Origin of the sequence: Brevibacillus gelatini, from assembly GCF_050920745.1 — a bacterium.
GTDB lineage: Bacteria > Bacillota > Bacilli > Brevibacillales > Brevibacillaceae > Brevibacillus > Brevibacillus gelatini.
Genome location: NZ_CP154342.1, coordinates 3,449,074 through 3,506,744, shown reverse-complemented (window position 1 = coordinate 3,506,744; position 57,671 = coordinate 3,449,074). Strand labels below are relative to the sequence as shown.

Annotated in this window: 43 protein-coding genes and 1 pseudogene (2 of these 44 only partly in view); 41 read left to right on the top strand and 3 right to left on the bottom strand. The window is 54.4% G+C overall.

Features of this window, described 5'->3' with window-relative positions; all coding sequences use genetic code 11:
• The 13 genes from AAFJ72_RS16850 to AAFJ72_RS16790 all read left to right on the top strand — a co-directional run.
• On the top strand, positions 1 to 1,322 hold the 3' portion of the coding sequence (locus AAFJ72_RS16850; protein ID WP_432774860.1) for an NEW3 domain-containing protein. Its footprint begins 1,210 nt before the window's first position; the window shows 1,322 of its 2,532 coding nt (coding positions 1,211-2,532); the start codon falls outside the window, past its left edge; it ends in the stop codon at positions 1,320 to 1,322.
• A gap of 199 nt (positions 1,323 to 1,521) precedes the next feature.
• Positions 1,522 to 3,030, top strand: a complete 1,509-nt coding sequence (argH, locus tag AAFJ72_RS16845; protein WP_432774858.1) for an argininosuccinate lyase — start codon at positions 1,522 to 1,524, stop codon at positions 3,028 to 3,030.
• Positions 3,030 to 4,040 (top strand): N-acetylglucosamine kinase, encoded by a 1,011-nt coding sequence (locus tag AAFJ72_RS16840; protein WP_432774857.1) that lies wholly within the window; start codon positions 3,030 to 3,032, stop codon positions 4,038 to 4,040. The genes argH and AAFJ72_RS16840 overlap by 1 nt, the downstream gene beginning before the upstream one ends.
• Positions 4,041 to 4,050: 10 nt before the next feature.
• Positions 4,051 to 4,788, top strand: a complete 738-nt coding sequence (locus tag AAFJ72_RS16835; RefSeq protein WP_432774856.1) for a PIG-L deacetylase family protein — start codon at positions 4,051 to 4,053, stop codon at positions 4,786 to 4,788.
• Between the two features lie 116 nt (positions 4,789 to 4,904).
• Complete coding sequence (locus AAFJ72_RS16830; protein WP_432774854.1) at positions 4,905 to 5,159, top strand: hypothetical protein; 255 nt, start codon at positions 4,905 to 4,907, stop codon at positions 5,157 to 5,159.
• A gap of 163 nt (positions 5,160 to 5,322) precedes the next feature.
• Complete coding sequence (locus tag AAFJ72_RS16825) at positions 5,323 to 5,931, top strand: PH domain-containing protein (protein ID WP_432774853.1); 609 nt, start codon at positions 5,323 to 5,325, stop codon at positions 5,929 to 5,931.
• A gap of 196 nt (positions 5,932 to 6,127) precedes the next feature.
• The gene (locus AAFJ72_RS16820) at positions 6,128 to 6,451 is read left to right on the top strand and encodes an antibiotic biosynthesis monooxygenase family protein (RefSeq protein WP_122906622.1); all 324 of its coding nucleotides are present in this window, start codon (positions 6,128 to 6,130) and stop codon (positions 6,449 to 6,451) included.
• Positions 6,452 to 6,615: 164 nt separating this feature from the next.
• Complete coding sequence (locus AAFJ72_RS16815; RefSeq protein ID WP_432774851.1) at positions 6,616 to 7,644, top strand: FecCD family ABC transporter permease; 1,029 nt, start codon at positions 6,616 to 6,618, stop codon at positions 7,642 to 7,644.
• Positions 7,645 to 7,646: 2 nt separating this feature from the next.
• A complete protein-coding gene (locus AAFJ72_RS16810) occupies positions 7,647 to 8,678 on the top strand; it encodes a FecCD family ABC transporter permease (RefSeq protein ID WP_432774850.1) in 1,032 nt (343 codons plus the stop codon).
• 340 nt (positions 8,679 to 9,018) lie between these two features.
• Positions 9,019 to 10,059, top strand: a complete 1,041-nt coding sequence (locus tag AAFJ72_RS16805; protein WP_432774848.1) for an NUDIX domain-containing protein — start codon at positions 9,019 to 9,021, stop codon at positions 10,057 to 10,059.
• A gap of 32 nt (positions 10,060 to 10,091) precedes the next feature.
• On the top strand, positions 10,092 to 11,162 hold the full coding sequence (locus AAFJ72_RS16800) for an NAD(P)H-dependent flavin oxidoreductase (protein ID WP_432774846.1): 1,071 nt from the start codon (positions 10,092 to 10,094) through the stop codon (positions 11,160 to 11,162).
• A gap of 46 nt (positions 11,163 to 11,208) precedes the next feature.
• A complete protein-coding gene (nagA, locus tag AAFJ72_RS16795) occupies positions 11,209 to 12,390 on the top strand; it encodes an N-acetylglucosamine-6-phosphate deacetylase (RefSeq protein ID WP_432774845.1) in 1,182 nt (393 codons plus the stop codon).
• Between the two features lie 225 nt (positions 12,391 to 12,615).
• Positions 12,616 to 13,539 (top strand): serine/threonine protein kinase, encoded by a 924-nt coding sequence (locus tag AAFJ72_RS16790; RefSeq protein WP_432774844.1) that lies wholly within the window; start codon positions 12,616 to 12,618, stop codon positions 13,537 to 13,539.
• Positions 13,540 to 13,549: 10 nt separating this feature from the next.
• Here the strand turns inward: AAFJ72_RS16790 and AAFJ72_RS16785 are convergent, their stop codons facing one another.
• Complete coding sequence (locus AAFJ72_RS16785) at positions 13,550 to 15,547, bottom strand: VWA domain-containing protein (RefSeq protein ID WP_432774842.1); 1,998 nt, start codon at positions 15,545 to 15,547, stop codon at positions 13,550 to 13,552.
• A 308-nt stretch (positions 15,548 to 15,855) separates the two neighbouring features.
• On the opposite strand from AAFJ72_RS16785, the gene AAFJ72_RS16780 reads away from it, so the two are divergent.
• From AAFJ72_RS16780 to AAFJ72_RS16690, 19 genes are all read left to right on the top strand, one after another.
• Positions 15,856 to 16,101: a hypothetical protein gene (locus tag AAFJ72_RS16780; RefSeq protein WP_432774840.1), complete on the top strand. Its 246-nt coding sequence runs from the start codon at positions 15,856 to 15,858 to the stop codon at positions 16,099 to 16,101.
• A 72-nt stretch (positions 16,102 to 16,173) separates the two neighbouring features.
• Positions 16,174 to 18,342 (top strand): transcriptional regulator, encoded by a 2,169-nt coding sequence (locus tag AAFJ72_RS16775; RefSeq protein WP_432774839.1) that lies wholly within the window; start codon positions 16,174 to 16,176, stop codon positions 18,340 to 18,342.
• 147 nt (positions 18,343 to 18,489) lie between these two features.
• A complete protein-coding gene (locus AAFJ72_RS16770; protein ID WP_432774838.1) occupies positions 18,490 to 18,915 on the top strand; it encodes a membrane-associated protease 1 in 426 nt (141 codons plus the stop codon).
• Between the two features lie 85 nt (positions 18,916 to 19,000).
• The gene (locus AAFJ72_RS16765) at positions 19,001 to 19,465 is read left to right on the top strand and encodes a DnaJ domain-containing protein (protein WP_122906633.1); all 465 of its coding nucleotides are present in this window, start codon (positions 19,001 to 19,003) and stop codon (positions 19,463 to 19,465) included.
• A 223-nt stretch (positions 19,466 to 19,688) separates the two neighbouring features.
• A complete protein-coding gene (locus tag AAFJ72_RS16760) occupies positions 19,689 to 20,246 on the top strand; it encodes an FHA domain-containing protein (RefSeq protein WP_432774837.1) in 558 nt (185 codons plus the stop codon).
• 40 nt (positions 20,247 to 20,286) lie between these two features.
• Entirely contained in the window at positions 20,287 to 20,817 is a 531-nt protein-coding gene (locus AAFJ72_RS16755; RefSeq protein WP_122906635.1) for an FHA domain-containing protein, read from the top strand.
• Between the two features lie 5 nt (positions 20,818 to 20,822).
• Positions 20,823 to 21,662, top strand: a complete 840-nt coding sequence (locus tag AAFJ72_RS16750; protein WP_432774836.1) for a PP2C family protein-serine/threonine phosphatase — start codon at positions 20,823 to 20,825, stop codon at positions 21,660 to 21,662.
• 52 nt (positions 21,663 to 21,714) lie between these two features.
• Positions 21,715 to 23,715: a serine/threonine protein phosphatase gene (locus tag AAFJ72_RS16745; RefSeq protein WP_432774835.1), complete on the top strand. Its 2,001-nt coding sequence runs from the start codon at positions 21,715 to 21,717 to the stop codon at positions 23,713 to 23,715.
• A complete protein-coding gene (locus tag AAFJ72_RS16740) occupies positions 23,715 to 24,992 on the top strand; it encodes a normocyte-binding protein (protein ID WP_432777210.1) in 1,278 nt (425 codons plus the stop codon). The genes AAFJ72_RS16745 and AAFJ72_RS16740 overlap by 1 nt, the downstream gene beginning before the upstream one ends.
• Positions 24,983 to 25,678 carry an iron-dependent peroxidase gene (locus tag AAFJ72_RS16735; protein ID WP_432774833.1) on the top strand — a complete coding sequence of 232 codons (696 nt, stop codon included), beginning with the start codon at positions 24,983 to 24,985 and terminating at the stop codon, positions 25,676 to 25,678. Before AAFJ72_RS16740 ends, AAFJ72_RS16735 begins: the two co-directional genes overlap by 10 nt.
• A gap of 54 nt (positions 25,679 to 25,732) precedes the next feature.
• Positions 25,733 to 28,387, top strand: a complete 2,655-nt coding sequence (locus AAFJ72_RS16730) for a molecular chaperone (protein WP_432774832.1) — start codon at positions 25,733 to 25,735, stop codon at positions 28,385 to 28,387.
• A gap of 38 nt (positions 28,388 to 28,425) precedes the next feature.
• Complete coding sequence (locus tag AAFJ72_RS16725) at positions 28,426 to 29,202, top strand: DNA and RNA helicase (protein ID WP_432774831.1); 777 nt, start codon at positions 28,426 to 28,428, stop codon at positions 29,200 to 29,202.
• Positions 29,203 to 29,248: 46 nt separating this feature from the next.
• Complete coding sequence (locus tag AAFJ72_RS16720) at positions 29,249 to 30,724, top strand: contractile injection system protein, VgrG/Pvc8 family (protein WP_432774829.1); 1,476 nt, start codon at positions 29,249 to 29,251, stop codon at positions 30,722 to 30,724.
• A gap of 15 nt (positions 30,725 to 30,739) precedes the next feature.
• Positions 30,740 to 31,840 carry a pentapeptide repeat-containing protein gene (locus AAFJ72_RS16715; protein ID WP_432774828.1) on the top strand — a complete coding sequence of 367 codons (1,101 nt, stop codon included), beginning with the start codon at positions 30,740 to 30,742 and terminating at the stop codon, positions 31,838 to 31,840.
• A 14-nt stretch (positions 31,841 to 31,854) separates the two neighbouring features.
• Complete coding sequence (locus AAFJ72_RS16710; RefSeq protein ID WP_432774827.1) at positions 31,855 to 32,370, top strand: imm11 family protein; 516 nt, start codon at positions 31,855 to 31,857, stop codon at positions 32,368 to 32,370.
• Positions 32,367 to 32,999 (top strand): hypothetical protein, encoded by a 633-nt coding sequence (locus tag AAFJ72_RS16705; RefSeq protein WP_432774825.1) that lies wholly within the window; start codon positions 32,367 to 32,369, stop codon positions 32,997 to 32,999. Before AAFJ72_RS16710 ends, AAFJ72_RS16705 begins: the two co-directional genes overlap by 4 nt.
• 80 nt (positions 33,000 to 33,079) lie before the next feature.
• Positions 33,080 to 33,406, top strand: coding sequence for a DUF4280 domain-containing protein (locus tag AAFJ72_RS16700; RefSeq protein ID WP_432774824.1), 327 nt, complete (start codon positions 33,080 to 33,082; stop codon positions 33,404 to 33,406).
• Between the two features lie 37 nt (positions 33,407 to 33,443).
• Positions 33,444 to 36,542, top strand: a complete 3,099-nt coding sequence (locus tag AAFJ72_RS16695) for a late control protein (protein ID WP_432774822.1) — start codon at positions 33,444 to 33,446, stop codon at positions 36,540 to 36,542.
• 17 nt (positions 36,543 to 36,559) lie between these two features.
• Positions 36,560 to 37,048, top strand: coding sequence for a hypothetical protein (locus AAFJ72_RS16690; protein ID WP_432774820.1), 489 nt, complete (start codon positions 36,560 to 36,562; stop codon positions 37,046 to 37,048).
• 105 nt (positions 37,049 to 37,153) lie between these two features.
• Here the strand turns inward: AAFJ72_RS16690 and AAFJ72_RS16685 are convergent.
• Positions 37,154 to 38,274, bottom strand: a protein-coding gene (locus tag AAFJ72_RS16685) for an IS3 family transposase (protein ID WP_432774819.1) whose coding sequence is annotated in 2 segments (ribosomal slippage) — positions 37,154 to 38,025 and positions 38,025 to 38,274 — 1,122 coding nt in all. Because the reading frame shifts where the segments join, the coding sequence is not laid out codon by codon here.
• 172 nt (positions 38,275 to 38,446) lie between these two features.
• Here AAFJ72_RS16685 and AAFJ72_RS16680 point away from each other — a divergent pair.
• Positions 38,447 to 38,914, top strand: a complete 468-nt coding sequence (locus tag AAFJ72_RS16680; RefSeq protein ID WP_432774818.1) for a DUF6985 domain-containing protein — start codon at positions 38,447 to 38,449, stop codon at positions 38,912 to 38,914.
• Positions 38,915 to 39,080: 166 nt separating this feature from the next.
• On the opposite strand, the gene AAFJ72_RS16675 is transcribed toward AAFJ72_RS16680, so the two are convergent.
• Positions 39,081 to 39,683, bottom strand: coding sequence for an MptD family putative ECF transporter S component (locus AAFJ72_RS16675; RefSeq protein WP_432774816.1), 603 nt, complete (start codon positions 39,681 to 39,683; stop codon positions 39,081 to 39,083).
• Between the two features lie 578 nt (positions 39,684 to 40,261).
• On the opposite strand from AAFJ72_RS16675, the gene AAFJ72_RS16670 reads away from it, so the two are divergent.
• The 8 genes and pseudogenes from AAFJ72_RS16670 to AAFJ72_RS16635 form a co-directional block, all read left to right on the top strand.
• Entirely contained in the window at positions 40,262 to 41,044 is a 783-nt protein-coding gene (locus AAFJ72_RS16670) for a thioesterase II family protein (RefSeq protein WP_246005880.1), read from the top strand.
• On the top strand, positions 41,025 to 41,219 hold the full coding sequence (locus tag AAFJ72_RS16665) for a hypothetical protein (protein ID WP_122906821.1): 195 nt from the start codon (positions 41,025 to 41,027) through the stop codon (positions 41,217 to 41,219). The genes AAFJ72_RS16670 and AAFJ72_RS16665 overlap by 20 nt, the downstream gene beginning before the upstream one ends.
• A 57-nt stretch (positions 41,220 to 41,276) precedes the next feature.
• Positions 41,277 to 41,435 (top strand): annotated as a pseudogene (locus AAFJ72_RS16660) (4'-phosphopantetheinyl transferase family protein); the annotation flags it as partial.
• Positions 41,436 to 41,738: 303 nt separating this feature from the next.
• Positions 41,739 to 44,729 carry a salicylate synthase gene (locus AAFJ72_RS16655; protein WP_432774814.1) on the top strand — a complete coding sequence of 997 codons (2,991 nt, stop codon included), beginning with the start codon at positions 41,739 to 41,741 and terminating at the stop codon, positions 44,727 to 44,729.
• Positions 44,730 to 44,759: 30 nt separating this feature from the next.
• Entirely contained in the window at positions 44,760 to 53,879 is a 9,120-nt protein-coding gene (locus AAFJ72_RS16650; RefSeq protein ID WP_432774813.1) for an amino acid adenylation domain-containing protein, read from the top strand.
• A gap of 155 nt (positions 53,880 to 54,034) precedes the next feature.
• Positions 54,035 to 55,165, top strand: a complete 1,131-nt coding sequence (locus tag AAFJ72_RS16645; RefSeq protein ID WP_122906817.1) for a saccharopine dehydrogenase family protein — start codon at positions 54,035 to 54,037, stop codon at positions 55,163 to 55,165.
• A complete protein-coding gene (locus tag AAFJ72_RS16640; RefSeq protein WP_432774812.1) occupies positions 55,162 to 57,498 on the top strand; it encodes a Gfo/Idh/MocA family oxidoreductase in 2,337 nt (778 codons plus the stop codon). Before AAFJ72_RS16645 ends, AAFJ72_RS16640 begins: the two co-directional genes overlap by 4 nt.
• Before the next feature lie 12 nt (positions 57,499 to 57,510).
• Positions 57,511 to 57,671, top strand: the 5' end (the start) of a protein-coding gene (locus AAFJ72_RS16635; RefSeq protein WP_432774811.1) for an amino acid adenylation domain-containing protein. It continues 5,359 nt past the right edge of the window; 161 of the gene's 5,520 nt are visible here — the first part of the coding sequence; its start codon is at positions 57,511 to 57,513; the stop codon falls past the right edge of the window.

Below are 57,671 nucleotides of genomic sequence, written 5' to 3'. Positions count from 1 at the left end.
GCCAAACGACAAAAGTCACCGTGAGCGCGTACAACGGCGGCCAGGCCAAGGTGAACAACGTGAAGCTGACGCTGAACGTACCGAAAGGCTGGCAGGCGCGGGCGCTTTCCACCACCAGCTTCCCGTCGCTCGGCTACAACCAGACAGTGAAAACAACCTATGAAGTGACAGTCCCTGCCCATGCGGAGTTGTTCCAGCCATACGCAGCTCCGGCGATTACGGCAGGTGTCAGCTACAGCTTTGCAGGCTCGACAGCAACCAGCCATGTCCTGCCAGCAGACGCGGTTGCGGTGCTCCCGGCATTCGCCATGACGCTCGATCCGAACGCAACCGTGCTGAACACGCTGCAGCCGCAAGAGCCGATTCCGGTGAAAGTGACAGTGAAAAACTACAAGCCAGGTCCGGCACAGACGAGCATTTCTCTGGAAGTGCCGGAAGGCTGGCATGTGGAGCCAAAAGTGGCACCGCTCCGCTTTGACACCAAAGGAGAAACGAAGTCGGCAGCCTTTACGGTCAAGGCACCCGCTTCCGTCAAGCCGGCTGCCTACACGATTACGGCTGTGGCCGCAGGCGGAGGAAAAGAAAGCCGTCACGGGGCGCAAGTCATCCGTTACCCGCACATTGGCACTACGTATTTCGTACAGCCAGCAACCCTCACCGTTCAGGCGTTTGACCTTAAGGTTCCAACGGGACTCAAGGTCGGATATGTTTCCAGCGGCTTTGACAACATCGACCAGTATTTGGCACAGGTGGGCGTCGATGTGACGAACCTGACAGCCAAAGACATCGAATCCGGTGATCTCGACCAGTACGACACGATAGTGCTGGGCATTCGCGCTTACGGCTTCCGGCCAGAGCTGATTTCGAGCAACACCCGTTTGCTGAAATACGTGGAAAACGGCGGCAACCTCGTCGTGCAATACCACAAGCCGGAAGATAAATGGAAGCCGGAGCTGGCGCCGTATCCAATCAAGATCGGCACGCCGCTGATCGAGTGGCGCGTCACGGACGAGAACTCGAAGGTGACGATGCTTGCACCGGACCACGCCATATTCAACACGCCGAATAAAATAACCGCAGAGGACTGGAACAACTGGATTCAGGACCGCTCGGCCTACAATCCGTCCGAGTGGGGCAAGGAATACACCGAGCTGATTGCCAATGGCGATCCGGGGGAAAAAGAGTTTACAGGCACATTCCTCACTGCCAAATACGGCAAAGGAACGTACACGTACAGCTCGCTGGTCTGGTACCGCGAAATTCCGGCGCTTGTGCCTGGGGCGATCCGCATGTTCGTCAATATGGTCAGTCTGCAACAGTAGCAAAAGCGGCACTTCGCTTTGTCAAAGATGGTGTTTTGCCGGGGAAGAGGGAGACGATCGGGGACGGTCTTCTCCCCGCCCCAAAAAGACAAATGGGCTCCGCCGAGGATGAAAGGCACACGAAATCAAGAGAGGTGCACGAAGCCGTCGCAGAAAAGGGAGTAGCTGAACAATCGGCGGGGAAGGAGAGGCGAGAAAGATGGATTACAGAGAGCGCATCTTTTTGCAGGAGGGGACCAGTTTCCCCGGGAAGACATACGCAGAGGCGGTGTTGGAGCCGGCATTCAACGAAGCCAAGCACCACCTGTTGCAGCCGATGATGGCGATTAACAAGGCGCACCTGATAATGCTGCGCGAGACGGAACTGCTTACGGAAGCCGAGGCTCGGCAGATCGCCCGCGCACTCTGCGGGATCGACCTGGAAGAGTTGCGTCGCTCGGCCTACACCGGGCAGTTTGAAGATTTGTTCTTTCAGGTAGAGAGCCGCCTCTCGGAGCTGGCCCCTGATGTGGCTGGCAACCTGCACCTGGCCCGCAGCCGCAATGACATGGGGATCACAATCTACCGCATGGTGCTGCGCGAAAAATTGCTGGTGACGATCGCATCTGCCCTCTATCTGAAAGAGCATTTGCTCCTCTTTGCGCACGAACACGCCGAGACGGTCATGATCGGCTATACGCATACCCAGCAGGCACAGCCAACGACCATGGCGCATTACATCATGGCGGCGGCAGACCTTCTCGGCCGTGACATCAAGCGGCTGATCCAGGCGTACCAGACTGTCAACCGTTCCCCGATGGGGGCAGCAGCCCTGACGACCTCCGGCTTTGCCATCAGCCGCGAGCGGATGCGCGAATTGCTCGGCTTTGACGAACTGGTGGAAAATTCGTATGACGCCGTCTGCGGTGCGGACTACTTGGGCGAGGTGGCGACGGCGGTGCAACTGGCTGCGATCAACCTGGGGCGCACCGTGCAGGACATGCTGCTTTGGTGCACGCAGGAGTTTCATGCGCTAAAAGTCGCCAGTCCCTACGTGCAGATCAGCTCGATCATGCCGCAAAAACGCAATCCGGTTTCCTTTGAACATATCCGCTCGCTGCTGTCCACCAGCGCCGGAAACGCCATGACGGTGCTGACGATGATGCACAACACCCCATTTGGCGACATCGTCGACACCGAAGACGACATGCAGCCGTATGCCTGGAAAAGCATGGCCGTGCTGGAGCAGATGTACCGCCTGATGGCCTGCGTCGTCGGGACGATGGAAGTCAACAAGGATGTGTTGCTGGAGCGGGCCAAAGCCAGCTTCGCAACCGTGACGGAGCTTGCGGATACGCTGGTGCGTACAGATCGCCTCTCGTTTCGCAAGGCGCACCACATCGTGAGCCGCGTGGTCAGGGAAGCGGCCAGCGCCAGCCTTTTGGCCAACCAGATCAGCCTTGAGCTGGTCAACCGTGCGGCGGTGGACGTGATTGGCCGAGAGCTGTCGATTACGGCAGAGGAACTGCGACTGGCGCTCGATCCGGTGCATTTCGTCATGATCCGCAAGCTGCCGGGCGGACCGAATCCGGAGGAAATCAAGCGGCAAATCGCAGAGCGCAGAGCTGTGCTCCAGCAGGAAAACGCATGGCTTGCAGCGAAAAAACAAGCCTGCACAGATGCAATGAACAGGCTTGACCAGATGATAGCCGAATGGAGTGTGGAGTAATGGCAGTGGTGCGAATACCTCTTCTGGCTGTGGACGGAGGGGGCACCAAATGCTTGGCGGTGCTCGTGAACCGAGCGGCAAGAGAAGTCGGCCAGGGACGTTCCGGCTCTTGCAATTACCAGGGGATCGGAGAAAAAGCCGCTGCTCGCGAGCTGGCCGCAGCGATTCGCCAGGCGATGGAGGACGCGACCGCGCGCGGCACCTTGTCCCCGTTTGTCACCGGACAGGGCGCAGGCGAGCTGGAATGGGAAGTGGACTGCGCCGTTTTCGGGATCGCGGGCCTGGACACGGAGCATGATCGGCAGGTAATCTCGCAAATGGTGCGGAAAGTGCTCGATCAACTCGGCATTCGGGTCCACCATCTGATCGTGGAAAACGACGGGTTTGCCGCCTTGCTCGGCGCAACGGGCGGCAAGCCGGGCATTCTCGTCATCGCCGGGACAGGTTCCATCGCCTTTGGCGTCAACGAGGCCCAAGAAACGGCGCGTGCTGGTGGCTGGGGGCATCGGGTTGGCGACGAGGGAAGCGGCTACTGGATCGGCAAGCAGGCGATCATGGCTGTGCTGCGGGCAGCAGACGGCCGCGGCGAGCCGACGCTGTTGAAGGAGATGCTGCTGACGCACCTGGGGCTTGCACGCGTCGACCAGCTGTTCAATTGGACGTATGGTGAGCACTACGCGGTTGAAAAGGTAGCCGAGCTGTCTCCTTTGGTCAGCCAGGCGGCGCTCGCGAAAGATCAGGTGGCGGCGCACATTTTGCAGGCGGCGGGAGAAGAGTTGTTTGCTGCCGTTCGCGCTGTCATGGATGCCTTGGGCATGCAAGCGAAGCCGTTTCAGCTGATTATGCAGGGCGGGGTTTTGCAAAACGATGAGCGCGTCCGCAAAATCGTCGCGGAGCACGTCCAGCGCTACGCTGCCCAGGTCGTCATCGAAAATGCGCAAAACGACCCGATCTACGGAGTCATAGCAAAAGGATTGGCGTATTTGGAGCGTCAATCCGGCAGCAAGTGAGGTGCGTACAATGAAAAAAGTGATGGTCGTTTTTCCCCACCCGGATGACGAATCATTCGCCTGCGGGGGAACACTTGCCAAATGCAAGGCAACAGGCCGGGAGACGTGCCTGTTGTGCATCACCTCCGGCTGCAAGGGGCGCTCGGGACCGTTTGCGATTGAATGCAGGGAAAAGCTGGCCCGTCACCGCGAGCAGGAACTGGCAAAGGCGGCGGAAGTGCTCGGCATCAAGCGTCTTGATTTGCTCCGCTATCCAGACGGTTCCCTGCAGCAGGTCGATCTGCACGAGCTGGTTGCCAAAATACGCGACGTGATCGTGGAGTGGAAGCCAAATGTCGTCATCACGTTTCCGCCGGATGGTGTGACAGGCCACCCCGATCATATTGTCACTTGCAAAGCGACGACGCTGGCTGTAGAGCAAGCAGAGAAGCAGCTTGCTCTGCAGGAATATCCGGATTTGTACTACGTTTCCATTCCGCATTATTACGACCATTGTCCGGATCGCGGCCCCGAGCCTGCTGTTCCCATCACGGGCAAAGTAGACATCACCGACTACCGGACGCAAAAAGGCGAAGCGCTGCGCGCCCACCAAAGCCAGGTGTATTCCGTCAACCGCGCCTATCCGGGTGTCATCGACGGAGATTTTTCGGTGATCGGCTGCTACGAGTATTACACACTCGTCCGTTCGGCGGGCAGACAGGTCGAGCCAGTCCAGGAGACGAACGGCATTCCGGTGATTGAGCTGTAGGAAAGCAAAAAGACTGAACCATGCGCGCCTGCCTGGGCCAGTCTTTTTGCTTGGATTGACGATGGCTGCCCAATCTTTTATTCGGAGACGAAAAAGGCGAAAAAGGAGCCGAAGCCATGAATTTTTTTCTCACGCTCTTTTCCAAATACAAATGCCTGGTCTATACGGCGTTTGGCCACGAGCAATATTTGCAAGTCGTGCACAGGCTGTCTGCCCACGGCGTGCCGTTTCGGACCCGTTCGCACTTGTATGCGAACCGATTTTTGAGCGACAGTGCGGGCATGTTCCCCCGCGAGGATCGGACCCAGTACGATATTTACGTCAAAAAGGAAGACGAAGCCAGGGCTTATCAGGCAATCCACAAAACCTGACGTGCCGCCCATCATTTCCGGGGCAATTCGTTTTTGCGCTCTATACGAATCGGCGATCCATTCTATATAATGAATGGGATTATGTGAAAACGGCAGAAAATGGAGAAATTTCGCTCTGTCTGAACCGTACATTGAAGGGGACAACCATAAGGGAGGTTTTGCGATGTTTGGAAAACTCGCAGCAGATGCGCTCGGCTTGAGCAATGTAGGGATCGTGGTAAAGCCCGCCGATTACGACAAGGTCGATGCAGACGACTATGTCATGCATGAAGACAACGAAAAAATCTACTTTCTGATAAAATCGAAATCCGATGAATACTGCTTCACCAACCTCGCGCTGATTCATCTGGACGGAACGAGCGCGACCAGCAAAAAGCGCGTGCTGCGCCGTTTTTCTTACGATAAGCACAAAATCTCCAACGTCGCCTTGGAGACGGCTGGAACGATCGACCTCGATGTGGAAATCAAATTTACCATCGGCGAGCAGTATTACTCCATCGACGTGAACAAAAAACATCTGGAAGAACTGAAAGACCTGTACAAAGCGTTGCTGAAAATCGCCTCGATCACGCACGAAAACGAAATCGCGCTCCAACACGCGCGGGAAAGCCTGACGGTGGCGCAAAGCGTACTCGGCAGAGGCCAGCAGGCAGACGCAGCCGCCCAGTTCAAGTCGATCAACCAGTACGCATTCGACTGGCTCATGGACGCCAGGGAAAAGTATGTCGTCAAAGACTTCGGCAAAGTATTTGAAAAATATATTTACAACTAGCACCACGCAACTTTTCCGCTCGAAAAGCAAAGAAAGCCACGATCTGAAACAAATGGTCATGGCTTTCTTTTTTGGGATGTGGATCAGTCGCCCCGTCTTTTGCTACGCATAGACGCAACGCGGCTGGCTTTTTCCGCACGACTCGCAATGGTATAGTAGACTTGGAGCATACAAAAAAAGAAGCGGGGGAGCGCTCATGAGTTTGTTTGCACAGACGCCAAAGCCGCCGTACTACGCGGTCATTTTTTCCTCCCAGCGGACAGAGGGCGATCAGGGCTATGGCGAAATGGCACAGCGGATGGTGGAGCTGGCTGCCGGGCAGCCCGGTTTTTTGGGGGCAGAAAGCGCGCGGGATGCATCCGGCTTCGGCATCACCGTTTCGTACTGGTCGTCGCTGGAAGCGATCCGCGACTGGAAGGAGCATGAGGAGCATCGCGTGGCACAGGAAAAAGGCAGGCAGATGTGGTACGGTCACTACATTACCCGCATCTGCAAGGTAGAGCGCGACTACACGCTGTAGGAGCCAATGAAAAAGAGCAGGCCCCGTTCATCGCTGAACCGCACCGCAGATGAACGGGGCCTGCATGCTTGCTTGGCAAATCCCGTTTAGCCCCGTATAATATGCATTGAAAATCATTCTCATGGTTCAGTTCATGTACATAAGAAATGGAGAAGGGGGCTAGCATGGGGCAACAATCGAAAGCAGAACAGTTTCGTTCTCGTCCGTGGGCAGCAACGCTGATCCTGACGGGCGGGGTCTTTGCATTGATATTCGGCATGTTTCTGTCTGTTTCATTCGGGGCAGCAGACATCGCGTTTTCTGTCGTTTGGGATGCCATTTTTCATTTTAATCCAGATATTACCCAGCATCAGATTATTCAGGAGATACGTCTTCCCCGCTTGCTGGGGGGCGCGATGGTCGGAGCCAGCTTCGCTGTTGCAGGCGCGATTATGCAAGGGATGACGCGCAATCCGCTCGCAGACTCCGGCTTGCTTGGACTGAATGCCGGAGCGGGCTTCGCGATTGCGCTTTGCTTTGCGTTTTTACCGGGATTGCCGTTCATGTACCTGATTTTGTACGGCTTTTTGGGCGCTGGTCTTGGGGCAGGATTGGTTTACGGAATCGGCTCGATGGCCAAAGGAGGACTGACCCCTGTGCGGCTCGTGCTTGCCGGGGCAGCGCTCAGCGCACTTTTGTCCGCCCTCAGTGAAGGGATTGCGCTCTACTTCAAAATCGGTCAAGACCTCGCTTTCTGGTACGCAGGCGGGGTAGCCGGAACGAAATGGTTCCAGTTGAAAGTGATGTTCCCCTGGATTGCGGCGGCCATCCTGGGGGCGATTGTGATGGCGCGTTCGATCACGATGCTCAGTCTCGGCGAGGAAGTCGCCAAAGGGCTGGGGCAGCGAACTGCCCTCGTCAAGCTGGCGGCTACCGTCATCGTCTTGATTTTGGCAGGCTCGGCTGTTGCGGTTGTCGGCGCGGTTGGCTTTGTCGGCCTGATTGTTCCGCACCTGACCCGCTACCTCGTCGGGGTCGACTATCGCTGGATTATTCCATGCTCGGCCGTGTTGGGCAGCTTGCTTGTCGTTTTTGCCGACCTGGCCGCGAGAATGGTGAATCCGCCGTATGAAACACCGCTGGGAGCCCTGATTGCGCTGATTGGCGTTCCGTTCTTCCTTTACCTCGCGCGGAAAGAAAGAAGGGAGATGTAAACATGCAACCAGCTATGGCTCATTTTGCTGCCCGCAAGCGCAAGAGAGGCATTCTCGTCATGACGATTTTGTCCGTGCTGATCCTGATCGCCTTTATCATCAGCATGAATACGGGATACATCCGTCTGTCACCGCTGGAACTGCTCAAAACCTTGTTCGGGGCAGGGACAGAGAAGCAAAACCTGATTTTGTTTGATTTCCGCTTGCCGCGCATCGTGATCTCGATTTTGATCGGCGCAGGTCTCGCAGTTTCCGGCTGTATTATTCAAGGGATTACCCGCAACGCGCTCGCGGACCCGGGGATTTTGGGAATCAACGCCGGAGCGGGCTTGATGGTGATGCTGTTCATTTCCTTCTATCCGTCGCTGGCTGACGCGCCTGTATTTTTGCTGCCGGTATTGGCTTTGGTCGGGGCGAGCCTGACGGCGGCCCTGATTTTCGTTCTTTCCTATCAACGACACAAAGGCTTGTTGCCGATTCGCATCTTGCTGACCGGGATTGCGGTCGCTGCGGGAATGAGCGCGGCGATGATCGTGCTGACGCTCAAGCTGAGCCCGGACAAATACCAGGTCGTCGCGACATGGCTTGCCGGAAGCATCTGGGGAACCAACTGGAAGTTTGTGTTGTCGCTTTTGCCGTGGATCGTCGTCCTCCTGCCTTTTGTCTTTTACAAGGCGCGCGTGATGAACGTCCTCCATCTGGGAGAGGAACTGTCGATCGGGCTTGGCGCTCCGGTGGCGAGAGAGCAGCTCAAGCTGTTAGCTGCATCGGTCGGACTCGCCGCATCGTGCGTGGCGGTAAGCGGCGGGATTGGCTTCGTCGGTCTGATTGGCCCGCATCTCGCCCGCAGGCTGGTCGGGCCGAAGCACGAGACGCTGCTGCCTGCCTCGGCGTTGACAGGCGCACTTCTGGTCATCGTCGCCGACACGCTCGGGCGCTGGATGTTGCAGCCGTCCGAGATTCCGACAGGCATTGTGGTCGCTGTCATCGGGGCACCGTACTTCTTGTACCTGCTTGCCCGTTCGAGGGCGTAGAAAAAAGCGGGAGCCTGGACAGCGCAATGGTGCAGACCTGGGTGCGGCAGCTTCGCCCCCAGCGCGAGAACAAGTGAAAACCGATCAGGCTGGAAAAGTGGCGAGCGTATCTTTCGAACCAATGGATTTGGAAGGTACGCTCGCTTTTTTGTTGGGCGACTGATCGGCTCCCCTTGGAGGAAAAAGCGCTCCGGCCTGTTGCGCTGGAGAGTTCCCTGCAAAAGAATGCACTTGTCTTTCCTTTCGCGGTCGGTAATGCGGAAATTTGGTTGTATAATGGGGGTAGCAGAAAAGGTTTTTAGACAATCGTTTTGGGACGGGACAGGAAGGAGTGGCGAGCGTGATTGACCGACTGGACCATCTGGTGTTGACTGTCCGTGATCTGGAGGCAACCTGCCAGTTTTACGAGCGTGTGCTGGGCATGCAGGTCGTGACGTTTGACCATGGCAGGAGAGCCTTGCACTTTGGGCAGCAAAAAATCAATCTTCATCTGGCTGGGCACGAGTTTGAGCCGAAAGCGCGGCACCCGCAGCCAGGCTCTGCCGACTTGTGCCTGATTGCAGCAGTGCCGCTGGAACAGGTCATGGAAAAATTGACCGCGTGCGGCGTGGCAATCGAGGTGGGGCCGGTATACCGGACTGGAGCTGCGGGACCGATCCGTTCTGTCTACGTGCGCGATCCAGATCATAACCTCATTGAAGTGGCGGAGTATGTACAAGCTGCCGAGCCGTTGGCAAAGGAAGCGGCCGTAACGGAAATTTCCCGCGTGCTGCAGCAGCGCCCGCCAGGAATTATGGGCGCGCAGCAAGTGGGGGAGTTTGGCATTTTGCTCCCGTTGGTGAAAATGGACGACGGCAAGCTTGGCGTGTTGTTTGAAAAGCGGGCCAGCACCATGCGCAGGCAGGCCAACGAAATTTGTTTTCCCGGCGGACGGGCGGAGGAAAGCGATGAGTCAAAATGGGCGACGGCGCGCCGGGAGACGAGCGAGGAGCTGGGGGTGCCGCCCGAAAACATTCATTTCGTCGGAGAGCTGGACTGGCTGACCGGGCCGGGACGTGCCGTCATTTATCCGTTTGTGGGCTTCGTGGAGGGAATCACTGACATGAAGCCGAATCCCGACGAGGTCGGCGAGGTGTTCGTCATCTCGCTTGAGCGGCTCGCTGCGGCAAAACCTTCCACCTATACGTCTTCCCTTGTCACCGAGCCGGAGGAGGACTTTCCTTACCACTTGATCCCCGGCGGCAAACGGTATCCGTGGCGCACAGGCAAGGTTGAGCATCTGTTTTACGAGCTGGACGGACGAGTCATCTGGGGGTTGACCGCGCGTGTGCTGGCGCATTTTCTCGAACGGCTTTCAGATGAGGACTGGTCTTGCAAGTAAAGAAAGCAACAGACAGAGGGAGTGGATGAAGCATGTGGAAACGAAATCCGGTTACGTCACGTCTGCGCATCCAATGGCCGATTATTCAGGCGCCGATGGCGGGTGGAGCCACTACTCCGGCGCTGGTTGCAGCCGTATCGGAAGCCGGGGGACTGGGCACGCTGGGAGCGGGCTACATGAGTCCAGAGCAAATTCGTGAAGCGATCCACGAGATTCGGGAACGGACGGACAAGCCTTTTGGCGTCAATCTGTTCATCCCGGAAGCATTCGACGAAAAGCAGCCGATCGCTGCCAATGTGGCTGCGGCGCTAAATGAGGTGCGCCGCGAGCTGGACATCCCGGAAAATCCGCCGATAGCAAGCTTTGCCGAGTCTTTTGCCGAGCAGCTGGCCGTCGTACTGGAAGAAGCGCCTGCGGTGTTCAGCTTTACGTTTGGCCTGCTCGATCCGCACTCGCTCCAGGCGCTGAAGCAAAAAGGCGTGACGGTCATCGGGACGGCGACGACTGTGCGCGAGGCGGTCGCTCTCGAAGCTTGCGGAGTGGACATGATTGTGGCCCAGGGCAGTGAAGCGGGCGGGCATCGCGGGTCGTTTTTGCCGGACGCCCCCAGCAATCTGATCGGGACGATGGCGCTGGTGCCGCAGATCGTGGATCGGGTGAGCATTCCCGTCATTGCCGCAGGCGGAATCATGGATGGCCGAGGCATCGCCGCCGCTTTCGCATTGGGAGCGCAGGCTGCACAGCTGGGAACGGCGTTTTTGACCTGTGCGGAAAGCGGGGCGCACCCTTTGCACAAGCAAGCCATTCGGGAGACGAGCGACGAGAACATCGTGTTGACGCGTGCCTTTTCCGGAAAATGGGCCAGAGGCATCCAGAACGCTTTCATGCAAAAAATGGCGGCACTGGAGCACGAGCTGCCGACCTATCCGGTGCAAAACGCGCTGACCAAAGACATTCGCGCTGCTTCCGGCAAAAAGCAGCAAAGCGCGTACATGTCGATGTGGGCCGGGCAGGCTGCACCGCTTGGAAGAGAGCTGGGAGCGGGCGAGCTTGTCTTGCAACTGGTGGAGGAAGCACAGCGGGTATGCCGCAGCCTGGTGTAGGCCAGTCTTTTGACAGATTATGGCAGGTTCATGACGGAGGAAAAACATGAAACAGGAGTACGCACTCAAAGGGAAAATCATCGCCAACAGGCAAGTCATCGAAGACGGGCTTGTCGTCGTGGCGGATGGAACCATTGTGTATGCCGGAGAAGCGGCGGGCTACGCCAAGCCGTGGCCGGCAACGGTGGTGTCAGCAGGGACAGGCTGGATTTGCCCCGGCTTTGTGGATATGCACATGCACGGCATTGACGGACACGATACGATGGACGGCACGCCTGAATCTTTGCAGGCGATTTCCACGGCGCTTGCGCGGTACGGTGTGACCTCGTTTTTGGCGACGACGATGACAGCGCCTTACGAGGAACTGGAGCCAGTGCTCAAAAACATTGCACAGGCGAGTAGGCAGGGGCTTCCCGGAGCACAGATCATCGGCATTCATCTGGAAGGGCCGTGGATCAATCCGCGCTACAAAGGGGCGCAAAAGGAAGAAAACATCGCCCTGCCCAAGCTGGAAGCGGTGCAGCGGCTGTACGGACTGTCCCAAGGACTGATGAAGGTCGTCACCATCGCGCCGGAGCAGCCGGAGGCGCTCGCAGCGATTGCCTGGCTGAAAGACCAGGGCGTGATCGTCTCGGCCGGACATACCGGAGCGACGTTTGCCCAGGCGGCAGAAGCGGTCGATGCTGGCGTGCGTCATTTTACCCACTGCTTTAACGCCATGACCGGACTGCATCACCGGGAGCCGGGCGTCGTCGGGGCCGCGATGTATCATGAGCAGCTGAGTACGGAGCTGATTGCAGACGGCATTCACGTGCATCCGGCAGTGATGCGCATTTTGTACCGGGTGAAAACGGCTGAGCGGCTCGCGCTGGTCAGCGACTCCATGCGTGCCGCAGCATTGGGAGAAGGCACCTACGATCTCGGCGGGCAGGAGGTGCGCGTCCGCGAAAATCAGGCCAAGCTGGCCGACGGAACCCTTGCCGGAAGCATCCTGACGTTGAACTGGGCCGTGGGGAACATGGTGACGCTAAGCGCTGTGCCATTGCCAGAAGCAGTAGAGATGGCCTCCCACACACCTGCCTCGATTCTCGGCTATGGCGAGCGAAAAGGACGTCTTGCGGCTGGCTACGATGCGGACATTACGGTGCTGGACGAAAATTTTGAGGTGATGCTGACGTTCGTTTCCGGGAAGAACGTATACGCCCGCCCTGACGAAGCGAAGGCGTGATGAGTGAGTGAAGAGAAAAAGCAGCCTGGGTCGTGCGGGCTGCTTTTTTGATTGGCCGAGCGTCTGTGGCTTCATTCGCTGCAAGATGCGACTCGTGACGCATCCCTGCTGTCCGAAGCGCGCTCCAGGCGAGGCGAATCCCCACATATTGCCATCTTGCCCGCGAATTTGGTATCGTTGCTGAAGAGTGAAAAAGAGGCCAGGGGGGAGTGGACACAAAGGCTGATGGATAAAGAAAGATGCCTGAAAAAAGGCACGATTTTGCAGGGTGTCTACCGGATCAAAAAAGCGATTGCGACGAGCGAGCTGTCCAACGTGTACGTCGTCTACCAGATGCGGGCGAAAAAGACGCGGATTCTCAAGGAATTTTTTCCGCGCTCACTGGCGATGCGCGACCTGGATCATCGCAGTGTCATCTGCCGCACGCCGTCGGCAAAAGGCAGGTTTGCCACGCTTTTGGAGAGCTTTTGGCAGGAAGCGACGATTTTGCAGGAGCTTCATCATGAGCATATCGCTTCCTATGTCGACCATTTTGCCGAAAATGGGACAGCCTATCTGGTCATCGAGCTATGCAAGGGCAAGACGCTCGATCAATACATGCAAAAGCAGCAAGAGCTGGAAGTCGGGAGCTTTTTGCGCACGATTGTGCTTCCGCTGATCTCCGGCCTGGACTACCTGCACAAGCAGGGAATCATCCACCGCGATATTAAGCCGCAAAACATCATCGTCACGGACGAAGGAAAACCGATGCTGATCGACTTCGGTTCGGCAGTTCGCATTGACGCGCACGAGCCACGGCAGATCGTGACGACGGAAGGGTACTCTCCGCTCGAATTTTATTCCGGCAAGTCCCGGCAAGGCGTCTTTTCGGACGTGTACAGCCTGTCGGCCACGCTTTATTTCTGCCTGACAGGACAGCGGCCTGCTGATGTGGCTGCGCGGGTGATCGAGGATCGGCTGCCTTCTGTTCGCGAGCTGAATGCCGCTGTGCCGCGGCTTTTGTCGAATGTCATCTCCTGGGGGATGGCCGTCGAGGCGAAAAAAAGATGCCCCTCACTGCGGGTGCTGGAAGCAGCCGTCCGTGCGGAGCATCTGTTGCAAAAGGGCAAGCTGCGTTTGCCGCTACCCTTTCTTGCGGGGAAAAACTGATATTTTTCGTTTACGCGGATTCCCAGCTCCCAGCCTGTCCGGAGCTGGGTTTCATTTCTTTAAAGCGAAGTTCAATCTCGGTCACGCGGTCCTCAAACGTCACGTATATTTTGTCGTTGTAGTGGAGCACCACTTTTTGATGGCGCGGCAAAATGTCCTTGCCTTTTTGCAGAGTACACTGGCTGTGGTTCGTCATGATGAGCGTCTGATTTTTCCCTGGCTGGAAGTAAATTTTTTGCGATTCCGGCAAATGCTCATTGACGTCCAGACTCGTGAACAGCTCGTGCAGCGTGATCCGCTGTTTTTGGCCAAACGCGGCGAGCGGCCAAAACTTCACGGGAATGTCGTTGCCGCTTGCGGTGTTCAGAAAATACCCTTCCAGTCGTCCGACAAAATGCGGTTTAGGACGCGTGAACCAGTAAACGCCAGCACCGATTGCCGCCAGTGCGAGTACGATCAGTCCAATCGTGATGTAGCGATCCCAGACGGAATGCACGGTGATGACAAGCGAGCCTGTTACGCTTGCCCCCTCGGGATCGGTGGCTGTGATCGTGATTTCGGAAGTCCCGCTTTTTTTCGGCGACAGCTTCAAGCCACCGCCTTGGATGCTCGCTTCAAATGTGTCGGCAGAAGCGCCAGAAACGAGGGCAAACGTCAGCTTGTCCTGGTTGGCATCGGTAAAATAGGCGGACAAGTCAATCGTCTGCTCGCCGTCTTCCTTTTCCACGGTCAGCTCGTTGTTTGTCACGGCGACTGGCGCCAGGTTGGCAATATCAAACGTCTGGACTGCGGTCTCCCGGTAAAAATCCGGACCGCTCATGAAAACTTTCCACTGGTACTTGCCTGAATGCGGGAAGACATAGTCGCCGACAAAGCTGTTGTCCACCTTTTTTAGCGGAACGGTCATTGTTTCGTTTCCGGCGAGATCTGTTACGATCAGCTCTGCCTGCATCGCCGAGTAAACATCGGCATCTGCCAGCCGCTGATTGTTCTCAAGCTGGGTCAGATAGGTCGTGAACGTCGTCGGATTTCCTTTGGTCACAGACTCAGGCGCAACCTGGACATCCGCTTTCAGGCTGTAGTTGCCAAGCAAATTGACCTTCACCAGATCCCCTGGACGCCCTCTGAATTTGACCAGGTAGCTGCCTTTTTTCGGCTGCTCGATTTTCATCAGCGAATATTTCTTCGATTTGATAAAGTGCACGTTTTTCGATTGATAGTACACCTGCGATTCCAGAAGCGGGTAGTTGGACAAAAGCACGATGTTTGCTTCCTGCATGCTGGAGTTCGGAATGTTGACCGTGACCTCCTGCAAGCTGCCGGTAGCGGTCATGGCCGCTACGGACACGAGCTGCGACTGGATGTGCTTGGCAAAAATCTGATTGAAAATCTCCGGCAAATCATCCGTGCTTTGGGTGACGAAGGAGGTTCCCCCCGTTGTCTCCGCAATTTTTTTCAATTGCTCCTTCTGTACCGAGCCGTCGCTGTTCAGCCCGATGGTGTAGATCGGATAGCCCGCAGCCTTCGCTTTGGCGATGACGGATTCCACATCCTTGTTGGACGCCGCCACGCTTCGCCCGTTCGCATTTTGCCGCAAATCCGTCCCCCCGTCCGAGAGCAGGATCAGAAACGGCTTTCGAGACGAATCCTTCGCACGGGCGATCATTTCTTCCCCTTTTCGCAAACCAAGCCCCAAATCGGAATACCCCGAGTAACGCAATCCCTGAATCTTGCTTTTCAACAGTTCGCGCTCTCTGCTCTCCGCCATGCTGGTGAGCGGCTGTGTCTGCACGATGCGGTCACTGTAGGCAACGAAGCCGATTCGCGTCCGGGAAGCCTCGCTCATGTCGATAAACATGCTGATGACCTCGGCGGCTGTTTTTCCCGGGTCTGTCTGGTTCATCGAATTGCTCGTGTCGATGACAAAGACCGCGTCGATGCCCGTCTCACCGGTTCCGGTTGCCGAGACGGGAACAGGCGAGAGAAAGAGGAGGAGAGGAATCAGCATGGCCCATATCCCCAGCCTGAAAAACTTTCGGAGAGGTGTGGTGTGTGTCATTTGTTTGTACATGTTTTCACCCTTCTTGTTCAAAAGTTCACAAAATGTCCATATTTAGCTGAAACAGGACCATTTTCCTATAAATGCTAGTTTGCCTAAAGTGTGAGAATTGTTTTGCCGAGATATATATAGCACAACCATATCCATTTTTGTAAAAAGCAAGGATAAGTTTGTCTCTCCTTGTCGATCATTCGGAGCGGATCTGTACCAATCGTTGTACGGCTCGGCTTCGCGACGTAGGGACAAAGTAAGGCGCGGTGCTGATTTTATCGGGAAAAGCAGGTATGAAGGCTCTCTGGAACCAGCATAAAGCGACCAACCAGAAAAAGGAATACAAGTGGGATAAAATGGGTCTAAATACTGGGAATGGTCTTTTTCCAAATAGGAAAAATGTCGTAATGGGCGATAGATTGACAAAATATGGCGAGCGAGTTTATTTTAGAGGCAAGATTTTTGGTTTTATTGGAATTTATGTCATGAAGTGTAATTTGGTTGGCAAGTAGCACTCATACACTAGAAGAGGCTAGAAGACCTTGGGACCAAGCATTTACGTCAGACAGAAGGAAGGGGCACTTATGGACATTATTAACCAGACCAACAGAACCATGTTGTTCGAAGAGATCAACCCGGAAAAGCTCGATCTGATTACGATCGTGGGTGACGTCAAAGGCATCGACAGCCTGAGCGACGACAAGATCAAGGAGATCAACGAGCATTTGCTGGTGAGAAGCTTCGACGAGTTTTTGGACAAGTTTTCGCCTACGGTCTACTCGTTCTACAACGCCGTCAACCAAAAGGTAGTGTACACCTTGAAAAAGCCGGACGGCATTGCGGATGACGCGATCTCCGAAATCAAGATCGACCAGAACAACGACTTTCTGAAAATGCTGTTCACGCTGATCGATACGAAGCGTAGCCAGGGAATTACGAACGTCGACTTCAAATTCGAGAATCTCCTCGACATGATTTCTCCGAAAAAAGTGATGGACGACATTCGCCAGGTGCGCAAGGAGATTCACTACCTGTACAACCAATACGAAAAGCTGGACGACGGCGATCCGAAAAAACTGGATCTCGGCGACAAGCTGAACATCTTGTTCGAGGATGCCAGCAAAAACTACAACAACGTCATGGCAATGCTTCCGCTCGCCATTGAAGATATTAAAACCCGCCTGCTGCTCGGCGGCGCGCAGGAAGAGAACCAGTCCGAAGCGATTCAGATCGGGATGCTGACGATTGGGGAAAACGGTGAACTGAAAATCATCGAAGCGCCGAAGAGCGACAGCCGCGAGCTGATGGTGATCGACGAAAATAACGGAAGCGGCCTGATGGGAGTGTTCGAGGAGGATTACGAGTCCATTACGGAAACGCCATCCTCCTATGTAAAAGACCTCGTGGTGCGCACCTTCTGCCCGCTGCCATCCGTTCAAAACGAGATCGACATCGAGACAGAAGTGCAAAACTACAACACGTACCTGGAGTTCTACAAGAACGCGAAGGACGACTTCGTGAAAACAGTGAAGCCGCTGGTCGAGAAGATTCTCGGCGTGAAAATGTTCTTCGATCAGTACGTGACCAAGAACAAAGGCATGCAGCCATCGCTGCTCATCACCAACAACAAGCTGGACATGCTGGTGAAAAGCAGCAACATCCCGCGCCTGGAAACGTACCTGAACACCGTCAACTCGAAAAACGACTTCACCGATACAATCTGGTTCGGAATCGTGCCGTCAATCGACATGGATGCCGGAGCGAAAGCCAAGGTGACGCGCGAGCGCTTCCGCGGCAACGAAAAGCTCGTCAAGCAGGACGGCAACACGATGGAGTCGCTGACGATGCTTTTGCAGGTGGTCAAAGACTTCAAGGTGCAGATTTTCTTCAGCTTCAGCACAGGCGAAGAAACGACCTTCAACAGCATGGCGACCGCCGGCATCGACAAGTACATGGACAAGTGCAGTGTTCTGACCCGCAAAGAGTTCAGCGAGTTTGCGATTCCGTGCATTCCGAACTTTACGATTATTCCAAAGGACAAGTCCGGAGTGGTCATCGACAGCCGGATGCTGCAAACCGAAGACGGCGTGAAGCTGTCGCAGGAAAAAGAAGACATCCTGAAGCTGTGGATCGAGGGCGTGTACGTCGGGGCCAGCTACGTCGCTGCCGGAATCGTGGCTGCGTATCAGTGTCCTGAATATTTGCGCGAGACATTCAAAGTGGCGAGCCGCGAATATCCGGGCGTGCGCTTTGACATCGAAGCAGGCGAAAACGGTCTGCGCGCCATCACGACAATGGCCAAGGAAATTTCCGGCTTTACCAACAACATCAAGGATTCGATCAACCGCAAAAACTTCGGGTTTGTCTTTTCTTCGGAAAACGCGCAAATCCAGGGCAAAGACATCAAGCGAATCACGGTGTACAAGGCGCGTAGCATGGCGATGTCCGAGGACGGCTTCGATCCGATCTACAAAACGCTGGTCAGCACCTACATCGAGCGGATTCTCCGCTTCCAGACCGGCGATTTCAAGCACGACAACATCGTCAAGTTTTTCAGCAACAACCCGAGCAGCCAAAAGAGCAAATGGCTCAGCACGCGCGGCTTTGTCAACTCCATCATTCAGGATGGCGACGACATGAGCTACATCATCGACGACAAGAGCAACCTGTGCCATATCGACCTGATCTTCAACGGAAACGTGAAGAATCTGGAGGTTACGATCACCAAAGGCACAACGCCTGTCAAAGCGTAGGCTTTCGGGATCGCTTTTATGAAATTTTTCCGCACACTACTCAGGTGTTTAGAGGTGTGCTTCCCCAAGAAGCGCACCCTTGCACATAAATCTCGAAGCCCATTTGGCCTATCGAGAGCACATATATTTACCAAGGAGGTATTTTTCATGGGTTTTCGACTCAAAGTAGAAGGTTCTGAAACGATCGAGCTGGGGATGGACAACATCACAACTGTCACATACGACACCGATACTCCGGATGATTCCAACGCTCGTTCCACTGACGTAGGAGCAACGCTGCGTGTGACAGGCAAAATCATCACCGCCACAGACGGCGACAGCGCTGACGATACCATGAAGCTGGCACTGTGGTCGCTCGTTCCAGCTGAAAAAGCTGACTGCTACCGCAAAGTAACGCTGGAAGTAATCGCTGCCGATCAAGTGATCCGCAAAATCTACTTCCCGAACGCTTTCGTCGTGGACTACACCGAGCGCTTCGGCGATACAGAAGGGGTAGGAACCTTCACCCTGTTCATCAAGCAAAAGAAAGACAAGACCGAGTTCGCCAAAATCGAAGGCGGCTACTCTGTCTAGTTTTGTCCCCAAACATCAGCCGTACCTTGAAAGCCGTGTTCAAGGTACGGTTTTCCCAAAATAAAGCCAGACAAGAGGTGCGAGGATGAAAAATTATTACGAAATTTTGGGGGTTGCGAAAACAGCCTCTCTGAACGACATCAAGAAAGCGTACCGACAGCTGGCGAAAAAGCACCATCCCGATGTCAACGCGGGAAGCAAGGAATCCGAACAGCTTTTCAAGGACATTACCGAAGCGTATCAGATACTGCAAGACGAGGCGTCACGGAAAGCCTACGACGAACGCTACGAAGCCTATGTGCAAGGCAAGGGCCAAGCCCGTCCAAAAAGCGGCGCCGGCAAGGCTGGTGCCAACACGCAGACGCGAACAGCCCGTGAGCGGGCGAATCCGGGCATGAACATGGAAAATCTGGAAAGTACGTTCGAACGATTTTTTGGTTTTAACCCCAAGACGGGGGAAGTCAATAAAAAAGCCATGAATGGCGGCAAAAAAAATCCGTTGGATACGACGGATCTCTTTGAGCAGTTTTTCCGCATGAAGAAAAAATGAGATGCTTTCACACAGAGTCGAACAAAAACAGGCGGCATACCGAAAAGGAAAAAATCGGGCGATCATCCTGACGGCACAAGAAGAAACGAGGCCGTGACAGATCGGATGGCAGCTCCTTGATGGACATAGAAGCAGCAACCAGCTCCTTTCTTTGGATGGATGTCAGCAAAAAACCATTCTCCCAAAGCTTGGGGCACTTTTTGCGTAAAGGGGGGTATTGGATATGGCAAAAAACGGAAAGTCCTACCAAAAATCATTCAGAGTGAAGCTGATCGAGCTGTTGATTGCATGTTTGTCGATAGGTGCACTTATCTATGTTTTTGGCTATACCGACAGCAACGCTCTGAAGATTTTTACCGGAATCGCCTTTGGTCTTTTCCTGTTCGGCGTTTTCATTGTCAAGGTCGGAGCGCCGGACGAGACGGAGGAGAAAAAGGACACAGGCATTACCAAGCTCGTGTTGCTGGATGAGGACGGCGAGAGTGTGAAGGAGTGGTTTATCCAGGGCGCGACTTCGCTGTTGATCGGCAAAAGCACGAGCCAGAACGAAGTGGACATCGACCTGTCGGACGCGGAGTACGCCGCTCTCATCAGCAAGCAGCATGCGGTGCTCAACTACGCGTCGGGAAACTGGTTTATCGAGGACATTCACTCCCGCAACGGAACCGGAATCAAGCAGGCGAACAGCCGCGACAAAAACAGGCTGGAAATCGAGCAGCCTTACAAGGTGAAAGCGGGCGACATCATTTACATAGCAAATACACGCTTGCTGCTGAAGTAGAGCGAGTAGCTGGAGAGAGTAGAAACGGGGGACGATCATAATGAGTTTGACAAGATGCGCGAATGGACACATGTTTAGCAGCAGAAAACACGGCAACACATGCCCCTATTGCAGCCTGGTGGTGGAACCGGCGGCAAAGTCTGAGGGCAGGCAAGCCCGGGGCGTCGAGGAAGACGACAAGACGATGCCTTATTTGGGCGACACGGAAGAGATCGAGCCTGTCACGGGATGGCTGGTTTGTATCGAGGGCCCGCAGCAAGGCCAGGATTACCGCATCATGGCGGAAAAAAACTTCATCGGCCGCGCCGAGGATATGCACATCCGCATCATCGGAGACAACAAAATCTCACGCCGAAACCATGCCGTCATCGTCTACGATCCGAAAAAACGCAATTTTTACCTGCTTCCCGGCGACGCATCGGGTTTGGCCTATCACAACAACGAGGCAGTCTACACGCCTGTCGAGCTGACCGCCTATGACGTCATTCAGCTCGGCAACAGCAAGTTTATTTTCATCCCGCTGTGCGGTGTCCACTTCGAATGGGACGACGCAGGCAAAGACAAGGAATGATGAGCATGTTTCTACAGGAGGTCATTCCTTATTTCGTTGTGGTTGCCGTGATCGTCGCCATTATTTTGTTGTTTCGACTCCGCGCTGCCATCATCCGGCAGGAAAAGAATCCGGTCATGCAAATCGGCAATGGGCAGACCATCGGCAGAAGAGAAGAGCAGGACGACTATTTTGCCACGGCGACGACTTCGCACGGAACGATTGCCGTACTCGCAGACGGGATCAGCGGACTTGCCAACGGCAGACTGGCTTCGACGCTTGCGGTCAACACGTTCATCCGCGAGTTTTCCAAGCTCGATCATCCGCGCCACCTCTCGCTTTACTTTTCCAGGGCGGCCTCGCTTGCGAACGCGGAAATTTTGCAGGCGCTAAAAGGAAGCCGGGGCGGAACCACGCTGGTTGCCGCTGTCATTCACGATGGCATGCTGCACTGGGGAGCGGTCGGCGACAGCATTTTGACGGTTTTTCGCAGGGGTGAATTCATCCCGATCAACCAGAAAGACATCTATGAATCGGTCTTGGAGGAGCGCTTCCTCGCCGGAGAGATCAGCAAGGACGAGGCGATCAGCCATCCGAAGAAAAAGCAGCTGATTAATTACCTTGGCTACGAAGGCTTTCAAAACATCGAGATTGCCCGCGAGCCGTTCCCGCTGGAGAAGGGAGACAAGGTGCTTTTGCTCAGCGATGGCGTCTACGATACGTTGACAGAGTTAGAGCTGGAGAGAATCCTGTTCCAGAAAATCTCCGCTAACGATGCTGCCGAGCAAATCATCGAGGCGGTGGAGAGCAAGCAAAAAGCCAACCAGGACAACGCGACGGTTGTCATCCTGGAAAAAGGCTGGTAAAGGCAAAAAGGCGATCGGCATCCGGACGACAAGGAGGAGCGGGTAGTTAAGGATGAGAAGGGACAACAGTGATTTTGTAACCGGATTTTTGTCCGAATCAGGCACGCATGTGCGCAACAAGGATTACTTTGCCTATACCGAGCTGGACGATATTGCCTGCTGGGTAATCGCCCGCGGCCTGGACAACGATCAGGAGGTGGAGAGCGCCGAGCTGGCAGCGAAAGCCGTGCTGGGACACTTTATGCAAAAGCCGTCGCTTTCCCGTTATCGCATCAGCCGCTATTTGCGCGAGGCGCATCGCGTGCTGAAGGAGGAAAGCTATCGGGTGCGGCTGAAGGCCAGCCTGACGCTGATCGTCACCGACTATGCCCGCGTGGTTTACGGCGTGGCGGGCAATACGCGGCTGTACTTGTTTCGCAACGGACGGCTGCATCTGCGCAGCAAGGACCAGAGTTTGTCCCAGCAGATGGCAGATCGGGAGGAAATCGCGGAGGACGTGCTCGATCATCACGAGGAACGCCACAATCTGTTGAGCTATTTGGGCACGCCGGGCGAGTTTCGACCGTACATATCGAAAAAGCTGCCGCTCTACGACGGCGATGTCCTCCTGCTGACGACCCCCGGCTTGTGGGAGAGAGTCGATTCGGCCGAGATGCAGGATGCGCTGGAAGAGGCAAAAGATCCCACGGCGCTGCTCGATACGCTGGAGGACGTGCTACTTGGCAAGCAGCAGCGGGTGGTGAACAACTATACCGCCGCTGCCATTTTTGCAAACAAAATATTCAAAATCGACCCGCAGAAAAAATGGCGCATCATCAAGCGAGTGGCGCTCATCGTCCTGCTGCTCGCCTTGACTGGCGGCGGCGCACTTTTGTTCAAGATGAAGGAGGCCGAGAGAATCGCGGAAGCGGCGACAGGCATGTTCGAGCATGAACAGAACGGGGATGCGTATATCGAAGAAAGCGACTACCCCAAGGCGCTGAAAGAGTACAGCGAAGCGAGAAACATGGCGAACATCGTCAAGGACAAGGTGCACGCGGCGCTCTTGAACAAAAAGCAGCGCATTACCCAGCTCATCGTCGACGGAGATACGGCGATGAAGGACGAGCAGTATACAAAGGCGCTGGAAAAGTACGACAAGGCGCTGAAGGAAATGAAGGGCCGCGATGATTTCAACGAGCCGGAGATCGCAGCTAAAAAGGAAAAGGTAGAGTCGTACCTGCTCGTCCTGCAATGGAAAAAGGAAGGCGACATGCTGCTTGAGGCACAGGATTACGAGGGTGCGGAGGCGTTTTACCAAAAAGCGAGAAAGCTGGCACTGGAATCGGGCTTTCTCACAGGAGAAAAAGAGATTCGGGCCAAGCTCGATGAGGTCGGGTCCAAAAAGACGGGCATTACCAAGGAGCAAAAAATGCTTTCCGCCGACAAGCTGGAGAAAAAAGGCGACGACAGCTATGCTGCGGGTGACTTTGCCGGTGCAATCGAATCGTTCACGATGGCACAGGAGATCTATCAGGAAATCGGCGTGTTGGAAAAGGTACTGGCGATGGAGCGCAAGGTGACGAAAGCAGAGGAAAAACTGAACCCGCCTGCCGCAGCAGCACCAGCCGCCGCACCGCCAGTGGGCCAGACTGTTCCGCAGGCTGTCCAGCCACAAGCGGCCAACCCGGTAAATGCCACGAGTCCAGCTCCGGCAGCGCCCCCGGCTTCTGCTGCTCCGACATCCGGAACGAATGCAGGGAATGGAGCCAACCCGGCTTCAGCAGTGCCCCAGGCCCCTGTTGCTCCGACATCCGCGCCAAATTCGGGGGCTGGAGCCAGCTCAACTCCAGCAGCGAATCCGGCTCCTGTTGTGTTGCCGCCAACGGGCAATCAAGGAAATGGTAGTGCCAGCTCTGTTTCGTCACCTACGGCTCCTGCCGCCGAGTCCCCCTTGACTAATAAGGGGAAAGCCACCAATCCGGCTCCCTCCGCCCAGCCGGACGGGACCGGGAGCAAGCCAGCTGAACCAACAGCCAATCCGGCGCAAAAGGAGGCTGTCACCACCCCATGATGAAAGAAATCGTACTCGACCGTTTGAACAAAATGGAGGACCTGGAACAGCGCAGGATATTAAAGCAGATGATGAACAGCGTCTTTTTGCACCTCGTGGAATATCAGGAGGAAATGCAAAAAAAGCTGGAGCAGCGCGTCTTTTCCGAATTCGAGGACAAGGAAGACAAGCTCGATATATACGTAACGCTCTGCCATCGCGACGATTTCGATCCCATCCACGACTTTTTGTACCCGATGATTCCCGGCGACGAACAAAGAAAGCTGTGTGATCGCAAGGCTTTGCATGAACAGCTCACCCGTCAGGAACAGGCGGTGCTCATGACCATATTTATGGAGTGCGGCTACAGCCGGATTCAAGAGCTGATAAACAGCAACCGCACATTCAAGGGCCGATTGACGACGACAGAAAAGTCATACCCGGTTGAGGTGCGTTTGCAGCAAAACACGCTGTACATCGACGAGCTGGAAAAGCTGTACAACATGTTCTTGAAAAACGGCATGCCGTGGAAAACCGTGAATCATCCGTATGCGAACAAGTTCTTCGATGTCGTCCTCGTCTCCTGCGAGGGGGAGTTGGGCGAAGACGAGGAGATCGCGGAGGTGACGGTGCACCTGGAAGAATGGGAGCCGTACAAAAAGCTGGATGTCATCCCGCTCTGGAACATCGAGCGGCTGGCCTTGAAAAACATCGGCTTTCCCGTGCCAGCAATCGACCGGGTGAACTTCGAGCATGTGTTGTCGCTGCGCAAGACAGGAAGCCAGCACGGCTATCTCGTAGACGGGGATGAAGCGCTGATCCGCTATATCAAGCGCTCGGCAGAAGAACTGACCATTGTCTCCCCCCAGGAAAAATCGGGCATCTGGAACGTCTGCAAAATCACCCAGCCTGTCGCGACCCCGACATCGCGTCTGCAATACGCGCTGGTGTCCAACCGTCGCAAAAGCAGCTTCGTGGGCAGCTTCGCCCGCAAGCAAGGAATGCCGGTGCGGGCCAAAGGCGAGATCATCCGCATCGTCCATTCCTTTGAAGCGGCGGAGCAACTGGAGCTTGTGCACGTAGAGATTCGCGAAAAAGGCGGGCGCACTTCCGCTACGTACGAAATGAACCCGTTCATCAGCGACAATGTCCGCGTGGAGCACGACAAAAAAATCATGCAGCTCGGCTTTCGCCGACGCGGGGCAGACAGCTTTATTTTGGAAGACATGATGAGCTTTCTCGTCTCCGAGATTCAGATGTACTTCCCGGAATACAAGTGCGAAGGAGAATGGGCGTGAACTACATCTGGGATCTGGTCATCAAGGCCAGGCGAGCCGGAATTGCCAAAGAAGAGCTGAAGTTCAAAGCCGCAAAGGTATACTCGCCGTACATGGAGCTGAGTCTGGAGGCAATCAACGCGAAAACGGTGGACAAGACGGTAGAGGTAAACCCGTTCTACCGTTTTGAGGACATTTTCCGCGAGCTGTTTGACGTCAACTACACGGGCGAGTCCGAACTGCGTCAGGTCTTGTTTGACATCGTGACACACCTGTTGGCCGAGATCGACCTGACACAAGGGATGAACAAGCGAGAATACTACATTCGCTTTGTTTTGCGCGATCTGGAGGCGGGACTGTTCGGCAGTCAGGCAGCGGAAAACATCCGGCTGTTCACCCGTGACGAACAGGAGATTATTGCCGGAAATCTGCTGCGGCTTTATGAGACAGGAGAAGCGGTTTACCTGCTCCGCGATACGATGCGAAAAATTTTTCCTCACTCTACCATCTACGCCAACTGCGAGGAAAAAGACGAGCTGCTGATCTACGTCGGACAGACGGAGACAGACGCAGCACGCGCCAGGCTGGCGCTGATTCTGGATATTTTTCTGCCTGTCCGCTTCCAGACGGAAATATATTGGCGAAACCACTTCGGCATCCTCGATGTCGAGGAAACGATGCAGATCGAAAGTATCGCCCTGTACTAACAGACCGCATGAAAGTTTGAGAGAAAGCCGTGTGAGTGTGGGAGGATCGGAGTCATGAGAAAATTATCGTACAAGCTTCATCTCCAAAAAGGCAACATCAACGTCCAGCAGAGCGAAACGACCTATACGCGGGATGAGCTGATGGAGATGACGACCTTTCAGTTGCGCAACATTTGCCACAAGGAAAAGCTGGTTGGCTCGGTGGTAAACAATCTCGACCGGGAAGGACTGCTGCAAACGATCCTGCGATTCCGCGGCGCCGAAGAAAGCATGTTTATCGAGTCGGATGTGGAGGGCGGCTTTGAGCGGATCGAAGCGGCTTTGCATACGTACTTGAACACGCCGCTGCCTGGGGCGGACTCCATCAAAATTCCGGCCAAGATGACGTTGTATGTCGGGCTGGCTGTCAACAGACAGGACGATTATCGGGTGGAGTCGGCCCAAGGTCTGGCCGAATCCAATGTCCTTCTGGTCAATGACTACATGGAGCTGTGCGGAATTTTGCAGCTGCGAAAAGACGACGACAAGCCAGGGCACTACTGGCTGCTGTCGCACAAGGACGTTCCGTTGCGGAAAACGGTGAACCAGAGCTACAGTCTGCTTTTTTTCCGCAAGCAGGACTCGGACTACCTGTACAAAGCGTACAGCGAAGACAAGCCGCTGCCGCCGACCAATCTGCACTATTACAAAGTGCCTGTCGCCGATCTGGAAATCCGGGAGCTGGAAGAGACGGACGCGGTGCTGGCGATTGATTTTGGCACATCCTCGACAACGGCTGGCGCTTTTTTGGACCACGAATACGTCAGCGCCCCTCCTGGCAACGATTTGCTGAATGGCCGGATCAAGCTAAATGCGATCAATTACGTTTCGTTCCCGGACACGACGCAAAAGAAGGAGGAATGGATCGAGGTACTGCCGACAGTCGTCAGTGTGGCGGATTGTTCCTCGCCGCATGACGTCCGCTTCCACGTCGGCTATGAAGCGTTGCGCCACATGAAAAAGAACGGATACAGCTCGCATGCGACGGTGTTCATGGGCATCAAACGCTGGGTGAACAGCTACCACAAGCTGGAAGAGGTCATGGACGGCCAGGGCAATACCGCGATGGTCAAGCGCAGCGACATTTTGCGCCACTACCTGCTCTACGTCATCCAGAGGGCAGAGCATCAATTCAAATGCCGTTTTCGCCACCTGCACATCACCAGTCCGGTCAAGCTGAAAACACAGTTTATCGAGATGTTTACCGAAATTTTGCCGGAGTACCGCATCGAAACAGAAGACGCGCTCGATGAAGGAATGGCTGTGCTGTTCAACACGATTGCCGACCAAATCGACAAAGACAGCTTCCTCGACGGCGAGACGTACCAGGCGCTTGTCATTGACTGCGGCGGCGGAACGACAGACTTGTCATCGTGCAGCTTCCGCATCGAAGACGGCCACATTTCGTATCGCATCGACATCAGCACGACCTACGAAAACGGCGATACGAACTTTGGCGGCAACAACATCACCTACCGGATCATGCAGTTCATGAAAATCGTCTTTGCGGACTACTACAGCAAAGGCCGGCACACAACCGACATCGACCAGCTCATCGACATTCCCGGCTCGGAAATTTTCCGGCATGTAGATGAGTTTGGCGTCGACTCCGTCTATGAACGGTTTGAAGAGCGGTACCGCGAGGCCGAGGCGATTTTGCCCACCTGCTACAAAGCCTACGAAAACAAGAGCCGCGACGACTACCAGCGCGTCCGCAACAACTTTTACTTTTTGTGGGACCTCGCGGAGCAGATGAAAAAGGAATTTTTCCGCCAGACAGGCATTTTGCGCAATCGCTTCACTACCGAAGGCGAGCAGCGTCAGGAGCAGGATTTGAAGCTGACCGCAGTGGAACGGTGGGTGCTGTCCATTCGCGAGGACGGCCGCTTCCGCGATGTGTACGACTTTCCTGACGTCGTGTTCACCAGCAAAGAGATCAATCACTTGATTAAAGCGGACATTTACGAGATTTTGCGCGTTTTCCTGGACGACTTTTACCAGGAGGGAAGGCTGGCGGACTTCTCGATCATCAAGCTGACGGGGCAGTCGTGCCGGATTGACGTGTTCCGCGAAGCGTTGAAGGAGTTCGTGCCAGGCCGCAGCATCGAGTTTCGCCAACGGTCAGAGGAGACAGGCAAAGTGCCGGACTTGAAGCTGTCCTGCCTGCGCGGAGCGTTACGCTACCAGAGCGCGAAAAAGGCTGGTTTCATCGAAGCGCACATTACCAATCACGCGCCTGTCGTTCCGTATTCCGTGACCGCTTTTACCCACAACAAGCAGGAGCGCGTGCTGATCCGCAGCCAGGAAAAGCTGAGCCACGTGCACGGAGCCATCTCGCGCCCGTTCGGAGTCAGCGAGGTGGAGTTTTTCCTCAAGGAAAGCGACGGACTTTTGCGCAAGCGCTATTTGTACACAGACGACCGGACCTATTACAAGCCCGTGCTCTACGAAGACATCCGCGCCAAGTACGGCCGACATATTCCGCAGGAGGAAACCGACTCGATCCAAAACGGCGAGGTCAAGTTTTTCGTCTTTTCCAGCGGCAACGAATGGGGCTTCCATGTACTTCCGGTCGCGCGGCAAAACGAGCAGTTGTTTTTGGGCAAAAAAGTGTTCTGTCCATTTGAAAGCGACCTGTCCGAGCTAGATTTCTTTGACGGGATGAAATAACGAGAGAGCCATATTGAACGAAAAAGGGGGGAACAGCGGTGTTTTCCCATCTCCATCCCCAGTTTCACAAGGGGCGAATTCTCAAGCGAGAGATGCTTGAAAATTTGCGGGATTACCCCAGACATTTTGTCGACTTGCATTTTCAGATGTACAGCGACGGCATCATTTCCGGCATGGACGTCACGGTAGACGACCGGCATCTCATCGTCGGCAAGGGGATCGTCAAGCATCGTGGCCGCGTGTATTTGTTCGAGCGCGAAGAACGCCTGCCCTACACGGCGACAGGCGACGAGACGGTGCTGAAAATCCGTTTTGCCGAGCAGGCGACGTTGACCGACTTTTTTTCCTACGAGACGTCCTATGTGCTCGATTCGGAGACAACCATCAGCGAAAATGAGCGCGAGCTGGGCCGCTTCAAGCTCAAGGAAGGAGCCAGACTGCGCGCGGACTACCCGTATTTTCTCGATCTGCTCACGGAATTCAACACGTGGATTTTTGCAAACGTGGAGCATGCCGGCTACGAGCAGCCGACGCTTGCCCCGGCGATCCTGCGCTACTTTTCCTACGAACTGCTGAAAACCGGGACGACAAACGCTTACGATCTCGCCTTCGCCATGCAAGGGATCAACGCGGACAGAGTCGAGCGCAACCTGATTCTTCATTATATAAGCAGCCGTTTGGGGAGCAATTACCGTCCGGGCACCAATCTGCAGATCGTCAAATATTTGGGGCGCATCTTGGAGGAAGCGAAGAACGGGAACAAGCCCAGACAGGAGTGGAGGGCGTCCGGGCGGCAGCGGGTGATTGTGGATTAAGCAGGTCAGGACAGATTGAACGTATAGCCAGACAGGAGGGGATTCGATGAGCAACCAGCTTTTTACTTATAAAAACATCCAGGTGACACCATATGAGCTGACTCATTTGCAAACGTTGAAAGTCGTGAAAAAAATGAATGAGCACGCGCGACTTTGGTTCACAGGTATCATTCCGGAAGAGCTAAAAGATACCTATGTGAATCAAACCAGTTCGCACACACCTATTAAAATCGCTTTAATGGACGAGACAGGGAAGCCAAAAGCATGGTTTGAGGGGATTGTGCTGCGTGTCAATGTCAAAGCAAGTCGCGGCGTTTATTATTTGTCGGTCGAAGCAGTTTCTTACACCTATTTGCTGGATGTGAAAACGAAAAAGCGCTCCTTTCAAAACCCGGCGATGACGTATGCCAATCTCGTGAAGACTGTGCTGTCCACGTATGGAAATGCGGATTTTATTGATTCGGTTACTAATGGAAAAACACTTGGCACATTTATCATGCAGTACGAGGAAACCGATTGGCAATTTCTCAAAAGGATGGCCTCGCGATTTTATACAGGGTTGGTCGCTACTACTCTTTTTCCTCAACCTAAATTTTTCTTTGGCCTTCCCAGTGGCCAGGATAAAGGCAAGCTGACCGCAGCCCACTACATCGTACATAAGCGCGTAGGCGAGTACCAAAGCGATGCCGAGAACAAAATTCCGGGAATCAATGAGCAGGACTATACCGTTTATGAAGTGGAGAGCGAACAAGTTCTGGAAGTAGGAAATGAAGTGCAGTTCAAGAACAGGCAGCTCGTGGTTGGCGAAGCTGTGTCGGAAATCAAGGACGGCCTCTTGACGCACACCTACAAGCTTTATCCACGGGGAGGTTTGCACCGGAAGAAAATGTACAATCACGCAATCATCGGTGCTTCTATCCAGGGGCGTGTCATCCAGGTGAAAAATGACAATATACGGGCAAAGTTGGACATGGATGACCAACAGGATCAAAGCACGGCGTATTGGTTTCCGTACTCGACGATTTATACGTCCGAAAACCAGACCGGCTGGTATGTTATGCCAGAGGTTAACGATCAAATCCGGATTTATTTCCCGAGTAAAAAGGAAGAGGAAGGAATTGCTATCAGCTCTGTTTTGAAAGAAATTCCCGATGCCAAACCGGCAGCCTCCAAAAAGTCAGGCAGTTCAGGGGGAGGGACTGCCGGCGCAGGGGGCGGCGGAAACGATCGAATGAAAGACCCGGCCATCAAGACGTTTCGCACGAAATATGGAAAAGAGATCATGCTTGCGCCTGATAAAATCGTCATTTCCGCTGGCGAAATGTCGATTACAATTAGCGATCATCACGGGATCTCCATTGTGAGCAACCAAAATGTGAACATTACCGCTGGGCAACAGATCAGCATGTCCGGAAACACGATACACATCGACGCCCAAAAAATAGAGCTTATCGGAAAAGGAAACACGATTACGCTGGAAGACAAAATCGAACTGAAAGGGTCGGAAATCAAGATGAACTAGGGGGCATATGCAGCCATGAAAAAAGAGGAGGCACTTCGCCACCTGTACGAGCAAGTTTGTTTGCCGGAATTGGAAAAACGGGTTGCGGCGCTAGAATCCTTTTTTCTGAAAAACAAGGAGAGGCTTGTCGATGATTTTGTACAGTCCATACGACAGATGGCCATCAAAATCAAAACCATGCAGGATCATGGCGCCATGCCAGCTATCGGATTTCTCCACTTTTCGCTGCTGCGCACAGCGGTGCTTGACGGTTCCAACCGTTATTTGATCGAGGCATATACAGATAAATGGTACTGGGAAGGTATAGAGTGCTTTGGCAGCTACGACGCAGGATGGGCTTTTCAAGGGTTCCCCTCGCTTTTACAGCTTTTGGATGAGCAGCGCAAAAAGTACATCGGTGTGCTGGATGCGCCGGATGTGGAGCGGCTTCTTCTAAAAGAACTGGATTATTTTACCCAGTTCATTTCCGCTCTTGTCCGTCTGTCTATCCCGGAGGTGGTAAGGCTGCCGGAGTATCAGCAATTGGACAAAGCGCAGCGCTTCCAAATTCGCGTGGGGGAGTTCAAGGACATCAGCGAGTCGGTATATGTGGAAGACCGTCTCCCGCGAGAAGAACAGGAAGCGCGCAGGCTACTGGAACAGGCGAAAGACTCGTATTGCACGCACGAAACATTTGCCAACATGCGTCTGCGACAACTCAAAGCAAACGAGATGGACTTGCGGTACACCGATTTTAGCAGAAGTGATCTGGAGAATGGCGAGTTCCGTCACTGTGTGCTGATCGGTACGCGCTGGGGCGGCAGTAGTCTGGCAAACGCGGACTTTCGCCATTCGTTACTGGCCGATGCTGATTTTCGCCAAAGTGACTTGCGCGGTGCTAATTTTTCTTATGCGGATGGACAAACAAGCGATGACAGGCTGTACCGACAGCCTGGCTTGCTCGGAATTCGCTTTGATGAGGCGAATTTGGAGGGAGCGGACTTCCGCCATGCCCGCTTATACAAGGCAAGCTTCTACGGAGCAAATTTGCACCAGGCAATGTTTTTGGAACGAGATCAGGATCGTTATGAGCTGACCGAACCGCAACGGAAAGAAATTCACTGGATAGCGGAGTAAAGGAGGCGATCGCTGTGCGGGATTACTATTTGCTCACGGAAGACAGGCGTATCTCGCGGAAGGTGCAGCCTTCGGGACTTTCACTGGAAGGGGGAATGGAGGCGCTTTTGCCCATAACTGTTCTGGAAGTTCAGTCAGAGGGAGCCTTGGCCTACCCGGATTGGCTGGAAAGACCGACAGTGATGCTGTCTGACCGGATGAAATCGATCACGGCCAAATACAATCTGGGCATTCGCTGGAAGCGTGTCGATCTGATCGATCGACAGCAAAACGACCGGCATGTGTACTGGCTCATGCAGGTTCCGGCTGTAGACGTTTTGTCCCAAAGCAGCGAGTTTCACCAGAATGGGGCATTAAAGCGGATGGTGCTGGACTATGAAAAGGCAAGGAAGCATCATGTCTTTTCCGTACAAGGCATTTTGGAGCCATATATTGTGGTGAGTCTGGATGCGGCGGAAAGTTTTCTGCGTAGAGGCTTGACAGGATTTGTCTTGCAAAAAGTGGAGATCGAGCCCGGGAGGGAGATATGACAACTTACTGGGATGAAAAAATTTTGGATGTGTGGAATGAAATTCAGCTTCGGCAGCAATGGGAGGAAAGGAATCAGCAAAAACCGCCGTTGACCTGGGAAGCGTGCTTGGCGGCAGCGGAGCAAGGCCGCCTGGAATACGAGGGACGCACGCTCGCATTTTCCGAGAGAATGTTTTTCGACGAGCGGGTACGCATGATTCTCCCCTGCTCGCTTCACCTCGTTCCAAAGGGGCTGATGAGCCAAAGCAGGGCAGCCCAGCCACACGAGCAATTGGTTTGCCAGGATAAAGAAGGCACGATTTTGCTGGGGCTTAACCATATGACGCACCCTCTGTCGATGAAGGAAAGCGAAAGCTTTTTGCAAGCGATGACAGCGCAGATCAAAAAGAAGACACCAGGCTTGCAAATCGTGAGCAACGATTGGTGGGAGCATGAGGGGCTGCGGGTAGCGATCTGTGAATACGTCGTTCCGATGGAAAATGACCCCTATTATCAGATCATGTTTGCGACTGCGGTAATGGGGAGAGCCTTTTTTGGCAGCCTGGTGTTTCCGGCAAGGGAAGCGTCGCTATGGCAGCCTTTGGCGAACGCATTGATCCGGACACTTCGGGTGATTGAGAGCGCGTAAGCTTTTTGTCCTTGATGGGGAAAGGAGAGAGGCATATGTCGGATAGTTTCCTACGAGCACTGTGTGCTGGAATTTTTGGCGTGGAGTATTCGTATGTCGTACGGGGAGCGACGGCAAAATGCACGCAAGGAACAGACCCTGGCGTGCTGAACTTGCCCACCTGCCATGGGGTGTACAGCCGGGGAAAACCCGTCATGAACATCGCCGATCACGTATCGGGTCAAAATATCGGCTGCTTTGGCTTTTGCAAGCTGACCGGAGACGTCTGTGTACCGCAGACACCGTTCAAGTGGTCAGACGGAAAAGAGGATGTGCTGATCGACAACGAGCCGGCTTTACTGAGCAAGTCGAAACTGGTTTGTTCCGCTTCGGGCATCATTACGATTGAAACGGACGGGCAAGATTGACGCCATCCGGCGACCGGAAAAGAGGGAGGGGAGTTTCATGCAGGCAACGGATGGTGTCATGACATATCACGCATTGCGAGTCGTTTGGCCCTACGGCCCCATTCGGCTGGATCGTCTGGATTTTGTACACCAGACGGGCACGCATGCTACATTGCACTTGACAGGGATCGTCCCTGAAGAGAAAGAGGAAGAAATCATCCATCAGGCAGGAAGCCATGATTGGATTGAACTGTACAGGCAGACTGCTGAAGGGAAACAGCCGATTTTCATGGGGCGGCTGCAACATGTGGAGGTCAAGGTCGTCCGGGAGATTCATTATGTGACGATCCAGGCCGTTTCCCACACCTACGCTATGGATTTAAGCCCGAAGACCCGTTCTTTTCAGCAGGTGGATCGGTTTTATCGGGACGTGGTCGACGAAATCCTCTCCGTGTATCCGGGAGGAGATGTCATCGACCAGATGTTTGAAGACCGCCGCCAAGGCAAATTCATCATGCAGTACGAAGAGACGGACTGGGCTTTTGTCAAACGAATCGCTTCTCACGTCGGCGCGGTTCTGGTCCCGGACTTGAGCGCGCACAAGGTGCGTTTTTGGATCGGGCTGCCGGAGGGACGCAAGCAAATCAAGCTGGAGGATGCTCCCTACGAGGTCAATCGTGCGATTGCGCCGTATATGAAAAAGGCGGCAAACGGTTCCGCCTCTGTCGCCGAGTACCAGTACACGACGTACACCTTCGAGCACGACGAGCTTTTGCACATCGGCGATGAGGTGCAGCGCGATGGACGAACATTTGTTATCACGAAGGTGACAGGCACGTTGGAGCAAGGGCTGCTAAAATGGACGTATGTGTGTGCCGTCCCCGAATCGGTGAGACAGACGAAGCTGTACAACCGGGCCATCATCGGTGCGGCCATCGACGGCAAGATCATCCAGGTGGCGCGAAATCAGGTCAAAATCCATTTGAATATGGACAAAAAACAAGAAGCCAGCAAAGCCCAATGGTTCCCGTACGCAGCAGAAGGCAACCAGATTTTATACCTCATGCCGGAGATCGGTTCCAAAGTCAAACTGTACTTTCCCAGCGCGGAAGAAGACGACGGCATGGTCCTGAACTCCGTCCGCCATGTCCCGCAAGGGGAGGCGGCCCGCAAGCAAGCCCAGAAAATGAAAGACCCGGGAGTCAAATCGTTTGGTATTCCGCAAGGCAAGGAGTTTACCCTGGGCGACAAAGAGCTGCTCATGACCGCACAGGAAGGAATGCTGTACATCTCGATGGACAAGGAAGCCGGAGTCATCTTGAACAGCGCTTCCCGGGTCAGCATCCGGGGAAAGGGAGCCGTGAGTCTGAGCGGTGCCGCCGTCCGATTGGCAGGGGCAGAGGGACTGCTTGTCAAAACGGCAATGGATGCCTTGAAGCTGGTGGAAGAGGCCGACGCGAACAGTGAAAAGATTCAGCTCGAAGCGAGCGCCCGCCATTCGTTCCCCCCTATTTTGAGTGCGTTTGAGCAAGATGTGCAGACAAACGGTGTGCTCGCGGTCATGGCCCGCCGCACGCTGGAGAATCAGTGGGCCGAGGTCCAAGGAAAGTTTGATGCCTTGGGAGATACATTGGTGGGCCTGTGGAATGTGGCGGTAGACGCAGGCGACCTGGTCGTGACGGGGGTTCTGGGAGGCGATGATGCCCAAGCGTTGTATGAGTTTGTGAGTGGCTCCGAAGTGGGCTCCCTGACAGAGCGGAACAACCTGGCCAAAGGAGCGGTGAAAGGCTACACCAACACCGTCGCTTACGTCGAGGAAGTGGCGACCGGCCAAAAAGCGTTTGGGGAAATCCTCCAGGATGCAGGAAGAGCGACTGCATGGATTGTCAATGGATTATACGACGATTACATCGATCCATTCGTGAAAGCCGAACGGTACAAGCAGGAAAATCTGCATGGCGGCTTGTGGACCCGATCCGTAGAAGAAAGCTACGCCAAAGGGCAAAACGAGTTCAAGAAAGACATGGTGGTGCTGGAAGCCGGGTTAACTGCTGTAAGCGGAGGCACGGGTACGGTGGTATTGAAAACCGGGAAAGTAGTGACCAGGCTGGATATGGACATGCCAGACGGCGCGAAGAAGCAGCTGCATGGCAAGGGGGATGCCGACGGAAAAGGAAAAGGCGGTCCGTTGCTCGGCTCAGCCGCCCAAGACAGGCTGGGAGGGATCCCGCTCAAGGACGGGAAGTTTAAGACGAGGGCAAAGCTACTGGATGATGCGCTGAAAGATTTGAATGAGACGATTGTGAAGTTCCTGGAGAAGATGAGCGAGTATTTGAACGGAAAGCTCGTCGTGATGGAAAATGCCGTAACCGGACAACGCTACCTGGCCTGGCAGAAGGGAGAAGGGTATTTCTATTCGAAGAATCGGGCTGGGGAAGGTGGCCCGCATGGTAGGGGAGTACCGGCGGGACATGGTGGCAGAACTTCTGGGAAAGATACTTCTCATGGAAAGTCTGTACCAAAAGCAGCTAATGGGCAGGATGGGCGTTCTAATCATGTTGAATCGTTAAATAGCCAGGGGGACGATATTAGCAAAAATCATCTCAAAAAGGGTGAAGATAAGTATTTAACAGATCCTTATGAGATGAAAAAGTATATAATACCCCCAGAGGATGGTTTTCAGGCATTTCTTGAAAGGAAATATATTGAAATTAGGAAATCTGGTATTGAAGATATTGGGACTGTAGCAAAGAATACTGGTTTGACAGAGGATCAGGTTTTAAACATGAAGAAGCACCTGTTCTTGGATACAAAACAGCTATCTGTAAATGGTAAGCCTTATGAAGAATTATATTTTCAGGCAGATCCACATATTGCATATGCTTGGCAATTGGCTCAAAAGAAAGAACTTAATGACAGACAAAAAGCTTGGTTTAGGGAACTTGCGAATCATGAATTAAAGGAAAAAGAATTAATGGATGGAGGTATGCCTTTAAGAGACCCATCTACTTGGAATGGAAATGGATATGATATAAATCCTGAAAAAAATGCACATGATAAGGCAAATTTAACTGATAAACAACCAACTCGTGATTTCCCAGATTATGATATGTACAAAGAGTATGAAAAAAATATTGACAAAAAAATAGACTATTAAATTTCGAGGTGAAAAAGGTGTACCTAGATAAAGCAGTATCGAGAATTAATGGCATTAAATGGGAAGAAGTCGGTACTATTGTATCAAATGGAGATGCTGATTTGGGTTGTGAATTTTTAAGAAGACTGGCGTTATTTTACAAAAACGAGTGTCTGAGACCACAACCACCTATGTTTTCTAATATAGCAAAATTACTTGGTGATATTGATAATGAATTACTTATTTCGATGTATTGCAATCCAAAGGTGTTGGAGTTTGTTGGTAATTACCAATATTTAAGTAAAATATTCGAATTTTATATTCAACTATCAATATATGTTGATAATAAACCACAATATACTGAGTATTTAAATGTATATGAACCACTAATTAGAATCTTAGAGAGAGGGGGGTTTTTTGTTCTTAGACCGCAGGAATTAGAAATACAAAATGTTAAATATATACCTTTAAATGGGTGGTATGATAGGTTTGTATCAGCTGAACCCTATAACATAAGTGAATTATAATTCTCCTAGATTCGATAATCTCAATATCTCTGAGGGGGTTAATAATTAGGGGAGGAGGGGGCTACCCAGTACCGAATGCCCTTAACATGGATTGTCAACACTAAATCAGACAATTTTTATAAGGGCTTCTTGGCGATACTGAACAGGCGTCATATAGCCTAAGGTGCCATGAATACGATGCTTGTTAAACCAGTTCACGTAATCGGATAATTCCAGCTCCAGATGACGAAGACTCTGGAAGTTCATCTGATTCACAAACTCTGTTTTCATGATCTTGTAGGTGGCTTCTGCCACAGCGTTGTCGTACGGACAGCCCTTCATACTTAGTGATCGGCCGATTCCAAACGTCTCCAAAAGCTCATCCATCTTTTGATTGTTGAACTCGCTACCACGGTCAGTATGAAACCACTGAATTTGGCGTAAATCACCTTGTACCGTCGCAAAAGCGCGGGAAATCAGTGCAGCGTCCTTGTTCGGACCTGCACTATGCCCAATAATTTCTCGATTGAATAAATCGACCAACACACAAATGTAATGCCATCGGTTCTGGACCTTCACATACGTTAGATCGCTGACGACGAAGCGTTTTGCCTCCTCCTGATCGAATTCTCGATCCAGAACATTTCCCGTCGTTGCTTCATTACAAGCGGTTTTATGGGGCTTATATTGAGCCACGGTATAGGTGGAAACGAGTCCTTGCTCTTTCATGATCCGACCAATCCGTCGTCTGGAGACGACGAGTCCGCGTTCCTGGAGCTTAACTTTGATCTTTCGTGTCCCGTAGGCCTTACGATTCTTTTGGAAAATCTCCACAATCGCTTCGGTTACTTCCTCTTCCTTTGCTCGTTCTTTCGCTTCATAGTAGAACGTACTTCTTGCGATTTGCAGGACGTCGCACATTGCTGATACCGAGTATTTATCACGATTATTCTTTATGATAGCTACTTTCGTCCCATGATCAGCGCGGCTTGCTTTAAAATATCTACCTCCATTTTCAGACGTTGGTTCTCTTTTCGCAAAGCAATCCATTCCTCTTCTTCTGATGAACGATTGTCCTTTTCCTTGAAAGAACCGGTTGTCTGTGCTTGCTTGATCCAGCGGTCCAGGGCAGAAGCTGTGAGGTCATATTCCTCCACAATTGCCGCTCTTGTTTTTCCGTTTTCATACAGCTTCACCATTTGAGTTTTAAACTCGGTTGTGAACGTGCGACGTTGTTTTTTAGGCATTGTAGAGATCCGCTCCTTAACATGATAGGTTTATTCTACAAGCCCTTATTTTTTCTGTCCAACTTAGTGTAGCCGATCCAAATTTCCCTTTATTTTAGCAGAAGGAGATGGAAGAAGGGAGGCGGGAAGTGGAGATACAAATCCCTGTAAAAAAACGAGAGGAGAGCATGCAATGAAAATAATTGACCCCATTTTTGGATGTTTGGAATATAACTATAGTTGGTTCAAGGATACCGCTGTCCTTTTTTTCGGAAAAGAAACTGAAATTACATTAATGATTGATGGCGAAGCAGACGGAAAATTTGATGAAGAACAGTATGAGGCTTATCAAGCCTTGATGAAAAGGTGGGAGCAACTGCATGAAAGCTTCCTCGACCCAATTTTCAAATATTATCAACAAAAGCGCCATGATTTAGGTTACGATATCGCTCAGAATGAAAATTACCCTCTGGTAGAAAAGGCCGACCAAATTCTTGAGATGATTACTCTGGAAGGAATTATCGTCCCGTATGGAGATATAGAAGAAGGTCGAGATATTGGAATATTGTTTACCTGCACCTGGGACCAGGAAAATGGGCTGGGAGTTCGTCTGTTGAATGAAGTGGTAGTTGAGGTAGGATACCAGGATATTGTAATGTAGTAGCAAAAAAATACAGATAACTATAAACAAGCGGTGTAACTTGAAATTATTGAAAATAATGTAAAAAGAAAATTGATAATCAAATTAAACCCACTTCACCTCCCGGAAAACAACAAGCAAGAACCTTGACCAGCTTCTGATCTGCGCCTGGCAAGGTTCTTTTGATTTATACCAGCTTCGCCTTTTTCACATGCTTTTTCAACATCAAATGGCCAAAATAAGCACCGAGCAGTCCGCCAGCAGCAGAAATGGCGCACATGAGCAGGATCATGCTGGGCGTGTCGAAATAGTAGAGCATGTCGGCGATTTGTTCAGGGGTATAGCCTTTTTCCAGGGTAGCCATGTACGACTCCCGGAAGAAAATGAGCGGAACGACCCCGCATAGCGTATAGCCTACGTATAGCACGGCATAAGCGATGGCGTTGCGAATCGAGTTTGAGTACGCGTCTTTGCCCCAGAGGATCAGCTCGCCGATGAGCCCGATGACAGCGAGCGTCAGCAAATAGTTGGCGTAGCCGAAGCCGACGAAGTACAGCCCGGTTATGATGGCAGTGAGAAACAAAGTGCCTCGCTTGCGAATTTTCCCCGACATGACCATGTAAAACGGGCCGTTTAGCAGCCCGGTGACGCCCCCGACCAAAAGGGGAGACACAATCGATACAGCGGGGCAAAACGTCATGATGATGAGCATGATGACGTTGAAAATCGCCAAGGTAATAGAATCGCGCATGGTCCATCTGCTTGGGACAGCCAGCGTTTGTGCTTGCATATAGCATCCTTCCTCTTCTCCAAAATAGTGTCCGCCGGTGTTTGACCAGACGGATGAGAGCAACCGGTCCTCTCCCTCCCTCCTTTTTGCCGTGCTCCTATTTCTGAAATCCCTTACAGCGAGTTCAAGTTGTTATGAAGAGTTGTAGCTAGGTCACAGCAGCAAAAAGCAAGAAAGCAAGAATAAGTACAAGATATTGATAATGATAATCGTTGTCAAAGTAAAAAGAAAGCTAAAATTTCCATATTTCAGGACAAAACTCTCGGAAATCTCCAAATATCTCCTTTTTTTGCCTTCTTTCTTCCTGGATCACCTTTTTCCGACCGCTTTGAAAAGGAAATAGAGACAAATTCATTCAGGATATGTAAAAAAATGACTAAGCGTGAGCATGAAGGAGAAACACAGCGCGAATAGGGGGAAAATTCAGGTTAACAGAGATTGTATAATTTTTTGGCTGAATATGATAATCATTATCGTCTATTGACCAATCAAAAAGAAAGAGGCGGTTCTGGCAAGTTACCAAGTGTACCCACACATAGCTGCTGACCGTTCTCTGCAAGCAAATGGAGGAATTGACAATGCAAACGCTCAAACCGGCGGAACGTTGGCTGCTGGCAAAGCCTGATCCGGCAGATAAAATCCGCTTGTTTTGCTTCCCTTTTGCCGGGGGTGGCGCTTCGATTTACAGAGGCTGGAGCGAAGAGATGCCAGCGGGGGCGGGCGTGTACCCGATCCAGCTTCCGGGCAGGGAAAACAGACTGATGGAGTCGGCTATACGGGATATGGATGTGCTGATCGAAAAGATTTGCGAGGCCATTCACCCGTATCTGGATCGTCCGTTTCTGTTTTTCGGCTATAGTCTCGGCACAAAAATCGCGTTTGAACTGGCGAGAGCCGTTCGCCGAAAATGGCAGCTCGCCCCGTGTGGCCTCCTGGTCGCTGCCGGTCGCGCTCCACACATTCCAGAGCCAAGACCGCTGTATCATTTGCCGGAGGAAGAGTTTGTCAGGGAGCTGCGGCGTTTTTCCGGTACGCCTGAGGCGATCTTGCAAAGCAAGGAGCTGATGAATCTGTTCATGCCGCTTTTGCGCGCGGACTTTACGCTCGACGACACGTATCGGTTCACGGAGGAGGAACTGCTGGAATGTCCGATTTCCGCCTTTTGCGGAACTCGTGATCCGGAGGCGAGCGAGGAGGAAATGGCAGCCTGGGCGAGACATACACGCGGCTCCTTTACGCTAGACATGATAGAGGGAGAGCATTTTTTCCTGAACAGCAACCGGGAGCAACTGCTGCGTCTGGTCTTTGCGATTGTTGCAGAACAACTGGAAGCGGCGGCGAGTGCCGGGGAGCAGTCATGAGGACAGGGAGGGGGCGGGGCAGAAAGCCTCGGCCCTCTTTTTGCCAAAAGGAAAAACGGCGGAGTGGGGCGTCGCCGAGCTGATGGAAACGACAGGCTTGCCTCTTCCTGAATGGCCTGAGCTTGCGCGGTATTTTCATCCTGGCTGCGCGCGGTTTTCGAATGCGGAGCAATAACGCGCCTTTTTTGATTGCTGGACGCGAAAGGAAGCGTTTGTCAAAGCGACAGGGGAGGGCGTGTCCCGCCCGCTGCATTCCTTTTGCCTGACAGCGAACGAGAAGGAGGACTTTTTTCAGGTGCGGGGAGACGGTCCAGGCTGGGATAAATGGGCAATTTTGAGGTTTGTGCCAGCGGCGGATTATGTGGGGGCCATCGCATTTGAGCTTGGATAAATCCTGCTTTTGACGAGAATCTTCTATTATACATATAAACTTCCTTGGTTTTAAAAACAGGCACATAAACGTGTAAGAATATGGTAATCGCTTGTCGATAAACGAAGAAATAGAGAGAAAATGGAAGAAAACGCGCCGGAATTTCCTGAAATGTAGAAAAATTAGCTGGCATAAGGAATTGACAATGAGAATCAGTATCAATATTTTGGTTGGTAGACAAACCAGCATGAGCTTCAGCGCAGTTGGCATCATTCAGCTTAGGGTATACGAATGCGCCCGTAGCTACTTTTGGGGGAGGAACGAATGAGAGCGAGCATGGAATGGTTTGAGCAAGCAGCCAAAACTTATGAACAACGCGGGTATTGGGAGCCGTTTACCCTTGGGGAGCAGTTGCGAAGGTGGGCTGACAAGTACCAGGACAAAGTTGCTTTGGTCGAGGAAGAGGAGAAAATGACCTACCGCAAGCTGGATAGCAAGGTGGATACGCTTGCCTCCGGCTTTTACCGGATGGGGATTCGCAAAGGCGACAAAGTCGCGGTCCAGCTTCCAAACCGGATTTCTTTTGTCCTGACATGCTTTGCCCTGTTTCGCATCGGCGCTGTGCCGATTCTTGTCTTGCCTGCACACAGGGAAGCGGAACTGGACGGAATTTTTTCGCTTGCCAAGCCCGTTGCCTATATGATTCCGACGACATTTTTAGGATATGACTACACCAAGTTGGCGGAACATTTGGTGAAAAAGCATACATGCGTCAAGTTCGTCTGCACGGACGGAGAAAGCAGCATCGGCACGAATCTGGCTACGATCAGCGGGCCGAAGATGGAGCTGGAAGGCCCGACATACACGGACACGGCGCTGTTGCTTTTGTCCGGTGGAACGACCGGCACGCCTAAGCTGATTCCGCGGACGCACGCCGATTACGCCTACAATGCCAGAGCGGCGGCCACCCGCTGCAAACTGACAGAGCAAAGCGTCTACCTCGCCGTACTGCCGATTGCGCACAATTTTCCGCTCTGCTGCCCAGGCATTCTCGGCACGTTTTCAGCAGGAGGCAAGGTCGTCTTGTGTAAAACGACAAGCTGCGACGAAGCGTTTCCGCTGATCGAAAAAGAAAAAGTGACGATTACGGCTTTGGTTCCAGCACTTGTCAACGTCTGGCTGGAGGCACGGGAATGGGATACAGAAAGCGACCTGTCCAGCCTGCAAGTGTTGCAGGTAGGCGGCTCGATGCTCGACGACAAGGTAGCTGACCGCATCATGCGCGAATGGACATGCCAGCTCCAGCAGGTGTTCGGAATGGCGGAAGGCTTGATCTGCTGCACGTCGCTGGACGATCCGGATGAAGTCATCATCACGAGCCAGGGGCGTCCGATTTCCGAGGCGGACGAGGTGCGGATTGTCGATGAGAACCTGAACGATGTGGAGCCGGGCGAGTACGGAGAGCTGATTGTCCGCGGGCCGTACACGATTCGCGGCTATTACCTGGCGCCGGAGCAAAATCGCGTGAGCTTCACTCCTGACGGCTTTTACCGTTCCGGGGACAAAGCGCGGATAACGCCAGAAGGCAACATCCAGGTAGGCGGGCGGATCAAGGAGATGATTAACCGCGCAGGTGAAAAAATTATGCCAGCGGAGATCGAGTCGTATTTGCGCATGCACCCGGACATCCAGGATGCAGCGGTGATCACACTGCCTGACCCAGTGCTAGGCCAGAAAAGCTGCGCGTGCGTGATCTCGGACAATCCGGGGCTTACCCTTGCAGACATTCACACCTTTTTCCAGGAGAAAGGGGTTGCCCGCTATAAAATGCCGGACCAACTGGAGCTTGTTCGCAGTTGGCCGCTGACCAGCGTTGGAAAAGTCAACAAAAACAAGCTCAAGGAGATGGCTATGGCAAAACAGGAAAAGGCCGCTGCGCCAATCACTTCATACCGGGAAGAAACGTTTGCTTTTGCGGGAGACGTCCATCTGGCGGCGACGGAAATTGTCGAGCGCGGACAGTTTGAAAACTACGTACTCTACGAAAACGGAGAGGAGCTGTCCATCGGGCTTGGCATTCATGCCTTGGCTACCGTAGATGCGCAGCAGACGAAGCTGTCCTTCGACGGCGAAACATTCACATACGAAAACAATGAACTGAGCGAGACGCTCAACCGGGCGTTTGCCACGGTGCCGATTGCCGACTGGCGCGCATACGGAACCGTGAACTTTGGCATGGCTCGCTACTATAACGGACTGCCGCAGCGAAACGAAGATCCGAATCTGCTCAAGCTGTTCATCCCGGAGGTCGAGGTGCGCTTCTGCAAGGGCGAGGTGCTGCTGCGGACGCTGACAGAGGAGCATAGCCGTCAGGTTGGACAGCTTTTGCAGCAAGTGTTTGCCGACATACGTGCGCAGCAAAGCAGCGTCGAGCAAAGGGCAAAGCAGGAAAAGCTGGCTGTTCCCCAGGCGGATACGCACGATGCCGAGTCGTACAAGCAGGGCGTAGCAGAAGCGGTGCGCGAAATTACCGAGCGCAAGTACCACAAGGTCATTTTGTCCAGAAAAATTCCGCTACACGAGGAGCTGGATATGGCGGCGAGCTATCTCGCAGGTCGCAGAGTCAATACTCCAGCGCGCTCCTTCCTGCTTTCCCTGGAAGGCATGAACGCAGCAGGCTTCAGTCCGGAAACGGTTGTAGAGGTAGACAGCGAAGGCTGGGTCAGCACGTATCCGCTGGCAGGCACGCGTTTCAAAGGGATGAGCGAAGCAGAAAGTGAAAGGCTGAAAAAAGAGCTGCTGAACGATCCTAAGGAAATTGCCGAGCATGCAGTTTCCGTCAAGCTGGCGTTTGAAGAGCTGCGGAGCGTCTGCGATGCTTCGTCGATCATGCTCACTGACTTCATGACGGTCGCAAGCAGAGGCACCGTACAGCACATCGCCTCCAAGCTGAAAGGCAAGCTCAAGCCGGAGTGCAACTCATGGCATGCGTTTCGGGCTTTGTTCCCTGCGGTAACGGCTTCGGGTATCCCGAAAAAAGAGTCGATCGATGCGATCGGCAGGCTGGAGAGCACACCGCGCAATCTGTACAGCGGGTGCGTCATGACGTACGACAAGAGCGGAGCGATGGACGCGGCGCTCGTGCTGCGGACAATCTACCAAAAAGACGGCAGCGCGTGGCTGCACGCAGGTGCCGGGGTGGTCGAGATGTCGTTGCCAGAGCGCGAACTGGAGGAGACGCGTGAAAAATTGAGCAGCTTTTCCCGCCAGTTAGTTGTCGCGAGTCGCGAGCTTGTCGGCGCGAAACAAAAATAGGGGCAGATTCGTGGAAAGGAGGAAACCGTGATGAAGCAAGTACTTGACGACAGCAATTCTGCAGGCTCCGTTTCTTCGCTGGACTATGCAGAAGTGCGCCGCCAGGTTCAATCGTTGCTGCCTGTAGGGGTCGAGATTGACGACGGGCAAAATTTGATCGAGCTGGGGCTCGATTCCTTGCAGATGATGCGGATGGTCAACAAATGGCGTCGAGCAGGGGCAAAAGTGACGTTTGCCGAGCTGATTGCCGCACCGCGCCTCGGCGATTGGTGGGCGTTGCTGCAAAAGAGCGTCCAGCCTGACGCGGCAGCCAAGGCAAAAGCGGATCAGGAAACGGCTTTAGAGCCGGAGCAGGGGCAGGCTGGCGTACAAGAAAAAGCGCCGTTTGCACTGACAGACGTGCAGTACGCGTATTGGATCGGGCGCCAGGATGACCAGCCTCTCGGTGGAGTCGGCTGCCATGCTTACCTGGAGATTGACGGAGCAGGCGTAGAGCCGAAGCGGTTGGAGGCGGCGTGGAAAAAAGTGCTGCTGCACCATCCGATGCTGCGGGCGAGATTTTTGACGGACGGGCGGCAGGAGGTGCTGGATGCGCCGTATGAAAAACCGCTGGTCGTTCACGATCTGCGTGCGCTCTCGGAGCATGAGCAGGAAAGCGAGCTGGAACGCATTCGCGAGCGGCTCTCCCACCGCAAACTGGCAGTAGAACTGGGAGAGGTTGCCGGATTGGAGCTGAGTCTGTTGTCATATGGACGGACCCGGCTGCATTTTGACCTCGACCTGCTTGTTGCCGATGTGCAAAGCTTGCACATCATCCTCAGAGATTTGGCGGCCGCCTATGCGCGTGACGTGAAGCCGCTTGCCCCTGTTGATTGGAGCTTTGCCCGTTATTTGCAGCAGGAAACGGCGCGCCGGGCAGCCGACAGGGAGGAAGCCGCCCGTTACTGGCAGGACAGACTGGCCTCGCTGCCGGGAGCGCCTGGCTTGCCGCTTTTGACAAAGCCGGAAATGATCGGGGCGCCTGTCTTTGTGAGAAGGACACATTGCTTGAGCGAAGCGGACTGGACGCGTTTGCAAAAGCAGGCACAAGCCTACCAGGTTACACCAGCGATGGTTTTGCTGACGGCATATGCCGAGGTGCTCGATCGCTGGAGCACGCATTCGGAGTTTTTCATCAACATCCCGTTGTTTGACCGTCAGGTGAGCGAGCCGGGAATCGAGGACGTCGTCGCTGATTTTACGAATCTGCTGCTGCTGGCCGTGGACATGAAGCAGCCGGCAACGTTTCTGGAGCGGGTTCGCGCTATTCAGTCGCAGTTCCACCAGGATGTGGCGCATGACGCTTACTCCGGGGTGCAGCTGCAGCGTGATCTGGCCCGCGTCCGTCAGGGAGAGCGCGATTTCGCCCCTGTCGTGTTCGCGTGCAATCTGGGCACACCGCTCATCAACGAGGAGTGTCGCCAGATGCTGGGCGAGCTGTCCTACATGATTTCGCAAACGCCGCAGGTGTGGCTCGACTTCCAGCTGTACGAAATGAACGGCGGACTGCTCCTGGCCTGGGATGCGGTGGAGCAGTTGTTCCCTGCGGGCATGATTGACCAGATGTTCGCGGCGTTTTGCGAGCTGATGGATTGGCTGGTCGCGCCGGAAAACGACTGGCAATCCGCACCGCTGCTTTTGTCCGATTTGGCAAAGCGGCGACAGGCAGAAGACGCCAATGAGACAACAGCGCTGGCAATTGAGCCGCAATGTTTGCACGAGGCGTTTTTCGCGCAGGCGCAGAAACAGCCGCTGGCAACTGCGTTGATTGACAGCAGTACCGCTGCTTCCGTGACGTATGGCGAACTGGCGAAGCAAGCCTTGCAGGTGGCCGCATATCTTTGGCAGCACGGAGTCGGCAGCGGCCAGCCAGTGGCGGTCAGTTTGCCGCGCGGAACCGATCAGGTCGTGGCGGTGCTTGGTGTCGTGGCGGCTGGCGGCTGCTATGTTCCGGTCGGGATCGGTCAGCCGGCGGCAAGACGCGAGCGGATTCACCAAAAAGCAGGCGTTCGCTATGTGCTGACCGATGCAAAGCACGCACAAGAGCTGGAATGGCCGACGGATGCGGTCGTACTGACGATGGAAACGGCAGCGGCCAGCGAGCCTTTGCCTTCGCCTGTGGCGTCTTCTGCGGAAAGCCTGGCGTACATCATCTTCACCTCCGGCTCCACAGGCGAGCCAAAAGGGGTAGAGATTAGTCACGCAGGAGCTTGGAACACGATTGCCGAGATCAACAGGCGCTATGGCATCGGGGCTGGTGATCGTATTTTGGCGGTGTCGTCGCTCGATTTCGATTTGTCTGTCTACGATTTGTTCGGACTGCTTGGCGCTGGCGGGTCGATCGTCCTGATTGGCGAAGAAGCGCGCCGGGACGCGGCCAAGTGGGCAGAGCTGGTGGAGCGCCACCAGATTACGCTGTGGAACTCTGTGCCAGTGTTATTGGATATGCTTTTGATCGCGGCCCAGAGCGCAGGCTACGAGCGGTTGCCGCTTCGGCTGGCGATGCTGTCCGGTGACTGGATCGGGCTTGATTTGCCGGAGAGACTGAAGCAGTCGGCGCCGGACAGTGAGCTGGTAGCGATGGGGGGAGCGACAGAAGCTTCGATCTGGTCGAATTTTTACGATGTGAAGCTGCCGCTGCCTGCCCATTGGACCTCGATTCCGTACGGACGGCCGCTTGCGAATCAGGCGTACCGCGTGGTCGACAGCAAAGGACGGGATTGCCCGGACTGGGTGGCAGGCGAGCTGTGGATTGGCGGAGCAGGTGTCGCACTTGGCTATCGCGGTGATCCGGCGCTTACTGCTGAGCGGTTCGTGCAGTGGCAAGGCGAGCGCTGGTATCGCACGGGCGATCTCGGACGGTATTGGCCGGACGGTACGATTGAGTTTCTCGGACGCAAAGACTTCCAGGTAAAAATCAGGGGACACCGGATTGAACTGGGGGAAATTGAAACCGCGATGAAGCAGTATCCGGGTGTGCGCGATGCTGTAGTTGCCGCTGTCGGCGATCCGCGTGGCAACCGCCATCTCGTTGGTTACGTCGTTTCCGGTCAAGAGGATGAAGCTGCTCTGTTTGACACCGTTAGCGCAGATCCATCCAGCAGCGCCAAGCTGTGGACAGCTGTGCTGAAGACCGGAGCAGGCCAGGTGGAGCAGTGGGCTTTTGCGGAGGAAACAGACAAACTGGATCAATTCCCGGCCTTCTGGTCTTGCATGGAGCAGTTCGCCATACGCGCGATGTGCCGGGCGCTGAAAAAAGTCGGGGCAAATCTCGGCGGTAAAGCCAGCTTTTCGCTAGATGAGCTGATCGGGCGCTGCGGAATCGCGGAGCGTTACCGGCCAGTGGTCCAACAATGGCTGCATTCGCTTGAAGCCGAGGGCTTTATCCAGAGCGGGGAACAGGGAACTGATCCATACGTTTTTGTACGTGAGATTCCGGACGACTGGTTGAAAGCACCATCAATCAGCGAGGCGCCGTCTGCATGGGAGTCGCAGGCACAGGGGCTCATCACCTATTTGCAAAAGCTGGATGATGTTTTGAGCGGGCTGTTGACAGGGGCGGTGGAGCCGTTGTCTGTCTTCTTCGCGGCTGAGTCCGGGCTGATGCCGAGCGAATTGATGCAGGCGCTCCCTGGCGCGAAGCAAAGAGAGCGGATGGCGCAGAGCGTGCTGCAGCAGGCAGTGTGCAGCTTGGCAGACAAGGGACAGCCCGTGCGAATTTTGGAGATTGGCGGGCGAAACACGGCTTTGACCGAAGCGCTTTTGACTGTGCTGCCACAGGGCGCGGCTGAGTACACGTACACAGACAGCTCGGCTTTCTTCGTGCAGGCGGCCAAGGCGAAGCTTGACGCTTATCCGTTTGCACAAGGGCAACTGCTCGATATCGAGCAAAACCCGCTTCTGCAAGGATACGAAGCTCACCAGTACGACGTGGTGATCGCCGCTGATTCCTTGCACCGGGCGAAGGATGTGCAGACGGCTATCAGACATGCGCAGAAGCTGCTTGTGCCGGGCGGTTTGCTCGTGATGCTGGAGCTGACCCGCAACAGTCGCGTGCAGCAGGTCAGCACCGCTTTTCTGGAGGATGGCTTTACCCATCTGCAAGACGAGCGTCGTCACGAGCGGCAGCCACTCATGGCAAAAGAAGCGTGGGAGCGGGCGCTGCAGCCGGCGTTTGCCCAGGTGATGGCCTTCCCGCACGCGGATGATCCGGCAAATGTCTTTGGGCAGCACGTCATCGTGGCGCAAGCACCTGAGTGCGGCAAGCGCTTCAATCCGGTGCGGCTGGCTGACTTTTTGGACGAGAAGCTGCCGGATTACATGGTACCGACTGCTTTCTTGCTGCTAGACGCCTTGCCGCTCTCGGCAAACGGAAAAGTCGATCGCCAGGCGCTGCCGACTCCGGACAGTCTGCTCAGGGCGAAGGCGGAAAAAGCCTTTACCGAGCCGAAAACACCGCTGGAAACAGAGCTGGCCGTGATTTGGCGCGAGCTGTTCGCCGTGGAGCGGATCGGCACGGAGGACAACTACTTCGAGCTGGGCGGCGATTCGCTTTTGGCGACGAGACTCTCCGCTCTGGTGCGCAACAGGCTGGGAGTCGAGCTTTCGCTGGGGAAAATTTTTGAAAAGCCGACGATTGCCGAACTGGCACTGTACGTGCAGACGCTCGTGGAAGCGGCTGAACAAGCGGCTCAGCCTGTCGAAAGCCTGCCGCAAATTGTTCCGGCACAAGACAAGCGACAAGAGCCGTTTCCGCTTACAGATATCCAGCAAGCGTACTGGATGGGACGCAGTGGGGTTTATGCGCTCGGGAATGTTTCGACGCATTGCTACTTTGAAATCGACGGACAAAGCCTCGATTTGGAGCGGATCGAGGCGGCATGGCAGCGGCTGATCGACCAGCATGAAATGATGCGCGCCGTCTTTTTGCCAAACGGGCTGCATCAGCAAATTTTGCCGCAAGTGCCGCGCTACCGGATCGCAGTGAATGATTTGCGTGCGTATACGGAAGCGGCAGAAGCGGAAGCCTTGCTTTCGATACGCGAGGAGATGTCGCACCAGGTGCTGGCAACCGATGTGTGGCCGTTGTTCGATGTGCGGGCATCGCACCTGCGGGACGGCCGGGTTCGCCTGCATATCAGCTTCGACAACCTGATTTTTGACGGTTGGAGCATGTTCCACCTGCTTAGCGAATGGACGCGGCTTTATCATCAGCCGGACGCGCCTTTGCCGCAGCTCAGCCTGTCCTTCCGCGATTACGTGCTCGCCCTGGAAGATCTGAAGGCGACCGAGCTGTACAAGCGTGATCTGGAATATTGGACGTCACGTCTCGACGATTTGCCGCCTGCGCCGCAACTGCCGCTCGCGCAAAATCCAGATACGATGACCGAGCAGCGTTTCGGGCGTCTGGAAGCGCGTCTGGAGCGTCAGACGTGGCAGCGGCTGAAGGAGCGCGCGGCGGAATTCGGGCTGACGCCATCGGGAGTGTTGCTGACTGCGTACGCTGAGACGCTTGGCGCGTGGAGCCGAAGCAACCGCTTTACGATCAACCTGACCCAGTTCAATCGACTGCCGCTGCATCCAGAGGTCAACGCGCTTGTCGGTGACTTCACGACCTTGACGCTTTTGGCCGTGGAGCTTGGAAAAGGCAGCTCGATTTTGGAGCGGGGCCGCAACCTGCAGGAGCAGCTGTGGCGCGATCTGGATCATTCGCTCGTGGGCGGCGTTCAGGTACAGCGGGAGCTGGCGAAGCAAAGCGGAGAGCATCACGGCGTGTCTATGCCAGTCGTCTTTACCAGTGCGCTTGGCGTCGATCAGTGGAGCGGCGGCGAGTCAGGCGGAAAATGGCTGGGCAAGCTCGTGTACAACATTACCCAGACGCCGCAAGTGTGGCTCGATCACCAGGTGGTGGAGCAGGACGGCGAGTTGCTGCTGATATGGGACTCTGTCGAAGGGCTGTTCCCGGACGGCATGCTACAAGACATGTTTACGGCATATTGCCAGCTTTTGCACCGCTTGACGGATGAAAAAGCGGCTTGGCAGGAGCAGGCACAAAGCCTGATCGCCATCCCGCGTCTGGAAGCACGGCGGGCTGCGAACGCCACCGATGCGCCGATTTCCGATGAGACGCTGGGTGGACTGTTCGCGAAGCAGATCAACCAGCGCATGAACCAGCCTGCAGTTGTCTCGTCGGGGCGGACACTGACCTATGGAGAGCTGGCGGCTGCGGCGCAGAAGATTGGCAAGTGGCTGAGCGAGCAAGGAGCCGCGCCTGACACACTGGTTGCGGTCGTAATGGAAAAAGGCTGGGAGCAGGTAGCAGCGACACTCGGCATTTTGGCGGTAGGGGCGGCTTACCTCCCGATTGACCCTGCCCATCCAGAAGAGCGGCGTGCGGGACTTTTGCGCGACGGCCAAGTTCGTTTCGTGCTGACGCAGTCGTGGCTGGATGAAACGCTGGGCTGGCCGGATGATGTTTGCCGTCTGGCTGTGGATCGGTTGAGCTTTTCTGCTGCCGAAGGTGCCTGGAGTATGCTTACGTTCCCGGGGCGGCCGGAAGATTTGGCCTACGTCATTTACACGTCCGGCTCGACTGGAATGCCAAAAGGCGTCATGATCGACCACCGCGGTGCAGTCAACACAATTCTCGATGTGAACAAGCGCTTTGCGGTTGGTGCGGATGACAAAGTGCTTGCCTTGTCCAACCTGAACTTCGATTTGTCCGTGTACGATGTGTTCGGCTTGCTCGCCGCTGGCGGGACGATCGTCATGCCGGATGCGACCAAGGCAAAAGACCCGGCACACTGGATTGAGTGGCTGGAAGCGGAGCAGGTGACGGTCTGGAACACGGTTCCTGCGCTGATGCAGATGCTCGTTGAATACGCCTCCGGGCAAAACGCGAGGGTAGCGCCGAGTCTACGTCTGGTGCTGCTTAGCGGCGACTGGATTCCGCTCGATTTGCCAGACAAAATCAAAGCCTACTTCCCGCAGGCACAAGTCATTGGCTTGGGGGGAGCGACTGAGGCGTCGATCTGGTCGAACCTGTACCCGATTGAACAGGTCGCGCCGGAGTGGAAGAGCATCCCGTACGGTCGTCCGATGGTCAACCAGCGCTTCCACGTACTGGACGAGTGGATGAACGATTGCCCGGTCTGGGTGCCAGGGCAGTTGTACATTGCAGGAATCGGGCTTGCCAAAGGCTACTGGCGCGACGAGGAAAAGACGAACGACAAGTTTGTCTTCCACCCGCGCACAGGGGAGCGGCTGTATCGCACGGGCGATTTGGGGCGATACTTGCCGGATGGCAACCTGGAGTTCCTCGGCAGGGAAGACTTCCAGGTAAAAATCAGGGGGCATCGCATCGAGCTGGGCGAGATCGAGACGGTTTTGAAGCGACTGGACGGAGTGAAGGAAGCCATCGCAGCTGTCCCGGATGAGGCAGGCGAAGAAAAGCGGCTCGTCGGCTACATCGTGCTCGACAAACAACAGGCAACCGGGCTGTTGGAGGAGAAAGCGGCCGATCCGGCTTTCTGCGACGCGCGTTTTGCAGCGATCAGCGACACCGGGAAAACAGAAGCTGCCCATGTACCGCAAGCAATTGAGGTGGAAACAGTTCAGACGTTCCTCAGCGAAGCGGAGTCGATCAGTACAGCGTACATGTGCCGCACGCTGGAGCATATGGGCGCGTTTTCCCGGGAGGGCGAAAGCTATTTGCTGGATGAGCTGATGCAGCGTTTGCAAATTCACCCTCGCTACCGCAGCTTGCTGCGGCATTGGCTGGAAGTGCTGACGGCAGAAGGAATCCTGGAGAAAGCAGAATGCGGGGCATACCGAAGCATTCGCGCGTTAGGAGCAGTAAGCGCGGAGCGTTCTTATCAGACAGAGGCGGCAATGGCACTGGAAGCTGTTTACAGCCGTGATTATCCGCTCTTTATCGGTCTGTTGACCGGCGAGCTTGACCCGCTGGAGCTGTTTCTCGCAGAAGAAGCCTTCCTCACGCCAGCAGGCTTAAGTCAGTTCGACCTGACACGGGAGTATTATCAAAGCCTGACTGTCCAAGTACTGGGCACGATTGCGAGCAGTCATCCGTCCCAAAGCGAGCTGCGCGTACTGGAAATCGGCACGCGGGCCGGAAGTATGACACAGGCGTTGGTGGCTGCGTTGCCTGCGGAGCGAAGCAAGTATTTGTACGCGGACGAGTCGAGCTTCTTTACAGACAGGGCCAAGCAGGCGTGGGGCGAAGCGGCACCGTTTGAATACGGTCAGTTTGACATGAATGTCTCGCCGCTTGCACAAGGCTACGAGCCGCATTCCTTCGACGTGATCGTGGCCGACAATACGCTGCATCGTGCCCGCAATCTGGAGTCGACACTTGCTTACTTGCAAGAGCTGCTCGCACCGGGAGGCATCCTGTTGCTGGTGGAGTCGACCCGCAACAGCCGCTTGCTGTTGACGACCGTCGGATTTTTCGAGGACGGCTTCTCCCATCTCGAGGACGAACGCAAGGCGAGCGAGCTTCCGTTGCTTGCTGTCGACCAATGGCGCGAGTTGCTTGCCAGACATGGCTTCACGAACATCGCGGCTTTCCCTGGAGAGGGCATGGCGGCCGAGGTGTTCGAGCGGCATCTGATCGTAGCGCAAGCACCGCAAGCCGTGAAGGTGTTCGTGCCGGAAAAATTGGCAGATGCCGTCCGGCAAAGCTTGCCAGACTACATGGTTCCATCCGGGTTCGTGCTGCTCGACAAGCTTCCGCTGTCTGCAAATGGAAAAGTCGACCGCAAAGCACTGGCGCAGCTCGGCCGGAACAAGGCAAGTCTGCCAGGCAAAGCGCATGTTGCGCCGGTCAGCGAGATACAGACGATCATCGCCAGCGTATGGGAAGAAGTGCTTGGCTCTTCGGATCTCGGCTTGCACGACAACTTTTTCATGCGCGGCGGTGATTCGCTGCGGGCGATCCAATGCCTGAACTTGCTCAAAGAAAGGCACCAGTTGGAGTTGTCTCTGCAAAACTTGTTCGAAGCACCTACACTCGGCCAGCTTGCCGCGTTCATTGAGGCGAATATCGCCGAGAGCGGACAGGGCGGGACGGAATATGACGAAGGAACGATTTAGGAAAAGATAGCCTGCGCAACATATTGGATCGCACGAAAACTTTTTGTCGGAAAGCAAGAAGCAGGCTGCGTACTTGGGCGCACTCGCAATAAAGGCGCAGCCTTGGCTTTCGCCAAAAAGCGGATGCGAGAAACGGCAGGAGAGGGAGAGAACACGTGGAGATAAAAACAGTCGGCATTCTCGGAACGACCGGAGTGGTAGGCGGAGCTGCGTTGCAGACGATTCTTGCATCGACCGGACATCGGCTTTTGCTCGGCGGGAGAAATCCCGGGAAGCTTCGCGAACAGCTCGCGGGCAGCGAGGGCAGAGGCGACTGGCTGCAGGTAGATGTGTTCGATGCAGCGCAACTGGCTGATTTTTGCAGCCGCTGCGATATCGTCATCAACTGCGCTGGCCCTGCCAAGCAGGTAATGGACAAAGTGGCCGTGGCGTGCCTGGAAAAAGGGGTTCCGTACGTCGATGTATCTGGCGACGAACACCTGTATCGGCTGCTGCTCAAAAGAAAAGCAGAGATCGAGGCAAAAGGACTGACCTTCATCATCTCGGCAGGGGTTTACCCTGGCTTGTCGGAAGTTTTTCCCGCCTATATTGCGGAGAAAGAGCTGGACCGCATCGAGCAGCTGGAGCTGTTTTTTGCGGGCCAGGGCGGATTTTCCTTGAATGCAGCCTACGATATCGTCTGCAGCATTGAGGAAGATACAGGCTGGGGAATGAGCTATTGCAAAGAGGGAGCCGTGCAAAAAATAGATGGGCCGTTCCACCGCAGCTACACGCTGCCGCAGCCGGCAGGCAAGCGGGACACGTATCCGGTAATCACCGAGGAGTTTTGCCAGATGGCGAAGCAGCACAGCATCCCGGTCGCCTATTTTTACAACAGCTACCAGCACAGCGGCATTCTGAACCAGTTTGTAATGATTAAGGCACTCCAGCAGTACAAGACCGAGGAACAAAAACGGCTCTCCGCTGAAATGCTGCTGAAGCAGTTCGAGACGAAGCAGCCAGGTGTGGAGGACTTTACGATGTTCCATCTGAATGCGACCGGACTGCGCGCCGGAGCGAGCGTGCGGCTTTCCTCGACACTGCTGTATCGGGGGGACTGGAACCGTCTGTCCGGTATGATCGCGGCGAAGGTTGCCCACTTGCTAACAGAAGGACACGGCAGCAAGCCGGGCTGCCACTTTGTGGCGGAAGGCGTATCGGCGACGGCGCTGATCGAGGCGCTGCGCGAACAGACGATGGAGCTTACGCAAGAAGTGAGCGAACAAAAAGGGGGAGGTGGCCTATGACAGAGACTCGCAAGCTGCGCACCGTCGTATGCGGTTCCCGCTTCGGTCAGTTTTATCTGGAAGCTGTCCGGGCACTGCCGGAACAATTTGAACTTGTCGGTTTGCTGGCAAAGGGCAGCGAACGCTCCAAGCAATGCGCAGAGCGGTTCGGGGTTCCGCTGTATACAGACGTGGCAGAGCTTCCCGACGATATTGATTTGGCCTGCGTTGTCCTGCGCTCGACCGTGATGGGCGGACAAGGGACGAAGCTGGCTTTGGAGCTGCTTGGCCGCGGCATTCATGTCATTTCCGAGCAGCCGATCCATCACAAGGATTTGGCGGCGTGCCTGAAGCAAGCCCGGCAGCGCGGGGTTCATTTCATGACAGGTGATTTGTACGTACACTTGCCTGCTGTGCGGCGATTTGTCGCATGCGCCAGGGAACTGCTCGCCAAGCAGCCGGCCTTGTACATCGACGCCGCGTGCGCTACGCAGGTGTCGTACCCGCTGATGCATATTCTGCAAGAAGCTTTGCCGACGATTCGTCCGTGGAAAATCAGCCATATCATCAAGGATGAGGGGCCGTTTCAGGTGCTGGTGGGTCAGCTCGGAAAAATTCCGATTACGCTTCGCGCGCATAACGAGGTCGACCCGGACGATCCGGACAATCACCTGCATTTGCTGCACCAAATTACGATTGGCGTAGCGGGAGGCAGCTTGTCGCTTACTGATACACACGGCCCGGTCGTCTGGCGGCCGCGTCTGCATGTGCCTGATTTGCCGGACATTCACGGGATGCTCGCGGCTGATCCGCCAGCTTACATGCTGGAGAGCAGTACGGAGGTGCTTGGCGGAAGCGAGACAGCGAGCTACCGCAACATCCTCGCGAAGCAATGGCCGCAGGCGATTGGCCGCGATCTGTCCACGATGCGCGACATGATTCACGGTACGCTGGACAGGGCCGCTGTCGACGTGCGCGCGCAGCAGGAGCTGCTTTGCTCGCGGCAATGGCAAGACTGGACGCAGGCATTGGGCTATCCGGTGCTACGGACGAACGGACAACATCAGCCGGTTCCGCTGGAAGTGCTCAGACAAGCAGCCACGAGCATTCCTGATGAGTTTGCGGAAGCAGATGAGCCGACAGCCGAGACGGGAGAAGCAAGCCGCGATGTGTTTGCTTGCGCGGAAGCAGCCGAAAGCGAGCTGGGCGGGATTGATGCGAAAATCGTGCAGGCGGGCGTAGAGCGTCTCGACCAGGCTTCGCTCGCTTCCATGCTGTTTGTGCTGCAAACAAAAGGAGCGCTGGCTGATCCACAGCAGAAGTACAGCGAGGCGGACATTTTTTCGCTGGCACAAGTCGCTCCCCGGCATGAGCCAGTCATCCTGCGCTGGCTGAAAAAGTTGACGGAACGCGGCTATCTCGTACAGCAAGATGGTACATATCAATGCGCACAACAGATGACAACAGAAGAGGTGGAGCGCCGCTGGGCATTGGCAAAAGAGGCCTGGAGCGGAAAGCTTGGCTCTCCGCTCGTCATTGATTACCTGAAAAACAATGCAGATCGGCTCGCGGGGCTGATGAACGATACCGAGCAGGCCGCGCTGCTCTTGTTCCCGGAAGGGCGGATGAACGTGGCAAACGCGCTCTATCGCGAGACGCTCATTGCCAAATATTTGAACAAATCTGTGGCAGAGGCAGTCAGCCGGATCGCAGCGGACAAGCGAACGCTGCGCATTCTTGAGGTAGGAGCAGGGACAGGAGCCACGACAGATGGCGTTGTAGCAAGGCTGCGCCCGGCGGTTGCAAAAGGCTTGCAGGCCGAATATTTGTACACGGACGTGTCGCACTTTTTCCTCGCCTCCGCGCGCGAGCGGTTCAAAGATTGCCCGTGGATGAGTTTTGGAGTCGTCGACATCGACCAAAATTTGTTCAGCCAGGGATTGAAGCCGGCAAGCGTAGATATCGTGATCGCGGCAGGCATGCTCAACAATGCCCGTGACACGGATGAGGTCATTTGTGGTCTTCTCGAATGTCTGGTTCCAGGAGGCTGGATGCTCATCACGGAGCCGACCAGGGAGTTTACGGAGATGCTCATCTCGCAGGCGTTCATGATGACGCCGCCTGTGGACGACCGAAGTAAGACGCAATCGACCTTCATGACCGTTTCCCAATGGCTCGATGTGTTTGCCCGCGCAGGTGTTGGAGAGCTTGCGGTGCTGCCCAAGGACAATCATCCGCTGGCGCTGCTCGAGCAGAAGCTGTTTGTCATCCAAAAAGGCCAGGAAGCTGTGCAGAGCGGGAAGGATGCCGATGTAGCCCGCAGCCGCAACGATCTGGTCAAGCTGACCAATTAGGAGTGTATGCATATGTCCCAAAACCTCAAGATCAGTAGCATCGAGCTTTTGACTCGGCTTCGCCAGGAAGGTGTTTCCTTGTGGGAAGAGGGGGGAAACCTGCGATATAAAGCGCCAAAAGGCAGTCTGGCTCCTGAAGATTTGCAGTCGCTGCGCGAGCAAAAGGCAGAGAT

Bases quoted from the DNA above. Each gene is read 5' to 3' on its own strand.
- argH (WP_432774858.1), top strand. From the start codon at position 1,522: ATGGATTACAGAGAGCGCATCTTTTTGCAGGAGGGGACCAGTTTCCCC.
- AAFJ72_RS16840 (WP_432774857.1), top strand. From the start codon at position 3,030: ATGGCAGTGGTGCGAATACCTCTTCTGGCTGTGGACGGAGGGGGCACC.
- AAFJ72_RS16835 (WP_432774856.1), top strand. From the start codon at position 4,051: ATGAAAAAAGTGATGGTCGTTTTTCCCCACCCGGATGACGAATCATTC.
- AAFJ72_RS16830 (WP_432774854.1), top strand. From the start codon at position 4,905: ATGAATTTTTTTCTCACGCTCTTTTCCAAATACAAATGCCTGGTCTAT.
- AAFJ72_RS16825 (WP_432774853.1), top strand. From the start codon at position 5,323: ATGTTTGGAAAACTCGCAGCAGATGCGCTCGGCTTGAGCAATGTAGGG.
- AAFJ72_RS16820 (WP_122906622.1), top strand. From the start codon at position 6,128: ATGAGTTTGTTTGCACAGACGCCAAAGCCGCCGTACTACGCGGTCATT.
- AAFJ72_RS16815 (WP_432774851.1), top strand. From the start codon at position 6,616: ATGGGGCAACAATCGAAAGCAGAACAGTTTCGTTCTCGTCCGTGGGCA.
- AAFJ72_RS16810 (WP_432774850.1), top strand. From the start codon at position 7,647: ATGCAACCAGCTATGGCTCATTTTGCTGCCCGCAAGCGCAAGAGAGGC.
- AAFJ72_RS16800 (WP_432774846.1), top strand. From the start codon at position 10,092: ATGTGGAAACGAAATCCGGTTACGTCACGTCTGCGCATCCAATGGCCG.
- nagA (WP_432774845.1), top strand. From the start codon at position 11,209: ATGAAACAGGAGTACGCACTCAAAGGGAAAATCATCGCCAACAGGCAA.
- AAFJ72_RS16790 (WP_432774844.1), top strand. From the start codon at position 12,616: ATGGATAAAGAAAGATGCCTGAAAAAAGGCACGATTTTGCAGGGTGTC.
- AAFJ72_RS16785 (WP_432774842.1), bottom strand. From the start codon at position 15,547: ATGCTGATTCCTCTCCTCCTCTTTCTCTCGCCTGTTCCCGTCTCGGCA.
- AAFJ72_RS16775 (WP_432774839.1), top strand. From the start codon at position 16,174: ATGGACATTATTAACCAGACCAACAGAACCATGTTGTTCGAAGAGATC.
- AAFJ72_RS16770 (WP_432774838.1), top strand. From the start codon at position 18,490: ATGGGTTTTCGACTCAAAGTAGAAGGTTCTGAAACGATCGAGCTGGGG.
- AAFJ72_RS16765 (WP_122906633.1), top strand. From the start codon at position 19,001: ATGAAAAATTATTACGAAATTTTGGGGGTTGCGAAAACAGCCTCTCTG.
- AAFJ72_RS16760 (WP_432774837.1), top strand. From the start codon at position 19,689: ATGGCAAAAAACGGAAAGTCCTACCAAAAATCATTCAGAGTGAAGCTG.
- AAFJ72_RS16755 (WP_122906635.1), top strand. From the start codon at position 20,287: ATGAGTTTGACAAGATGCGCGAATGGACACATGTTTAGCAGCAGAAAA.
- AAFJ72_RS16750 (WP_432774836.1), top strand. From the start codon at position 20,823: ATGTTTCTACAGGAGGTCATTCCTTATTTCGTTGTGGTTGCCGTGATC.
- AAFJ72_RS16745 (WP_432774835.1), top strand. From the start codon at position 21,715: ATGAGAAGGGACAACAGTGATTTTGTAACCGGATTTTTGTCCGAATCA.
- AAFJ72_RS16740 (WP_432777210.1), top strand. From the start codon at position 23,715: ATGAAAGAAATCGTACTCGACCGTTTGAACAAAATGGAGGACCTGGAA.
- AAFJ72_RS16735 (WP_432774833.1), top strand. From the start codon at position 24,983: ATGGGCGTGAACTACATCTGGGATCTGGTCATCAAGGCCAGGCGAGCC.
- AAFJ72_RS16730 (WP_432774832.1), top strand. From the start codon at position 25,733: ATGAGAAAATTATCGTACAAGCTTCATCTCCAAAAAGGCAACATCAAC.
- AAFJ72_RS16720 (WP_432774829.1), top strand. From the start codon at position 29,249: ATGAGCAACCAGCTTTTTACTTATAAAAACATCCAGGTGACACCATAT.
- AAFJ72_RS16715 (WP_432774828.1), top strand. From the start codon at position 30,740: ATGAAAAAAGAGGAGGCACTTCGCCACCTGTACGAGCAAGTTTGTTTG.
- AAFJ72_RS16705 (WP_432774825.1), top strand. From the start codon at position 32,367: ATGACAACTTACTGGGATGAAAAAATTTTGGATGTGTGGAATGAAATT.
- AAFJ72_RS16695 (WP_432774822.1), top strand. From the start codon at position 33,444: ATGCAGGCAACGGATGGTGTCATGACATATCACGCATTGCGAGTCGTT.
- AAFJ72_RS16680 (WP_432774818.1), top strand. From the start codon at position 38,447: ATGAAAATAATTGACCCCATTTTTGGATGTTTGGAATATAACTATAGT.
- AAFJ72_RS16675 (WP_432774816.1), bottom strand. From the start codon at position 39,683: ATGCAAGCACAAACGCTGGCTGTCCCAAGCAGATGGACCATGCGCGAT.
- AAFJ72_RS16670 (WP_246005880.1), top strand. From the start codon at position 40,262: ATGCAAACGCTCAAACCGGCGGAACGTTGGCTGCTGGCAAAGCCTGAT.
- AAFJ72_RS16655 (WP_432774814.1), top strand. From the start codon at position 41,739: ATGAGAGCGAGCATGGAATGGTTTGAGCAAGCAGCCAAAACTTATGAA.
- AAFJ72_RS16650 (WP_432774813.1), top strand. From the start codon at position 44,760: ATGAAGCAAGTACTTGACGACAGCAATTCTGCAGGCTCCGTTTCTTCG.
- AAFJ72_RS16640 (WP_432774812.1), top strand. From the start codon at position 55,162: ATGACAGAGACTCGCAAGCTGCGCACCGTCGTATGCGGTTCCCGCTTC.